At 41.3% G+C, this 57,671-nt stretch carries 46 protein-coding genes and 1 tRNA gene (1 of these 47 running past the window's edge); 29 read left to right on the plus strand and 18 right to left on the minus strand.

What is annotated here, in order from left to right; genetic code table 11:
• Nucleotides 1–347 precede the first annotated feature (347 nt).
• The gene (locus tag ACFSKL_RS00660; RefSeq protein WP_376882390.1) at nucleotides 348–1,031 is read right to left on the minus strand and encodes an arylesterase; all 684 of its coding nucleotides are present in this window, start codon (nucleotides 1,029–1,031) and stop codon (nucleotides 348–350) included.
• Nucleotides 1,032–1,216: 185 nt separating this feature from the next.
• On the opposite strand from ACFSKL_RS00660, the gene ACFSKL_RS00665 reads away from it, so the two are divergent.
• The 4 genes from ACFSKL_RS00665 to ACFSKL_RS00680 all read left to right on the plus strand — a co-directional run bounded on the left by ACFSKL_RS00665 (nucleotide 1,217) and on the right by ACFSKL_RS00680 (nucleotide 6,287).
• The gene (locus ACFSKL_RS00665) at nucleotides 1,217–1,894 is read left to right on the plus strand and encodes an ABC transporter ATP-binding protein (protein ID WP_376882392.1); all 678 of its coding nucleotides are present in this window, start codon (nucleotides 1,217–1,219) and stop codon (nucleotides 1,892–1,894) included.
• Nucleotides 1,887–4,406 carry an ABC transporter permease gene (locus ACFSKL_RS00670; protein WP_376882395.1) on the plus strand — a complete coding sequence of 840 codons (2,520 nt, stop codon included), beginning with the start codon at nucleotides 1,887–1,889 and terminating at the stop codon, nucleotides 4,404–4,406. Before ACFSKL_RS00665 ends, ACFSKL_RS00670 begins: the two co-directional genes overlap by 8 nt.
• Before the next feature lie 559 nt (nucleotides 4,407–4,965).
• The gene (locus ACFSKL_RS00675) at nucleotides 4,966–5,418 is read left to right on the plus strand and encodes a hypothetical protein (protein WP_376882398.1); all 453 of its coding nucleotides are present in this window, start codon (nucleotides 4,966–4,968) and stop codon (nucleotides 5,416–5,418) included.
• A gap of 68 nt (nucleotides 5,419–5,486) precedes the next feature.
• Nucleotides 5,487–6,287, plus strand: coding sequence for an alpha/beta fold hydrolase (locus tag ACFSKL_RS00680; protein ID WP_376882400.1), 801 nt, complete (start codon nucleotides 5,487–5,489; stop codon nucleotides 6,285–6,287).
• Nucleotides 6,288–6,368: 81 nt separating this feature from the next.
• Here ACFSKL_RS00680 and ACFSKL_RS00685 read toward each other — a convergent pair whose 3' ends face one another.
• The 4 genes from ACFSKL_RS00685 to ACFSKL_RS00700 form a co-directional block, all read right to left on the minus strand.
• Nucleotides 6,369–7,556, minus strand: coding sequence for a hypothetical protein (locus tag ACFSKL_RS00685; protein ID WP_376882403.1), 1,188 nt, complete (start codon nucleotides 7,554–7,556; stop codon nucleotides 6,369–6,371).
• Between the two features lie 37 nt (nucleotides 7,557–7,593).
• On the minus strand, nucleotides 7,594–8,295 hold the full coding sequence (locus tag ACFSKL_RS00690) for a hypothetical protein (RefSeq protein WP_376882406.1): 702 nt from the start codon (nucleotides 8,293–8,295) through the stop codon (nucleotides 7,594–7,596).
• Between the two features lie 59 nt (nucleotides 8,296–8,354).
• On the minus strand, nucleotides 8,355–9,641 hold the full coding sequence (locus ACFSKL_RS00695) for an OmpA family protein (protein WP_376882408.1): 1,287 nt from the start codon (nucleotides 9,639–9,641) through the stop codon (nucleotides 8,355–8,357).
• A gap of 402 nt (nucleotides 9,642–10,043) precedes the next feature.
• Nucleotides 10,044–12,800 carry a hybrid sensor histidine kinase/response regulator transcription factor gene (locus tag ACFSKL_RS00700; protein WP_376882411.1) on the minus strand — a complete coding sequence of 919 codons (2,757 nt, stop codon included), beginning with the start codon at nucleotides 12,798–12,800 and terminating at the stop codon, nucleotides 10,044–10,046.
• 182 nt (nucleotides 12,801–12,982) lie between these two features.
• On the opposite strand from ACFSKL_RS00700, the gene ACFSKL_RS00705 reads away from it, so the two are divergent.
• The 5 genes from ACFSKL_RS00705 (at nucleotide 12,983) to ACFSKL_RS00725 (ending at nucleotide 16,639) form a co-directional block, all read left to right on the plus strand.
• Nucleotides 12,983–13,432 carry a MarR family winged helix-turn-helix transcriptional regulator gene (locus ACFSKL_RS00705; protein WP_376882414.1) on the plus strand — a complete coding sequence of 150 codons (450 nt, stop codon included), beginning with the start codon at nucleotides 12,983–12,985 and terminating at the stop codon, nucleotides 13,430–13,432.
• An 83-nt stretch (nucleotides 13,433–13,515) separates the two neighbouring features.
• Nucleotides 13,516–14,034: a YceI family protein gene (locus tag ACFSKL_RS00710; protein WP_376882416.1), complete on the plus strand. Its 519-nt coding sequence runs from the start codon at nucleotides 13,516–13,518 to the stop codon at nucleotides 14,032–14,034.
• Between the two features lie 127 nt (nucleotides 14,035–14,161).
• Entirely contained in the window at nucleotides 14,162–15,112 is a 951-nt protein-coding gene (locus ACFSKL_RS00715; RefSeq protein ID WP_376882418.1) for a ring-cleaving dioxygenase, read from the plus strand.
• Nucleotides 15,105–15,722 (plus strand): alpha/beta hydrolase, encoded by a 618-nt coding sequence (locus ACFSKL_RS00720; RefSeq protein ID WP_376882421.1) that lies wholly within the window; start codon nucleotides 15,105–15,107, stop codon nucleotides 15,720–15,722. The genes ACFSKL_RS00715 and ACFSKL_RS00720 overlap by 8 nt, the downstream gene beginning before the upstream one ends.
• A gap of 419 nt (nucleotides 15,723–16,141) precedes the next feature.
• Entirely contained in the window at nucleotides 16,142–16,639 is a 498-nt protein-coding gene (locus ACFSKL_RS00725; RefSeq protein WP_376882423.1) for a VOC family protein, read from the plus strand.
• Nucleotides 16,640–17,139: 500 nt separating this feature from the next.
• Here the strand turns inward: ACFSKL_RS00725 and araA are convergent, their stop codons facing one another.
• The 3 genes from araA to ACFSKL_RS00740 all read right to left on the minus strand — a co-directional run bounded on the left by araA (nucleotide 17,140) and on the right by ACFSKL_RS00740 (nucleotide 21,373).
• Nucleotides 17,140–18,639, minus strand: a complete 1,500-nt coding sequence (gene araA, locus ACFSKL_RS00730; protein ID WP_376882426.1) for an L-arabinose isomerase — start codon at nucleotides 18,637–18,639, stop codon at nucleotides 17,140–17,142.
• Between the two features lie 30 nt (nucleotides 18,640–18,669).
• Nucleotides 18,670–20,544 carry a sodium/sugar symporter gene (locus tag ACFSKL_RS00735; RefSeq protein WP_376882429.1) on the minus strand — a complete coding sequence of 625 codons (1,875 nt, stop codon included), beginning with the start codon at nucleotides 20,542–20,544 and terminating at the stop codon, nucleotides 18,670–18,672.
• Nucleotides 20,545–20,662: 118 nt separating this feature from the next.
• Nucleotides 20,663–21,373, minus strand: a complete 711-nt coding sequence (locus ACFSKL_RS00740; RefSeq protein ID WP_376882432.1) for an NUDIX hydrolase — start codon at nucleotides 21,371–21,373, stop codon at nucleotides 20,663–20,665.
• A 522-nt stretch (nucleotides 21,374–21,895) separates the two neighbouring features.
• On the opposite strand from ACFSKL_RS00740, the gene ACFSKL_RS00745 reads away from it, so the two are divergent.
• From ACFSKL_RS00745 to ACFSKL_RS00800, 12 genes are all read left to right on the plus strand, one after another.
• Complete coding sequence (locus ACFSKL_RS00745; protein WP_376882434.1) at nucleotides 21,896–25,000, plus strand: SusC/RagA family TonB-linked outer membrane protein; 3,105 nt, start codon at nucleotides 21,896–21,898, stop codon at nucleotides 24,998–25,000.
• Nucleotides 25,001–25,025: 25 nt separating this feature from the next.
• Entirely contained in the window at nucleotides 25,026–26,588 is a 1,563-nt protein-coding gene (locus tag ACFSKL_RS00750; protein WP_376882437.1) for a RagB/SusD family nutrient uptake outer membrane protein, read from the plus strand.
• 99 nt (nucleotides 26,589–26,687) lie between these two features.
• Nucleotides 26,688–27,683: an arabinan endo-1,5-alpha-L-arabinosidase gene (locus tag ACFSKL_RS00755; protein ID WP_376882439.1), complete on the plus strand. Its 996-nt coding sequence runs from the start codon at nucleotides 26,688–26,690 to the stop codon at nucleotides 27,681–27,683.
• Between the two features lie 30 nt (nucleotides 27,684–27,713).
• Entirely contained in the window at nucleotides 27,714–29,306 is a 1,593-nt protein-coding gene (locus tag ACFSKL_RS00760) for an alpha-N-arabinofuranosidase (protein ID WP_376882442.1), read from the plus strand.
• A gap of 15 nt (nucleotides 29,307–29,321) precedes the next feature.
• Nucleotides 29,322–30,830: an arabinan endo-1,5-alpha-L-arabinosidase gene (locus tag ACFSKL_RS00765; RefSeq protein ID WP_376882445.1), complete on the plus strand. Its 1,509-nt coding sequence runs from the start codon at nucleotides 29,322–29,324 to the stop codon at nucleotides 30,828–30,830.
• 7 nt (nucleotides 30,831–30,837) lie between these two features.
• Nucleotides 30,838–33,189: a beta-L-arabinofuranosidase domain-containing protein gene (locus ACFSKL_RS00770; protein ID WP_376882447.1), complete on the plus strand. Its 2,352-nt coding sequence runs from the start codon at nucleotides 30,838–30,840 to the stop codon at nucleotides 33,187–33,189.
• Between the two features lie 43 nt (nucleotides 33,190–33,232).
• Nucleotides 33,233–34,780 carry an alpha-N-arabinofuranosidase gene (locus tag ACFSKL_RS00775; protein WP_376882450.1) on the plus strand — a complete coding sequence of 516 codons (1,548 nt, stop codon included), beginning with the start codon at nucleotides 33,233–33,235 and terminating at the stop codon, nucleotides 34,778–34,780.
• Between the two features lie 25 nt (nucleotides 34,781–34,805).
• Nucleotides 34,806–36,770: a glycoside hydrolase family 97 protein gene (locus tag ACFSKL_RS00780; RefSeq protein WP_376882452.1), complete on the plus strand. Its 1,965-nt coding sequence runs from the start codon at nucleotides 34,806–34,808 to the stop codon at nucleotides 36,768–36,770.
• 19 nt (nucleotides 36,771–36,789) lie between these two features.
• Nucleotides 36,790–38,454, plus strand: a complete 1,665-nt coding sequence (locus ACFSKL_RS00785) for a ribulokinase (protein ID WP_376882455.1) — start codon at nucleotides 36,790–36,792, stop codon at nucleotides 38,452–38,454.
• A 93-nt stretch (nucleotides 38,455–38,547) separates the two neighbouring features.
• Nucleotides 38,548–38,925 carry a four helix bundle protein gene (locus tag ACFSKL_RS00790; RefSeq protein WP_376882457.1) on the plus strand — a complete coding sequence of 126 codons (378 nt, stop codon included), beginning with the start codon at nucleotides 38,548–38,550 and terminating at the stop codon, nucleotides 38,923–38,925.
• Between the two features lie 78 nt (nucleotides 38,926–39,003).
• Nucleotides 39,004–39,702 carry an L-ribulose-5-phosphate 4-epimerase gene (locus ACFSKL_RS00795; RefSeq protein ID WP_376882458.1) on the plus strand — a complete coding sequence of 233 codons (699 nt, stop codon included), beginning with the start codon at nucleotides 39,004–39,006 and terminating at the stop codon, nucleotides 39,700–39,702.
• 12 nt (nucleotides 39,703–39,714) lie between these two features.
• Nucleotides 39,715–40,863 carry an aldose epimerase family protein gene (locus ACFSKL_RS00800; protein WP_376882460.1) on the plus strand — a complete coding sequence of 383 codons (1,149 nt, stop codon included), beginning with the start codon at nucleotides 39,715–39,717 and terminating at the stop codon, nucleotides 40,861–40,863.
• Between the two features lie 670 nt (nucleotides 40,864–41,533).
• On the opposite strand, the gene ACFSKL_RS00805 is transcribed toward ACFSKL_RS00800, so the two are convergent.
• The 3 genes from ACFSKL_RS00805 to ACFSKL_RS00815 form a co-directional block, all read right to left on the minus strand.
• Nucleotides 41,534–42,502 carry a glycoside hydrolase family 43 protein gene (locus ACFSKL_RS00805; protein WP_376882462.1) on the minus strand — a complete coding sequence of 323 codons (969 nt, stop codon included), beginning with the start codon at nucleotides 42,500–42,502 and terminating at the stop codon, nucleotides 41,534–41,536.
• Nucleotides 42,503–42,512: 10 nt separating this feature from the next.
• Entirely contained in the window at nucleotides 42,513–42,752 is a 240-nt protein-coding gene (locus tag ACFSKL_RS00810) for a hypothetical protein (protein ID WP_376882465.1), read from the minus strand.
• A 161-nt stretch (nucleotides 42,753–42,913) separates the two neighbouring features.
• Nucleotides 42,914–43,909 carry a glycoside hydrolase family 43 protein gene (locus ACFSKL_RS00815; RefSeq protein WP_376882468.1) on the minus strand — a complete coding sequence of 332 codons (996 nt, stop codon included), beginning with the start codon at nucleotides 43,907–43,909 and terminating at the stop codon, nucleotides 42,914–42,916.
• A gap of 286 nt (nucleotides 43,910–44,195) precedes the next feature.
• Between ACFSKL_RS00815 and ACFSKL_RS00820 the strand changes: the two genes are divergently transcribed.
• Nucleotides 44,196–45,392, plus strand: a complete 1,197-nt coding sequence (locus ACFSKL_RS00820; protein ID WP_376882697.1) for an ATP-binding protein — start codon at nucleotides 44,196–44,198, stop codon at nucleotides 45,390–45,392.
• 361 nt (nucleotides 45,393–45,753) lie between these two features.
• On the opposite strand, the gene ACFSKL_RS00825 is transcribed toward ACFSKL_RS00820, so the two are convergent.
• Both ACFSKL_RS00825 and ACFSKL_RS00830 read right to left on the minus strand, forming a co-directional pair.
• A complete protein-coding gene (locus tag ACFSKL_RS00825) occupies nucleotides 45,754–48,786 on the minus strand; it encodes an SbcC/MukB-like Walker B domain-containing protein (protein WP_376882470.1) in 3,033 nt (1,010 codons plus the stop codon).
• Nucleotides 48,783–50,012, minus strand: a complete 1,230-nt coding sequence (locus tag ACFSKL_RS00830; protein ID WP_376882472.1) for a metallophosphoesterase family protein — start codon at nucleotides 50,010–50,012, stop codon at nucleotides 48,783–48,785. The genes ACFSKL_RS00825 and ACFSKL_RS00830 overlap by 4 nt, the downstream gene beginning before the upstream one ends.
• Before the next feature lie 158 nt (nucleotides 50,013–50,170).
• On the opposite strand from ACFSKL_RS00830, the gene ACFSKL_RS00835 reads away from it, so the two are divergent.
• Both ACFSKL_RS00835 and ACFSKL_RS00840 read left to right on the plus strand, forming a co-directional pair.
• Complete coding sequence (locus tag ACFSKL_RS00835; RefSeq protein ID WP_376882475.1) at nucleotides 50,171–50,737, plus strand: septal ring lytic transglycosylase RlpA family protein; 567 nt, start codon at nucleotides 50,171–50,173, stop codon at nucleotides 50,735–50,737.
• 261 nt (nucleotides 50,738–50,998) lie between these two features.
• Nucleotides 50,999–51,175: a hypothetical protein gene (locus ACFSKL_RS00840; RefSeq protein WP_376882478.1), complete on the plus strand. Its 177-nt coding sequence runs from the start codon at nucleotides 50,999–51,001 to the stop codon at nucleotides 51,173–51,175.
• A 77-nt stretch (nucleotides 51,176–51,252) separates the two neighbouring features.
• On the opposite strand, the gene ACFSKL_RS00845 is transcribed toward ACFSKL_RS00840, so the two are convergent.
• The 5 genes from ACFSKL_RS00845 to ACFSKL_RS00865 form a co-directional block, all read right to left on the minus strand.
• Nucleotides 51,253–51,651 carry a type II toxin-antitoxin system HicB family antitoxin gene (locus tag ACFSKL_RS00845; protein WP_376882481.1) on the minus strand — a complete coding sequence of 133 codons (399 nt, stop codon included), beginning with the start codon at nucleotides 51,649–51,651 and terminating at the stop codon, nucleotides 51,253–51,255.
• Nucleotides 51,652–51,701: 50 nt separating this feature from the next.
• Nucleotides 51,702–51,899 carry a type II toxin-antitoxin system HicA family toxin gene (locus tag ACFSKL_RS00850; RefSeq protein WP_376882483.1) on the minus strand — a complete coding sequence of 66 codons (198 nt, stop codon included), beginning with the start codon at nucleotides 51,897–51,899 and terminating at the stop codon, nucleotides 51,702–51,704.
• A gap of 255 nt (nucleotides 51,900–52,154) precedes the next feature.
• Nucleotides 52,155–52,236 (minus strand) — tRNA-Leu (locus tag ACFSKL_RS00855).
• A 70-nt stretch (nucleotides 52,237–52,306) separates the two neighbouring features.
• Entirely contained in the window at nucleotides 52,307–52,603 is a 297-nt protein-coding gene (locus tag ACFSKL_RS00860; protein WP_376882485.1) for a putative quinol monooxygenase, read from the minus strand.
• A gap of 1 nt (nucleotide 52,604) precedes the next feature.
• Nucleotides 52,605–53,381: an SAM hydrolase/SAM-dependent halogenase family protein gene (locus ACFSKL_RS00865; protein WP_376882488.1), complete on the minus strand. Its 777-nt coding sequence runs from the start codon at nucleotides 53,379–53,381 to the stop codon at nucleotides 52,605–52,607.
• A 102-nt stretch (nucleotides 53,382–53,483) separates the two neighbouring features.
• Here ACFSKL_RS00865 and ACFSKL_RS00870 point away from each other — a divergent pair, with 102 nt between their 5' ends.
• From ACFSKL_RS00870 to ACFSKL_RS00890, 5 genes are all read left to right on the plus strand, one after another.
• A complete protein-coding gene (locus tag ACFSKL_RS00870; protein WP_376882490.1) occupies nucleotides 53,484–54,485 on the plus strand; it encodes a PhoH family protein in 1,002 nt (333 codons plus the stop codon).
• Complete coding sequence (locus tag ACFSKL_RS00875) at nucleotides 54,442–54,879, plus strand: GNAT family N-acetyltransferase (protein ID WP_376882493.1); 438 nt, start codon at nucleotides 54,442–54,444, stop codon at nucleotides 54,877–54,879. Before ACFSKL_RS00870 ends, ACFSKL_RS00875 begins: the two co-directional genes overlap by 44 nt.
• A gap of 43 nt (nucleotides 54,880–54,922) precedes the next feature.
• Nucleotides 54,923–55,471 carry a DUF3575 domain-containing protein gene (locus ACFSKL_RS00880; protein WP_376882496.1) on the plus strand — a complete coding sequence of 183 codons (549 nt, stop codon included), beginning with the start codon at nucleotides 54,923–54,925 and terminating at the stop codon, nucleotides 55,469–55,471.
• A 91-nt stretch (nucleotides 55,472–55,562) separates the two neighbouring features.
• The gene (locus ACFSKL_RS00885; protein ID WP_376882498.1) at nucleotides 55,563–57,518 is read left to right on the plus strand and encodes a ComEC/Rec2 family competence protein; all 1,956 of its coding nucleotides are present in this window, start codon (nucleotides 55,563–55,565) and stop codon (nucleotides 57,516–57,518) included.
• Nucleotides 57,519–57,597: 79 nt separating this feature from the next.
• Nucleotides 57,598–57,671, plus strand: partial view of an enoyl-CoA hydratase/isomerase family protein gene (locus ACFSKL_RS00890; protein ID WP_376882501.1) — the 5' end (the start) only. 706 nt of this gene lie beyond the right edge of the window; only the first 74 of its 780 coding nucleotides appear in the window; its start codon is at nucleotides 57,598–57,600; its stop codon lies beyond the right edge, outside the window.

Raw genomic sequence — 57,671 nt, forward strand, 5'->3', positions numbered from 1 at the left:
GCAACGTTATAACCGCCTAATCCAACCAATCAACCAATCACCAATTCAACCAATCCCTAATAATGAGGCACAAGATTAGAGATTAGCCACCAACCTTCCAACCTTTCAACGTTATAACCACCTAACCCAACCAATCATCCAATCACCAATTCAACCAATCCCAAATAATGAGGCACAAGATCAGAGATTTGCCACCAACCTTCCAACATTTCAACCTTGCAACGTTATAACCACCTAACCCAACCAATCATCCAATCACCAAATTCAACCAATCCCTAATAATGAAGCACAAGATCAGAGATATGCCAACAACCTTCCAACATTTCAACCTTCCAACCTTCCAACCTTTAACCCCCTAACCCAATTACTCCTTCAATATAAGGCCAAACAGTCTCAAAAACAATTAGATGTCCCGCTTCGGTTGGGTGGATGCCATCTGGGAGGTTGAGTTCAGGATCGCCAGCTACTCCTTCCAAAAGGAATGGGATTAATTTTACGGCCTCTTCCTTCGCCACTTGGGGATAGATTTCCTGGAATTCCTTGGTGTATGCCTGTCCCATATTGGGAGGGATTTGCATACCGGATAATAGGATACTTGCATCTGGATATTTTTCCCGAACCAATTGGATGATTGATTTGAGGTTCTTTTTTGTTTCCTTCAAATCTATCCCCCTCAATCCGTCATTTCCTCCCAATTCCAGTACAAATACTGCAGGTTCCTCTTCCAAAAACCAATCTAGACGGCTCAGCCCACTTGCTGTAGTCTCTCCACTCAAACCGCCATTGATCACTCGATAATCAAGTCCAAGACTGTCGATCCTGGCAGCCACCAAGCCTGGGAAAGCATCTTCTGCTTCGATGCCATATCCAGCAGTTAGGCTGTTTCCGAAAAATAGGATCAGTTTTTTGTTTTCCGCTTCTTTAGAGACTTCCTCACTTTTTGAAATCTCCGATTTTTCTTCTTTTGGGGAAGCGCATGAAATGATCAAAAGTCCCAAAATGAGATAGATGCTTTTTATTAGGTGTTTCATAATGTCTGTTGGTGTTCATCAGAGATATGGGACGCAAAACACACCTAATGTGCTGAATCCACCGAAGATGAAAATCGTATGTTTATTAATTGTTTGCCTAATTTACCCATAAATTTTATTCTCCCGTAAGTAAACCATTAGTATCTCACAAATTGTTAACTTCCCGAATTCAAAAATCCATATCCATGAGTATTTTAAGTGTAAAAGATGTTTCCAAGACTTATCAGAGTGGAAACAGGAAATTGACTGTCCTCGACCAGGTCAATTTCGAGATCATTGAAGGTGAAAGTATTGCAATCGTAGGGCCATCCGGGTCAGGGAAGACCACTTTGCTCGGACTCTGTGCAGGATTGGATTCCTCTACCACTGGCTCTGTAGTACTCAATGGGAATGCTTTTGAAAAGCTGACTGAAGATCAGCGGGCAGCTGCGAGAAGTCGGGATGTAGGTTTTATATTCCAAAATTTCCAACTCTTGCCAACCCTCACTGCTTTGGAGAATGTGATGGTGCCTCTGGAGCTCAAGAAGCGGAAAGATGCCAAAGAAAAAGCTTTGGAGCTTTTGGAAAAGGTGGGATTGAAGGATAGGGTGACACACTACCCAACCCAACTGTCGGGAGGAGAACAGCAACGTGTATCGATCGCTAGGGCATTTGCCAACGAGCCAAAAATACTTTTTGCAGATGAACCCACAGGGAACTTGGATACCGAAACTGGGGAGATGATTGAGGACTTGATCTTTGATTTGAACAAAGAAAAAGGCACTACACTGATCTTGGTAACCCATGATCCCGAATTGGCAAAACGGACTGACAGGATTATCAATATCAAAGGTGGGAAGATTCAGGAGGGGATAAATGGGTAATTTAGCTTGGATTTTGAAAATGGCCATACGGGATTTTCGGAAGAATTTTTCCCGTCTGTTGCTTTTTGTTTCCTCGATGGTCATTGGGATAGCGGCATTGGTGGGTATCAGCTCTTTTGGGGACAATCTCAAAAATGATATAGAAAACCAATCCAAAGAATTGGTAGGTGCAGATTTGGTTTTGGAAAACAGCAAACCTCTGGGAGTTCAGCCTACAGATTCCATCGCAATAGCACAGGCGGATGAAATCAATTTTGCAAGTATGGTTGCATTTCCAGCCTCCAGTGAAAGCAGATTGACACAAGTGAGGACATTGGAAGGTAATTTCCCTTTTTATGGCAAACTTGAAACTGTTCCTGTGGAGGCTGAGGAGACATTTAGGGCAGGAGGGAGAAAAGCGCTTGTAGAGAAGATCCTAATGGCCCAATTCAATGCCGTAGTTGGGGATAGCATCAAAGTAGGTGAGGTTACATTTGTCATAGAGGGAGAGCTGCAAAAAGTGCCCGGTCAGACGGGAATCACAGCTACTGTAGCGCCAGCAGTATATATCCCGATGGAATATGCCGAAGAAACTGGATTGATCCAATTTGGCAGCCGCCTGAAATACATCCGATATTATCAGTTGGCAGATGATGTCAATCCAGACGAATTGGTTGGACTATATGAAGAGCAATGGCAGGAGGGTAGGGTCGATGCAGATACTGTAGAAGATCGAAGAAGGCAAACTGGGCGTTCTTTCGAAAACCTTACGAATTTCCTGAGCCTGGTTGCTTTTATAGCACTTTTGCTTGGCTGCGTAGGTGTGGCAAGTGCTGTCAATGTCTTTGTAAAGGAAAAATTGGCTTCTGTGGCGGTCCTTAGATGTCTTGGGGTTTCTGCTTGGGATGCCATGAAGATTTATCTGTTCCAGATATTGCTGATGGGACTGGTCGGTTCTGTATTAGGGGCGATTTTAGGAACTGTTTTGCAGTTTGCGCTGCCGACGGTTTTCAGGGATTTTCTTCCTGTGGAGGTAAGCATGGCGATTTCTTGGACAAGTGTAGGTTTCGGGATATTGACGGGGCTGATAGTGGCTTTTCTGTTTGCGCTCTTGCCATTGTTGAAAATGAGAAAAGTATCCCCAATGGCGACATTAAGACCCGAAGCTGGAGAAACTACCCTGAAGAAGGATCCTTTACGATGGGCTGTGATAGCCGGGATTTTACTGTTTATTTTTGGGTTTAGTTTTATCCTTTTGGATGGTTGGAAAGCAGCTTTAGGCTTTACGGGATTTGTGGTTTTTGCATTTTTGGCCCTGTGGGCTGTAGCCTTGGGGATCATGTGGTCAATCAAAAGGTTCCTGCCTATTAGCCTGGCATACCCTGTGAGGCAATCACTGTCCAATCTGTACAGGCCAAACAATCAAACCATCTCTCTGATCGCAACAATTGGCTTAGGTACAGCCATGATCAGCACTTTGTTTTTCATTCAGGGGCAGTTGTTGGATGAGGCAAGGTTTGCGGATAAGGAAGATCAGCCAAATATGTTGCTCTTTGATATTCAGGACTATCAGGTAGAAGAGGTGGCATTGAATGTGGAATCAAAAGATTTGCCGGTTTTACAACAAGTTCCGATAGTCACAATGTCACTGGAATCCATCAATGGCCTTACCAAAAAGAATAATGACACTTTGCCCGAAGACGAAAAGAGGTCTAGGGGATTGTACAACAGGGAATTTAGGGTGACATACAGAGATACATTGATTTCTTCGGAAAGGTTGCTGAAAGGACAGTTGAAAAAAGTGGAGAACCCGGGAGATTCAATATTTGTGTCTTTTGACCAAGGATATGCTTTGCGGACAGGCTTGAAAATGGGGGATGAAATTATCTTCAATGTGCAAGGTCGTCCTATCAAGACGTATATCGGTAGTTTTAGGGATGTGAAATTCAATCAGGTTTCGACGAATTTTCTGGTTTTGTTCCCGGAAGGAGTACTCAACAATGCCCCAAAATTCCATGTGATCGTCACCAAAACCAAAAATGACAGGCAATCGGCAGACTTGCAGGCAGAAATAGTGCGGAAGTTCCCCAATATATCCGTCATCAATCTCGGGGCAATCGTCGAGACACTTGAGGAAATACTTGGTAAAATCAGCTTTGTGATTCAATTTATGGCATTCTTTAGTATTGCTACAGGCATACTTGTTTTGATCAGTTCCTTGGTGATCAGCAAGTACCAAAGGATGCGAGAAAGTATCCTGTTGCGGACTTTAGGGGCAGACAGTGGGGTAGTTGGTAAAATAAACACACTGGAATATTTCTTCTTGGGATCATTGGCATCCTTGAGTGGGATCGTATTGTCATTTTTGGCAACCTATCTACTGAGTAGATTTGTTTTCCAATTGCCGTTTAGGGGAGCGTATTTTGAGGCATTTATCGTTTATGCAAGCATCACCTTCCTGACGATCCTCCTTGGATGGCTCAATGGCAGAAAGATAATCAATAAAGCACCGATGGAGATATTGAGGGGCTGAGGGGAGTTTTGAAGCGAGAAGCAAGAAGCGAGAGACAAGAGGCGAGAGACAAGAGGCGAGAAGCGAGATGCAAGATGCAAGTGTCATTCAAGACAAAGTGTGCTTTCTGCGGTTACGTCACCTCGATCCCGAAAGCATCGGGAGAGAGGTCTCGTCCCGTCTATAGACAAGTAAGTGAAACATGAAAAGGATGTCTTGATTTCAGTTCGAGATTTCTCTCTACGTTCGAAATGACCATCAGGTGACCTCGTGGGAGGAGAGTCCACTTTACTTGGACTAACAGGCTTTTAAGAGGCTTGAAAACAAAAGAAAAACAATAAAAAAAGTGTCATCTATTTTCAGGACGTGACAGTGTGTCTGTGGCGTAGACGACGGTCAACAGTCAACTGCAGCTACAAATAAACTGAGAACATTATTTTTAAGTGTATAATGGTGTGAAAGCGGATATACATATAGTATTGTTACTTCTTGATATAATTCATAGTGAAGAATTAATACGTTTTTTATTGATGCCTAAAAGATGAATTGCTATCTTTCTGGAAATAAAACGGTTTTAGTTATGTACAGGAATGTCTTTTTTATCAGTTTGGTTTTACTTGCAGGTGTATCAATCAAAGCCAATTCACAAAGTGTGTTCAGAGAAGCTTTTGCAGGGGTGTATCATAGTGGGATTGTAAGTCAGGTGGGTATAGGGACAGATTTCGACAGGAAGTACTATGGCGAAATCAGGTTTTCCGCAGCAGATGTATTGGATCAACAATTTGGGATAGAGGGACAATTCAGCAGGAACTGGGTGAGAGATGACTGGTTTAATTTTCATACAGGTCTGATGCTGGGCTATTATTTTCATGAGTATGTGAGGGTAGGTGTCCCATTGGGATTTACGATCAAGCCAATTGAGAACCACAGAAATTTCGCCATATTGATGGAAGCAACTCCAAATATTTTTGTAGAAGAAGGATACGCCAACCTAAGGGCGAATATTGGAGTTCGGTACTCATTCGGAAAGTAAATACAACTTAATAGTCCCTTTCTTCTTATATTTCGTATACTATTGTCTGAACCCTTAATTTTTGGATTATGCCAAAGTTACAATTGGAAGATGTCAAACTTCATTATATAAAAGAAGGTGCCGGAGGGGAAACCATAGTTTTTTCCCATGGATTGCTATGGAGTCATAAGATGTTTCTGGATCAGATTGGTTTTTTGAAAAAATCACACACCGTCATTGCCTATGATCACCGGGGGCAGGGACAATCGGAAGTAAGTGCGGGTTCATATGACATGGATATGCTTACTGAGGATGCACTAGGGTTGATCAAGCAGCTTGCGGGAAAACCAGTTCACTTTGTTGGTTTATCCATGGGTGGGTTTGTTGGTATGAGACTGGCAGCCAGATATCCAGAAATGGTCAAATCACTGATTTTGATAGAAACTTCAGCCAATGCCGAACCTGTAGAGAATCTACCCAAATACAAAATGCTCAATGGATTGGTACGCTGGTTTGGAATAATACCCGCAGTAGCCAAGTCAGTGATGAAAATCATGTTTGCCCAGAGCTGGATAGAAAACCCGAAAAATGAAGCTCTTTACAAAAAATGGCTCAGTGAATTGAAATCAAACAAAAAATCGATCACCAAATCTGTAGATGCCGTAATATACAGAAAGGGGATAGAGGAAGAGATTAGGACTATCAAATGTCCAACCATGATCGTAGTAGGGGACGAAGACGTAGCCACCAAGCCCGAAAAGGCAAAATTTATCCAAATGTCCATACCAAATGCAAGACTTCATATTGTCCAAGGTGCCGGACATAGCAGTACGGTAGAAAAGCCCCAGCAAATCAATTCTCTGATTATTGACTGGTTGAAAGGTTTTTAAGGGAATTGATGAGACGTTTTATATCGCAATGATTTCATGACAATAAAGGGTAAAATGGGGATGTTTGTATCAATCCCCATTTTACTTTGCTCCTGGCATATGTTTTTGTGCTAATTCAAAAGCTCTAGACTCCACCTCTTTTTCGATTGCTTTGATTTTTTTGTCTATCAAAGTCCTACACACAGTACCTTCCTGATGTGGGGGACATTTGCTTCTTTCCATTTGCAGTATCCTGATCTCTTCCTGTTTTTCCATCAGCCATTGGGTGATTTCCAAAGCTATCTCTTGGCCAGGTAGGGTAGGGAAGACAAAATCAATCAGCCTATAATCAGCCGTATTTTTGCTAAAAGTACTGATTCTTTGGAGTTCCAATAACTCAAACCAAGCACCATCTGTATGGGTCAAGGCAAGGAGCTTTTGACGCTTTTCCAAAAAATCCTTGAAAATCCCAACTCCGATGCCCATCAGCGGGACTGAAGTCAAGGCTTGGGCTTCTTCTTTGTGAAACCACATATCCAAGCTTGTCTTGTGCCCATTTCTCTGGGTGAATTCTCCCTGAAAAGGTTCTAATGGAAAGTCTTCGTCAAGTTCCAATGCGATATGGTCGAAATTTTTAACACTTTGTAGAAATTCAATCTGTGGAATATAATCATTGACAATCAGTTGGTTGAAGTTTTTGTCCGTTGGGAAATAAACACAGATTTTACCTTCTTTTGGATGTTGGGCAAATAACATCAACTCCCTGTTTTTATTTAGGATGGCAAAGTGTAAGTCGTAATCTTGGGCTTTTGGGATTTGGGTTAGTGGTTTGAAAAGGTTTGAGCTCAGGATGCTTTCTTTTGGGAAGTACATAGAATTGTCAGCGCTGTTTACCTTGTATCTGATGATGCCATCCTGGTTGGATAATTTGATTTTTTGCTTGATTTCATAATCAAAACGAAAAGTGTTTCCATTTTTCTCCGGATTTTCTTCCAATTGGGAAGGTGTCTCGAAGTATTTGAAATCATCTGGAATATTCCCCTGTTCCAAGATTGGGAGAATCTCCTGTTCTTTTCCTTTCCAGTGCCATTTGATCTGAAACCTATCAGTCCCATGTCTAAGAGATGCTATATGTTCATCTTCAAATGGGTTTGGAATGGCTTCCTGAAATCCTTCTGGAGGAACGACAGGAATGGGTGGGCCAAAGGGATTGGGGATGATCCCCATGGCCATCATTATCCCAGTTCCGGCCATGAAGATTCCAATTCCCCAAAAATATCTTTTACGCATAATGAATTCTGTTTTCGATTGTAATACAGATAAAGTCTTACCTGATTTCTGCCAATTCTGAAAGTTTGTAGGCAAGTACTGTGTATGTATCAGGCTTGAATGGATCTCCCTGCAAATAGGCAGGACCTATATGAAGCACATTTTGCCCGGCGAAGGCGGAAGTGAAGTCTATATGGTACTCTTTTTGTCCATTTACCCATGCAATAGAGACCGTTTTTGTCCCCAGCCCTACGATGAAATTAGTTGCATTAGGGAAGTATTTCGGATCTACCACAATTGTCAATCGATAATCCCTGTCCTTGACCAAGTTCGAGACCAAAATCGAATTTGACTGATAGTAGATAGTTTGGTTTTTGCTGGTGCGTTCGCCGGTTGGCCTAGGGGTCATTTTGAATCCTTCTTTTGTATATGTCCCGCCATGGATGATTTCAAAATGCCCATCATTAGGCTTTCGGATGTTTACCTCCCAGGTTTTGGTCCTGTTTCTCTCCAGTTCTTCTGGGCTTAATGTTATTATCGGCAAAGTTTTCAAGTCAACCGTTGACTTTAGGTTTTGGGCATTGTCAACACTGATTCGGTTGTCCAATACAACAGCAGGCTTTTTGATCTGTGGTACATTTTTGATGTTGGTGTTTTTCAGCTGGTTGTTTGGTTTGATTGTCGTAAACTGCGCATTTGCTTCCCAAGAACAGAAAATTATAGCTGGGATTAGTAAAAGGTATTTGATGTTGCGTTTCATGGTTTTGTTATTTAGATGGAAATTCATGTTTATGGTTTAGGAAATAAATTAGGATTGGATCAAAGCTTTTTGAATTCAACCCTTCGATTTGCAGCTTTTTCTGAAGCATTTGAATTGTTGTTCAGTGGTTCTGATTCTCCTTTTCCGCTTGGGATGAGCCTTGAATCCTCAAGTCCAAATTTTGTTGTGATGTAATTTTTGACTGCAAGAGCTCTTCTTTCTGATAATGTCTGGTTTGCTTTGGCATCACCATCGCTGTCTGTATGTCCTATGATTTGTAGTGAGATATTTTCATCATCGGTCAGGACTGTACCCAATTGGTTCAGGAATTCGAAGGAAGATGGTTTGATATTGTCTGATCCAGAGTCGAATAGAATGGCGGTGGTGCTGAATCCCTCAGCTTTTAGGAGCTTGGATCTAAGATCTTCCCCTTCTTCTTTGATGGATAAATTGGCGATGGCCACTACGAGGTTTTTTTGGAGGTCTACATTTCTGACATGAAACTGGATGTATTTGCCTATGTCATCAGAAGCGAGCGAAGGGATGTCCACGACTTTGTCCGAATCCATGTATACCCTGACTCTTTTGCCGTTTTTCACGATCGTGAAATGGATCATCCCATTTATTTTATCGGTAAAATTGTAGTCAATCTTATTGTTGATCCTGTTTGATGTCCCCCAGTTTTCGACAAGCAAATACCTGGTGGCACCATTATACCAAAGGGGAACTTCGATTTTTGCACCTGACTTCGTTTTTTTTGTCCCTGAAGCATCTGTGAAATTGATGGAAAATCTCGTTGGCGTAGAGTTTTTATAATCTAGGTTATGTGTGAAAAAATCAAATTCCACGGCGTAGTTTTCAGGAAGTGGGTGGGGAATCATGGGGACATAATACCCTGTTCCGGCTGTCCTCAATGCTTTGAAGTCATCGATCGTGATGACCTCACCACCGGTATTCGTTTCCCATTTGGAGGGAAAATCCCCGATGGCATCGGAACTGAAATTGTCTGCGTGGCTTATTTCTCCATTTGGGATGAATTGGTCGGCTATACTAATATTTGGTCCGGAGGATTCACCACGATTTTGTCCCATACCCTGATTTGGGTCGGTTGTATCTTTGTTTCCTGAGATTTTGATGTTTCCAGGGGCATCAAACACCCCATCGACAACCTTTTCCGTAGTTTCCTCTGTTTTTTGTTCGACTTTTCTTTCGACAGTTCTTTTCGCAGATTCTTCAGCTTTCTTTTTTAGGCTTTTGATAAATTGAGCCTCTGCATTCCAGGAGATCAAGATTGCGCCTGAAAATAGTACAAGCCATTTTCTGTTTATCCAATTGAAAGTTTCCATAGTCTCGACATTTATGTTTTTTTGAATTTTATTTTTTTGATAGGTTGGCTGTTATGAATGATTACTATCTCATAAGTTCCTTTTGCCAAATGATTGACTTGGAGATAAATGGTCTTATGGGGTAAAGCCTCAATCTCAGCCTGATATTTTTGACTTTTTTTTGACATATAATTTGAGCGTACCCAAAAGTAAAAAGTACCATATTAACAGGCTGTTACAGGTGTAACATCTTCTGGTATGTGTGTAACAATAGCGTGGATTGCGTGTTTGAGGAATGAAAAATCCTGTTTTTATCGCTGGTTTTCCTCAATACATGCGGTATTGAAATAAATAATATCTGTGGTTTTGATAATTAATTCACAGTGAACAGATCCATATAAAGAAATCCTAGTCCTATGCCCATCATAAAGCCTTGTTGAATTCTGTTGGAGTCATTCCATACAGTGCTTTGAAGCTTTTGGAAAAATGTGAAAGATCAATGTAGCCAACAGTATAAGCGACTTCCGAAATATTGGTTTTGCCCTTTTTTAACAATTCCGCAGCAGCTTTTAACCTTTGGTTTCTGATGAATTCCAATGCGGAAAGTCCTGTCAGGTGTTTGAGTTTGCGGTGAAGTTGCATCCTGCTTAGGTTCATTTCTTCAGCGAATTTTTCTGCAGTAAACTCGGTGTTGTCCAGGTTTTCTGTGATGACAACCTCCATTTTTTCTAAAAATTGCTCTTCAAGATTGTTGATGGCAATGTCGATGGGCTTTAGGATAAGTTCTCTGCTGTACCTGTCTTTCAGCATCCTTCTTTCCTGAAGTAGTTGGAGTACTGTTGAGTAAAGGATTTTGTTGTTGAAAGGTTTTCTGATGTAAGCATCTGCCTGGTTTTCCAATCCTAAAAGTTGGCTTTCTTCGGATGCTTGTGCTGTCAGTAATATTACAGGAATGTGGCAAGTGATTTCTTCGGATTTGATCTTTTTGCACAGGGAGATTCCGTCCAAACGCTCCATCGTGATATCGGAAATAATCAAATCGGGTATCTCTTCTATTGCAGCTTCCAATGCTGCTTGTCCATCGGCATGCAGGCTTACTTGGAATTCTTCCATAAACAGTTCTTCGAGCAAGAATCGAAGATCAGAATTGTCATCCACGATCATAATCCTGGGTTTTTCATCCAAGTTACTGGTAGGGGAAATCATTTCTTCAGGCCTGACCGAATCTGATTCCAAAATGATGGCATGGCTTGGTACAGTGTCTATGGAAACAGGGATGCTTAAATTCATGGTAAGCATCCCATTGGTCCATTTGGGAATGATCCTGCCTCCATATAGTCCGATGAGTTCCTTCACCATGGCAAGCCCAATTCCTGTGCCTCCAACTGTCCCCTTATGGTAAAATCTATCGAAGAGCTTTGTCAGTTCATGCTGGGGGATCTCATCACAGCTATTGGATATGGTTAATTGCATATAGCCATCCTTGGTATGGAAATCAACCAGGATTTCACCATTTTGGGTTGAGTATTTCAGGGCATTTGACAATAGGTTCCCCAATATTTTTTTGAGGACTTCTGGATCCACCAGCTGTTTTTTTTCACTTTCCTCAATATTCATCTGAAAGGTCAAGCCGCTTTCCTGTGCCTGGTGGACGTAGTTTTCTGAATAGGCTTTGATCAGTACAGCTAAATTGGCTTCTTTAAGGAGTAAACTTAATTTTCCTTCTTCCATTTTGGAAAGTTCCAACAATTGATCTACCAATTCCAAGAGCCTTCCGCTCTGCTGAGAAATTCTAGAAAGGTCTTTTTGGAAGTGCTTGGACTCAGAGTCTTTTTCCTTCAAAAGCTGGGCGCTGCTGCTGATCAATGTGAGAGGAGTTCTGAATTCATGGGAAATATTCGAGAAAAAACGGGATTTCATTTCATCAAGCTCCCGGATTCTCTCTGCCAATATGATCTTTTGTTTGTTTTTGGTATAAAGAAAATAATAGATCAAGACAGCCAAAAGTATAATGGCAATAATCAGGATCAATTGTACTCTTTGTTTTTGGACGGACAATTCATTTTCTGTTTTCAACAAGGTGATTTCCTGCTCTTTTTTCTCGGACTGGTACTTTGATTCCAATTCTTTGGCAAGATTTTCATTTTTGCCTTGTTGGATTGCATCATTTTTTACCCATGCATTCCACAGAAACTCATATGCTTTTTGTGGGTTATTCGATTCTTTATACAGTTCCGAAAGCTTGAACAGTGCCGATAAATGTGGTCCTGGATCTTCGGTTTCACCTTTTTCAAATATTTCCAATGCTGCTTCCATATGAAAGATCGCTTTGGAAGTCTGATCGTTTCGGGCATAAAAATGTCCCAAAACCCAATTCCCCCTGGCAACGCCATTGGGATGATTGATCGATTCCAGAACCAAAAGATACTCTTTGAGGGTGTTTTCCGCTTCTTTTATTTTGCCCATATTTTCCAAAGTGCCTGCTAGTCCCCACAGGGTGTTTTTCAACTCTGTGTTGTTTCCCGACTTGTGGAAATGGGAAATACATTCTTGGTAGAGTTTGACTGATTCAGGATAGTTGCCTTCCATATTCAGGATGGAAGCAATGTAAACTTTGGATACAAATATTTCTTCGGTGATCCCTGATTTTACTGCTGCATCAGCAGCTTTGTATAGGTACTGTTTTGATTTATCTAGGTAGTTTTCTTCACTTCCATAAGCATCCATCAACAATACACCCAAATTCTGTAAAGCTTTTATGTAAACTTCTCCTTTTAGGTTTTCCCTCTCGGCAATCGAATCGATTTTTTGGTAATAAGTGATGGCATCAGCATCCTCAAGCCTTGAATAATGAATGTTTCCAAGAACCAAGTAGGCTTCCATTTCTTCTGTTTTGAATCCTTTTTCCTTTGAAATTTCCAACGATAGGTTCGCTAAAGTAGAGGCATTTTCAAAAGATTTCTTTTTCAGGGCAACTTTGGCGGAGTACAATTGGAAAAGTGTTTTGGAATAATCATCCGTCTTCTTCGATAGGGAGTTGTCAAGGATACTCTGTACACTGTCGTATGCTTCACTGTCCAAAAGTTTGTTGAGCTTGTATTGCAAACTGTCTGTTTGGGAAAAAACAGCTGTGCCCTGACTTATCAAGAAGAAAATAAAGAGAAATCTTAAAATTCTCATATGATTTAAATAGAGGTGGTGCATCTAAATTAGTGATATCCAGTCTATTTGAGAAACAAGTAGCTGGAATTATCTTTAAAGATGAATGGATCCCCAATTATTTTGACAAATATTATAGCAAATCTGAAACTTTTGCCTACATTTGCATGTATATACATTTAATACAAAAGCAATATATACAGATGAGGATAGAAGATGCAATCAAACAGAAGGAATTCAAAGATCCTTACAACAAGACGGTTGTCAACCTTCTATATACCAACAGTTATATAGTTTCCAACCAAAGCTCTTTGTTCAAGCCCTTGGGATTGTCTCCTGAGCAGTACAATGTATTGAGGATCTTGAGAGGGCAAAATGGAAAGCCGATTACTGTTTCTTCCATTCAGGAGAGAATGTTGAATAAAATGTCCAATGCTTCCCGACTTGTCGAGAAGTTGAAGCAAAAGAATTTGGTTGTTCGTGAAGAGTGTCCTTCTGATAGGAGACAGGTAGATATCATGATTACGGAAAAAGGACTCGAAATCCTTAATGGACTGGAATCTGCTGTTTATGGATTCAACAGAGAGCTTGTTAATCTTACGGAAGAAGAAACCATTCAGCTCAATGCTTTGTTGGATAAGCTGAGAGGGTAAATTTTTTTACCCCTATTTATGTATATACATTAATTGTAAAAAAAAGTAATAATTATTCTTAACTAAACTAAATCAAAAAAATCATGAGTACCACAGCAACAAAATGGGCAATTGACCCAACGCATTCAGAAGTATCTTTTAAAGTAAAACACTTGGTAATCTCTACTGTGACAGGTTATTTTAGAAAATTTGAGGGTTCGGCAGAATCAACTTCAGATGATTTCAACGGAGCGAAAGTGTCGTTCACAGCAGATGTTGACAGCATTGATACCAACCAAGCTGACAGAGACGGGCATTTGAAGTCAGATGACTTTTTCAATGCAGCCGAATATCCAAAGCTTTCATTCTCGGGAGTAGTAGAAGGGGATAAGTTGAAAGGAGATTTGACTATCAGGGAAGTTACCAAAGCAGTAGAGCTTGATGTTGACTTCGGTGGTGTTGCGGGGGATCCTTACGGAAATACCAAGGCAGGATTTGAGATCGAAGGCAAAATCAGCAGAAAAGACTTCAACTTGAAGTGGAATGCGGTAACAGAAGCAGGTTCTGTAGTCGTATCTGATGCAGTTAGAATCATCTTGAGTGTACAATTGGTAAAACAATAGTCTCTACCAACTGACAATCGTTGATTGTGTCATCAAAGCACAAGTGACAAAACATACAAATGTAGAAAGAGGCTGAAAGTTTGATTGCCTTCAGCTTCTTTTTTTCAAAAAAAAACCAATTATCATCATGGCAGCACTTATCACAGGTATCCATCATATCACGGCCATCGCCGGAAATCCTCAAAAAAATGTAGATTTCTATACAGGAATCCTAGGTTTGAGGCTTGTCAAAAAAACAATCAACTTCGATGCACCAGATGTCTACCACTTTTATTTTGGAGATGAGCATGGTACACCTGGAACAGTTTTTACAACTTTTCCATTTGAGGGAGCCAGAAAAGGGACTAAGGGGACTGGAGAGATGACCTATACGGCATTTTCTGTTTCAATTGACTCTTTGGCTTACTGGAAAGAAAGGTTGGCAAAATACAATGTTCCAACATCAGATGTTTTGGCCCGGTTTGGGGATAAGCTGATCCGGTTCGAAGACCATGATGGCATGGGGCTAGAGTTGGTAGCCAATGATAAAGATGTCAGAAAAGGTTGGACTAATGGATTTATCCCATCTGAACATGTGATCAAAGGATTTTACGGAGCGACCCTCAATCTCAAGGCAAAAGAACTTACAGAAAAGTTGCTCACCCAATTTATGGATTATAGATTCATAGCCGAGGAAGAGGGTCGCTACCGTTATGGTACTGCAGGATTGCCAGGTGATATAGTGGATATTGTGTTGGATCAAAATGGACGACAAGGAGTGCAAAGTGCGGGGACTATCCATCATATCGCATTCAGGACTGCGAATACCGATACGCAATTGGAAATTCAGAAAATACTGATGCAAAATGGCTATCAGGTGACGGAGGTGAAAGATAGGAACTATTTCAAATCCGTCTACTTTAGAGAGCCTGGTGGGGTATTGTTTGAGATAGCGACTGATGAACCTGGCTTTGCCATAGATGAGGACGAAGCACACTTGGGTGAATTGCTCAAACTGCCAGATTGGGCGGAGAGCCACAGGGATAAAATCGAACCGAAATTGGCCAAAGTACAACTTAATGCCGAAAAATATGTCTGATATCAAAAGTACAGGAAAGCCACTTGGCGAAGCCAAGAAAGTAGCAATCATGATCCATGGTAGAGGTGCATCTGCAGATAGTATCATTGGGTTGGTGAAATACCTCAATATGGATGATTTTGCCGTTCTTGCGCCACAGGCCCCAGGAAATACTTGGTATCCATACAGTTTTATGGCACCCGACCAAAGCAACGAACCTTCACTCAGCCAAGCAATCCAAATCATTGATGGTCTTGTAAGTGAAGTTTTGGAAAAAGGCTTTTCGCCTGAACAAATCTATTTCATTGGATTTTCCCAGGGGGCATGCCTTTCTTTGGAATATGCAGCGAGAAATGCCAAAAAGTATGGAGGCATTATTGCATTTACTGGAGGTTTGATAGGTGAAAATATCAATACTTCAAAATACATTGGGGTGTTCTCGGGAACTCCGATTTTCGTAGGGTCTAGCCACAAAGACATGCATGTTCCATTGTCAAGGATAGAAGAATCGGCCGTAGTGTTGGAAAAGATGGGGGCTGCCGCCAAGACATTGATCTTTCAAGACACCAACCATACCATCCGTCAGGAGGAGATTGATTGGGTGAATGCCAACATTCTATCTAAGAATTAATATTTGTTTCTTATAATTATGAAAAACAGCTGGTGGATCACCGGCTTTTTTTGTGCCCCAAGATCTGTGGGGACACAGACCTTTTGCTTTTCCATAGTCTGTGTCTGTTCCGCTCCATGTTCTGTGTCCTCACAGAACATTCGTGTAATCGGACAGACCGGATTTTCCCTTTGCGGACCAAAACGAACTATTCGTTTACCCTCTTGTCAAAATCATCTTGAGAGTGGATTGGATTTGTTTTTGAATCATCCCGATGATCCTGATTCAAAGGAGGATGAAATCAATATAGAAGTGTTTGATTTTTCAGGTTTGAAACGATGAGGTTTTTGAAAAGAATCTTGTAAATTACTTTGGAAAAAGCTCCGCTAATCTTAGCCTCATGAGTTTTCAAGATATTTTCCTTTTAAATCATCATTCCTATGAAGAAGTATTTGTTATTAATATTAGGCCTAGCGGTAGCTTTTGCGCTTGGATATATTTCCAATTATTTCGTATTTGAAGAAAATAAACCAAGAATAGCAGAAATTAATCCTAACCCAGAAAAAATGAAATTAGGTGCTTTTTCCGTCAGTTTGAGCGTGAAAGACCTCAAGACATCCAAAGAGTTCTATGAGACGCTAGGCTTTACTGTATTTGCAGGAGAGTTTGACAAAAATTATTTGATCATGAAAAACGAAAATTCCCTGATCGGCCTGTTTCAGGGAATGTTTGAAGATAATATTTTGACATTCAATCCAGGATGGGATGAAAATGCTCAAGAAATCAATCAATTTGATGATGTAAGACAAATACAAAACCACTTAAAGAAGCATAATATTCCATTGTCAGCTGAGGTGGATCAAAATACCAAAGGGCCCGGAAGCATCATGTTGACGGATCCTGATGGTAATGTGATTCTAATTGATCAACATAGATAAATTTGCCATTTCAAGATCAATTATCCAAATCCAAGGTCAGTGTAATCTCCCAAGGTCTGTGTCCTCACAGACCTTTCTCCCGAGGTTTGTTTAGTATCCCAAGGTTTGTGTCCTCACAGACCTTTCAACAGTAAAATCAGGATGATGTTATATAGTTAAAATTATGGTTTGTGAGGACACATGCCATGGTGACCGAAAATCAAGTCTTGCGGGGACGCAAGCCATGGTTGGACACATGACATTGGGACGACAAGAAGGCTTTCAATAAAAAATAAAAAAAGGAGCCCTGCAAAACAGAACTCCTTTTACAATAATTAAGGCAAATCAATTTAACCCGGACTATGCATTGGTTTTCGTTATGAGAGTTCAAAACACAAAATAATCAAGTATTTAGCGAATGAAGCATAGTTGCCTCTATGGTGAGTGAGCTAAATGCAGCGAAGCGTTTGATTATGAAGTGTGTTGAGCTCGTAATAGAAAATCTAATGCATATTTTGGGTTTATAATCCAAAACGATAGAACGCATCACTCCATTTTACTTCATTTTGGAGCTGTCTAAGGTTTGTGTCTTTGTCGATGATGATGTTTTCCAGTCCGGCGATTTTCGCAAAGTCAGTCAAGTGTTCTGTTGTCAAGCTTTGGCTAAAGCAAGTATGGTGTGCGCCACCGGCATAAATCCAGCCGGCACATCCTGTATTCATATCCGGAAGTGGTTTCCACATAACCCTTGCTACAGGAAGTTTTGGGAGCGCTTGTGGTACATCTACAGCCTCTACTTCATTGACTACCAATCTGAATCTATTGCCCATATCTACCAATGAAGCATTTAGTGATGCACCAGCCTTGCCGTTGAATACCAATCGTACAGGGTCTTCTTTGCCACCTATACCAAGAGGATGGACTTCACAGGTAGGCTTTCCATTTGCCAAAACAGGGTCTACTTCGAGCATATGTGCTCCCAGTACCATGCTGTTGCTTGGGTCAAAATGGTAGGTATAATCTTCCATAAAAGCATTTCCTCCTTCCAATCCAGTTCCCATTACTTTCATGGCTCTTACCAAAGCTGCAGTTTTCCAATCTCCTTCACCTGCATAACCGAATCCATCTGCCATTAATCTTTGCGTGGCTATTCCTGGCAATTGTTTCATTCCATGAAGGTCTTCAAATGTATTTGTGAAACCTTTGAACCCTCCTTCTGTTAAGAATTTACGCATGCCGATTTCTATCTGTGCAGCGTCGATAAGGGAAGCTCTTTTTGCACCATTTGCCTTTAGATTGTCTGCAATGGTATAAGTAGCTTCATATTCTTCCACAAGTGCTTTGACCTCAGATTCTGTGGCAGCATTGATCAATTGTACCAAATCACCTACGGCGAAAGTGTTTACGGCGAAACCAAATTTCAATTCGGCCTCTACTTTGTCACCCTCCGTAACGGCTACATTTCGCATGTTGTCGCCAAATCTCGCAAATTTAGCTCCTTGCCAGTCATGCCAGCCTGAAGCAGCCCTAGCCCAAGTATCGATTTGTGATTTTACGCTTGGGTCCTGCCAGTGGCCAACCACAACCTTGCGTTCGATTTTCATCCTGGAAACGATAAACCCAAACTCCCTGTCCCCATGGGCACTTTGGTTGAGGTTCATGAAATCCATGTCAATCGTCTCCCAAGGGATATCCCTGTTGAATTGGGTGTGGAGGTGAAGCATAGGTTTTTGGAGGATTTTCAATCCACCAATCCACATTTTGGCAGGGGAGAAAGTATGCATCCAGGCGATTACACCAATACAATTTGTGTTTTGGTTTGCTTCCTGGCAGACTGCATAGATCTCTTCAGACGTTTTTACAGTTGGTTTGAAAACTACACTGACACTTATATTTTCGGAATCATTGAGTTCTTTTGCGATAATTTGAGAATGCTCCGCCACTTGGCGAAGAGTCTCTTCTCCATATAAGTGTTGGCTTCCTGTAAGAAACCAAACTTCGTTTTGTTTGAGATTACTCATGAGTTTGTATGATTTAAGGTTTGATTAATATTACATCCAGAAGAAATAGTAAAGCAGGACAACGATCAATACAATGCCTGCTGCACCTAGGTTGAAAGGAGTAGCGGTATTGAACAGAACAGGGTCTACAGTCAATGATTTCGGGTCTGCTGTTTTCATCTTGACATTGGTGTATAAGATTACTCCCAACATGACAAACAGGGAGGCCATCATAAATATGGATTCAAATCCAATGTGTTCGAAATCATTGAAAAAGACTATGCCCAAAATGGCAAATACTACTCCCAAAACAAGGAAGAAATAAGATGCTTTCAATGATTTGATTCCAGCACCGTTTTCTTTGTATGCAGGATTTTGGTGTGTTTTCTTTTCGGCAAAACTGATTATCGATGCGATTGCCAAAAGGATGATAAACACATATCCCATTCTTAGCAAGAAAGGCATGTCAGGGTATAATACCTTGAAAGCAATCCCTGCCGGAATAGTAGCTATTGCCGTCCAAAGTGCTGCATTTCCTGTGATTTGTCTCCAGAATAATCCCATGCAGAATACCGCTACCACACCCGGATAGATATAGCCCGTATATTCTTGGATATACTGGAATACCTGATCCAATGAAGCCAATTGTGGCGCAACCAACATTGCTATCAGAAGTGCAATAATTGCTACAAGCCTTCCAGATCTTACCAATTGGTTGTTGTTGGCTTCTGGTTTGAAATAGACTTTATAAATGTCCATGGTGAAAATCGTCGAGGTACTGTTGATCATCGACGCAAGGGATGAGACAATTGCTGCCGCCAATGCTGCAAAAGCAAGGCCTCTGATACCGGCAGGAACAAAGTTTTTCAAAAGCCATGGGTAAGCTTCGTCTGACTTATCGATTGTACCGATTTGCTCGATTGGTACATTCAACATAATCGACAATTCTTCCGGGGTAGATTTGTTGATCAATACCCAAGCTGCAATACCGGGGATGACAACCAACAGGGGGATAAGGATTTTTAAATATCCTGCAAAAATAAGCCCTCTTTTGGCATCTTCAATACTTTTAGCGGCAAGGCCTTTTTGGATGATGTACTGGTTGAAGCCCCAATAGCCAATATTGGTCAGCCACATTCCTCCAAGGACTACAGCTACTCCCGGCAAATCCTGAAAGGCATCTTTCAATCCTCCAACACCATCAGGGATCAAGATTTCTCCTTTAGGTACGACCATCACAAAATGTTCTCTTGCACCTTCATAAAGATTGGCCATCCCGGCAAATATGCCAGCACCATCACCTACTGCATCAAGGGCAAGGAAGGTAGTCACTAATCCGCCTGCAATCAGTACGATTACCTGTACCACATCCGTCCATGCTACCGCTTCAAGTCCACCGTAGATGGAGTAGATTCCCGAAAATATCAACAGTCCTATAATGCCATACTGCAATGGGACCCCCATGATTTTCTCCAATGCCAAAGCCCCCAGGTAACTGACAGAGGTCAAGTTGACAAAGACATATACCAAAAGCCAAAAAACTGCAAATGCAGTACTGACACGCTTATCAAATCGTGACTGAAGGAACTGTGGCATGGTATAAATGCCATTCTTCAGGAATACTGGCAAGAAATACTTGGCCACAATGATCAATGTGATCGCTGCGATCCACTCATAGGCGGCAATCCCAAGGCCAATGGCAAAGCCGGATCCGGAGGTGCCGATGAAGTGTTCAGCAGAAATGTTTGCAGCTATCAACGATGCGCCTACTGCCCACCAAGTCAATGATTTATCTGCAAGGAAATACTCCTGGGCAGTTTTTTGGACTCCAGTTTTGGATCTTGAGACCCATAGTCCTACGGCAACAATGACGACCGCATAAACTGAAAAAACAATGTAATCTAAAGTAGAGAATCCAGCTTCCATATAGAGTCTGTGTTTAGAGGGTTTAAATGTTAACTTTACACCTGAAATTGCCCCTTTGAGCAATTAAGTGTCATATTTACACCTAAAATTTGGATAAAAAAAATATGGAGTGAAAAAATTATTCCACTCCGGCAGGTATTTCATTTCTAGGGATGAAGTTATGGATGTTGGTGAAGTTTTCCTTATAGTGGTCTTCGTCTAGTGAATAGTAGAACGCTCCCTTTTTGGAACTTGATTTATCCTTTTCATTTTCTTTCTTCAAAAGTTTTGTGGAAAGGACCTTACGGGTAAAGTTCCGTTTGTCGATTTTGGTGTCATATAAGCCCTCGTACATCGCTTGAAGCTGGGGCAGGGTGAATTTCTCAGGAAGTAACTCAAATAATATTGGGTGAAACGCAGCTTTGTACCTGAGTTTGGTGAGGGCAATCTCCACCATTTTTTTGTGGTCAAAAATAAGGTTTGGCAATTCCTTGATGGAATACCACCTTGCGTGGAAATCATCATTGATTTGGGTTTGATATTTCTCTATATCGATCAAAGCTACGTAGGCCACAGCAATGACCCTCTCGATTGGGTCTCTGTCTGGTTGGCTAAAAGCCTGCATTTCTTCCATGTAGACTTCATGTAGTCCTGTCAGCTGTTTCAATATTCTTTCTGCGGCCTCATCCAGGGATTCTTCAGGCTGTACAAACCCACCCATTAAGCTCCATTTTTCACGCTCGGGGGCAAAGCCCCTCTGGATTAGCAAGAGCTTGTAATCGGTCCCATCAAAACCAAATATGATACAATCTACAGCTACAAGTAATCTGGTTTGGTTTGAATATTTCATGCTAAAAATATTTTTCTGTGGTTTAATGTTTAGAATTACCTTGAAATTTACTCATATTTTCTATAAATCCAAGTTCGACACTTAATGATCCTGTATTTATACTTCGAATTCGATAGATTTTGACTATCAAATTATTCATTAAATCTCGATTTGATTTCTGAAATTAACAGTTTTTTTGTGAAACACATTAACTGATCAATTATCTGTTGATTGTTGCGTAGTTTTTTACTGTACAAAAGTTTGTTCTGGTATAGCTAAAATACAGATTCAGTTTTATTTGGTCACTCATGGGGGTGATGTGTTTGTCTAAAATGCGCTTTTGATTTTAATAGTGTAAAAAAGACAATTAATATTTGGGACTTTAAAATTAATTCTCTAATATTCGTTCGCAAATGGAAATGTTGACCGCCGGCATTTCTCCCCAAGTATCAAAAGTTCAGTTTAATAGCTTAATTTTTTGATCAATGTTGCCCGATTGAGACCGAATTAAAATTAATTGATATATAATAAACCCTAAATTTTATGAACCTAAAGCGGTTACTAAGTAAGATAGCTTTGTTGTTTTTATTAGGTGTAAATTTTACATTTAATAACAGTTTAGCAAATGCTACAGAAAGAATCAATTCAAAATCTGAATTGAATGCAGAAGACATCACAGTAAGGGGTGTCGTCGTCTCAGGGACTGACCAGCAGCCGATTCCAGGCGTGTCAGTATTGGTCAAAGGAACATCAAATGGCGTTGCCACAGACTTGGATGGTTCCTTCACTATTAATGTAGCTGATGAAAATGCCGTATTGGTGTTTTCTTTTGTGGGATTTATCAGCCAAGAAGTTGTGGTTGGCAACAAATCACTGGTCAATATCACCTTAGTTGAAGATCTCAGCGACCTTGATGAAGTCATCGTGGTAGGTTATGGTACCCAAAAGAAAGCTGATATTACTGGCTCAGTGGCAGTGGTTGATTCTGATGAATTGAAGAAATTTGCCACAAGTGATGTCACGCAGATGCTTCAGGGCAGGGTTTCAGGTGTTCAAGTGACCGCCGATGGCCAGCCAGGCGCTACGCCCAATGTACGGATTCGTGGTGTAGGGACTTTTGGAAATAGCCAACCTTTGTATGTGGTAGATGGTGTGCCTGTAGGTACATCTGTAAGGGATTTTAATCCTAATGACATTGAGTCCATGCAGGTGCTGAAGGATGCTTCTGCAACCGCGATTTATGGTTCTAGGGCAGCCAATGGGGTGGTCATCATCACTACCAAGCAAGGCAAGAAAAACTCAGAACTAAAGGTTGAATATAATGGCTACTATGGAATAGACCAAGTTTGGCAGAGTATGCCTGTCTTGGGCAGGGAGAACTATCAGATGATGGCCAACGAGGTTCGATTGAATGCAGGGCGTCCATTGATACCTGGCAATGATCCAAATTCAGCGGTTTTTATAGGTGATGTCGATAATGATTGGCAGAATATAGGCCTAAAAAGAGGTATGCGCCAAAACCATAACCTAGGATTTTCCGGTGGTGGTGAACACACTACTTATAACCTGTCACTTGATTTCTTTGGAAATGATGGGATATTGGTAGGGAATGGACCTTCTTATGACAGGTATTCTGCAAGATTGAATACCACAGCCGAGAAAGGCATCTTCAAAATGGGTTCGTCTATTTATTATGCGCATTCAAGGGAGAATACCTTGACTTTTAATGACCAAGTGCTCACAGGTGGTAGGCCTCCTTTGATGAATGATCTTCTGATGACTCCTCCCACCATGAATTTGTATGATCCGAACAATGTAGGGGGGTATGCTGGGACGAATGCAGACATCCACAGTGTAATCGCACTCAATGTACCCGGCATCAACAGCATGTTTGAAAACTGGGTTGATGTTGACCGTATTTTTGCCAATATTTTTGGAGAACTGAAGCTACTCGATAAGGATGGCCATACATTGAAATATAAAATCAATTTGGGTTGGGATAAAACTATGACAAGGGATTTTTCCTTGGTTCCTGAATTCAATATGGGTTATTTCTTCAACAATGCCATTGCCAGATTAAATGACGGATCCAGGATATTTACGGTAGGATTGGTTGAAAATACCTTGAATTACAACAAGTCTTTCGGTAAGCACAATCTGGATGTATTGGTTGGGCATACATTTCAATCCAATAGTGTTATCAATAGAAACGGGTATACAGAAGGTTTGCCAAGACCATATTACCCAGTCCTATCCAATGGAACCAACCAAACAGCAAGTGGATCAGAATTCCACAGTGCACTGGACTCTTACTTGGGTAGAATCAATTACAACTATGATGGCAAATATTTGATGACTGCCACAATTAGACGTGATGGGTCTTCCCGTTTTGCCCCAGCTTCCCGTTATGGGGTTTTCCCATCGCTTGCTTTGGGCTGGAGGATTTCTCAAGAAGAATTCTTCAAAGTGTCACAAGATGCCGTTTCTGATCTTAAAATCCGTGGTAGTTATGGGCAATTGGGTAATCAGGAAATCGGGGATTATCTGTACCAGAATTATGTAAACAGAAATATACCTTATCATTTTGGAGGAAATGATGTTGTGATCGGTGGTATTCAGACAGCATTGGTTGATCCGGATATTCAGTGGGAAACTGCCTCGTCTGCAAATATAGGTTTGGATGGAACATTCCTGAAAGGCAAGATAAGTTTTGCTGCAGATTATTACACCAAGACTACAACGGACTTGTTGGTGGGTGTGCCCATCCCTGCTTCCACGGGGTCTATCAATACAGCGCCTGTGGTCAATGCAGGTTCCTTGCGAAACAAGGGCTTTGACTTTGAATTGGGATACCACAAATATGATGGAGATTTTACTTTCGACATCAATGCCAATTTAGGAACGCTTTCCAATGAAGTGTTGGCTTTGGGAGGTTCGGACGAACCTATTTATGGTGTGGGTACCATCACCAGAATCGGAGGCGAAGTTGGTGAGCATTTTGGTTGGATTTACGATGGTATTTTCCAGTCTGATGAAGAAATCCAAAACCATGCTTTCCAAAATGCAAGTACTTCCCCAGGTGATGTAAGGTTCAGGGATGTGAATGGCGATGGTGTGATCAATGACGCTGATAGGGTTACTTTGGGAAGTTCTATTCCTTCTTTGACTTATGGTATCAATTTCACTGCTCGTTACAAGCGTTTTGACTTCACGACATTTGCTTCCGGATCAAGTGGTTATATGATCAATAGCCGACTATACAGGACTTTGATGCATACTTCAGATTTTATCAACTGGCATGAGGATATATTGGATCGTTGGACTCCGGAAAACACGAATACTGATATCCCAAGAGTTGTGGAGTTTGATCCAAACAACAATGGTAGGGATTCAAACAGGCCAGGATGGTTACAAACTGGTAGACACTTGCGTTTGAATACGGTTTCTTTGGGATACACTATACCAGAGAATTCTATCAAGGGTGTTCAGACAGCCAGGGTTTATGTAACCTTGCAGAACCTTCACACTTTTCAGAATTACAAAGGATATAATCCTGATTTCACCTCTGGGGTTTTCAACCCAGGGTTCGACAACGGCTCTTATCCTTTGCCAAGAACCTATATGATGGGAGTTCAACTTTCTTTCTGATAGTCCATACTTAGATACAATCAAAATGAAAAAGATACATATAATATTCATAAATTTAATCTTCATGCTGGCTGCTGTCAGCTGTGTAGATCAATTGGAGTTGACAAATCCAAATAACCAGGTACCTGGGGATTTTTGGCAAACAGAAAGCCATGCGCTTGAGGGAATCAATGCCGTCTATACGGGACTGATAATCGATGGTACGTATATGAGGATGATCCCTGCATTGACAGATGGCAGGGGAGATGATTTCCACCAAGACACACCTTGGTTGGATTTGGCGCAAGTTGCCAATTTCACGGCATTGCCATCTACTGGGCCAGTTCAGTGGGTATGGCATGCGCATTACCAAATTGTCTTTAGGGCAAACCAGGTAATCGAGAATGTCCCACAGATTGAGATGGATGAAGCATTGAGGAGCAGAATTTTGGGACAAGCATATTTTCTAAGAGGCTTGGCATACTTTAACCTTGCGACAAATTTTCAACGTGTACCTCTGATTCTTACTGTGCCGGTAGAAAGTGAAGAGTTTTATCCCGCAACTGCATCGGAGGAAGATCTTTGGGCTTCGATTATCTCGGATTTCCAAACAGCAAAGGAGAATCTTCCAGTTTCTTACAATACTGTAAGCGGCCCTGATGCCGGTCAGTCTGGAAGGGCTACTATGGGCGCAGCTACTGGAATGAAAGGCAAAGCGCTACTTTACAGACAAAGATGGCAAGAAGCAGCAGCTGAGTTTGAGGAAGTAATTGGGTTGGGGATTTATGATCTGGTTCCAAACTTTAGGGATAACTTCAGTTTTGTAAACGAAAACAATGTAGAATCATTATTTGAAGTACAATTTGCCACCCCAGACCAAGTTGGAGGTAATACTTATAACTATGGAGGAGAGCCAAATGCAAACTGGATGCAGGTGTCTTCTGTAGGGCATACTTATGCCCAGCCTGGCTTTGGGTACAATGACTTCGTACCGTCCAGGGCATTGTATGATGCATTCAATGAGGAAAGGACTGTGGATGGAAGAAAAGATCCAAGGCTTTTGTCAACCATTGCATCTTATGAGCCTGAGGAAAATTCTACCACTGTTTATAATGCTGTGCCTTGGCCACATGCACCCAATGCGATTTATCCTAGAAAATACACCCATGATGGACTGGGGGTTGCGACGGAAAGCCAAGGTGGTGTTGAGAGATCTGGGATCAATTACCGTGTGTTGAGATATGCAGATGTCCTGTTGATGTATGCAGAGGCATTGAACGAACTGGGAAGAACTGCTGATGCCTATCCAATCATTCAGATAGTAAGGGACAGGGCTAAATTGCCAGACCTCAATGATGTAAAGCCGGGCTTGTCCCAGGCAGCTATGAGAGATCAGATTGCTCATGAGAGATTCCTGGAATTGGCAATAGAAAGTATAAGGATCCATGATATTATCAGATGGGGTTGGTTGTACGACAGTGGGAAATTGGCACTTCTTAGATCCAATGATGTGGAGTTCACAAGGTGGTCACCGGGAAAGGAATACTTGCCTATACCACAGACGGAATTGGATGTGAATCCTAATCTTTCACCAAACGATGCCAACTAAGATTTTTGCGGGATTTGTTGCAAGGAGTTAGTTGTTGAATTATTCAAAAGGGGAAATGTCGGTTCTACGCTTTTCCCCTTTTACCTTAAATTTTGAGACATGAAAATTGCAAATATTATATTTTTGGTCATGATCTATGCCTCGGTAAGCTTCGCCCAGGATACCCGTAGATCAGATATTCCGGTGCATGATCCAGTCATGATCAAAGAGGGAGATACTTATTATCTTTTTTGTACTGGTCCGGGGATAGCGGTTTGGTCATCCCCCGACATGAAAGCTTGGAAAAGGGAGGCGGCAGTCTTTCCAGATCCACCAACTTGGGCTACATCGGTAGCCGCAGATTTCAGAAACCACATTTGGGCACCTGATATTACCTTGCACAATGGGGAGTACTATCTCTATTATTCTGTTTCTGCATTTGCGAAGAATACATCTGCCATTGGTTTGGCAAAAAACAAGACCTTGAACCCAGAGTCTCCAGATTACAACTGGGAAGATCAGGGGGTTGTAATCCAATCTGTTCCCGGTAGGGATCTATGGAATGCGATCGATCCCAACCTGGTGTTTGATGAAGAAGGGACACCTTGGTTGAACTATGGATCATTCTGGAATGGGATGAAATTGGTGAAGTTGGGCGATGACTTAAAGACTGTCCAGAACGGTCCGGATGATTGGCACACAATATCGAGAAGGGAAAGAAGCTTTGAATTGGATGACCGTAATCCAGGTGATGGTGCTGTTGAAGCTCCTTTTATCTTCAAGAAAGATGGCTATTACTATTTGTTTGTATCTTTTGACTATTGCTGTAGAGGAGTGAATAGTACATACAAAATGGTGGTTGGCAGATCAAAAGACGTGAAAGGGCCATACCTTGACCGTGACGGAAAAAGCATGTTTGAAGGAGGAGGTACTTTGGTGTTGGAAGGGAATGAAAATTGGCATGGGGTAGGACATAATTCGGCTTACACTTTTGATGGGACAGATTACCTGATTTTCCATGGCTATGATGCCAATGACAACGGAAGGTCTAAATTATTGATCAGAGAGATGGAGTGGGATAGCGAAGGTTGGCCAATCGTCAGCCTTGAGGAATAGACAACTTAAAAAATAATAAAACCCTAAATTATGCAAATTAAAAAGATAACCACGGCAATTGCCATCTGCGGGACACTCATCGGATTTTCTGGTGAAGTGTTTGCGCAAAATGCAAGAATCAAGATAGATTTGGATCGAAAGATCGGTGAAGTTGACAAAAAAATTTACGGAAACTTTGTAGAGCATCTCGGAAGATGTGTCTATGGGGGGATTTATGATCCGGGAAATCCTTTATCGGATGAAAATGGGTTCAGGTTGGATGTACTTGAGGCAGTTCAGGGGTTGAACGTCACTTTGACAAGATATCCAGGTGGGAATTTTGTCTCCAATTACAATTGGCTTGATGGTGTTGGACCTAAGGAAGGTAGGCCTACCAGACTGGAGTTGGCGTGGAATAGATTGGAATCCAACCAGTTTGGTACCAATGAATTTATGGATTATGCAAAATTGATGGATACCGAACCCTACTTTGCAGTTAACTTGGGCACAGGGACGATTCAGGAAGCCCAGCATTGGGTGGAATATACCAATGTGGAATCAGGGCCATACTATGCAGAATTGAGGAAAAAGCATGGATACGAAAAGCCCCATAAGATCACTTATTGGGGGTTGGGAAATGAAATGGATGGACCATGGCAAATGGGCCATTTGAATGCGGAAGATTATGCTAAAAAGGCAAGGGAAGCTGGGAAATTGATGAAATTGACTGATCCATCGATCAGGTTGGTTGCGGCTGGGTCTTCAAATTTCTATCCAGGTTCAAATCCAATGGCATGGAATAAAACAGTTATAGATGAATTGAAAGACGTGGTAGACTACTTGGCCCTTCACATGTATGTGGGCAACGTTGACGATAATTATTATGCGTTTGTAGCCTCGCCGTTGGTATTGGAAGAAAGAACCAAACTGGTATCTGGAATTATTGATGAAGCTATGTCTAGAGCTGACAGGGGTGAAAGGGATCCGATTTATATTGCTTGGGATGAGTACAATATTTGGTACAGATGGAGATCCAGTGAGACCATGTCTGGTGATATTGCCTTGGAAGAAAGGTATAACCTAGAAGATGCATTGGTGATTTCATCCTTCTTAAATGCTTTCATCAGAAATGCCGATGTGGTGAAAATCGCCAATATGGCCCAATTGGTCAATGTGATTGCCCCAATTTTCACAAATGAAGATGGACTGTTTTTACAGACGATCTATCATCCTTTGTCCCTCTTTGCAAAGCATGCACATGGGACTTCTTTGGATGTATTTGTGGATTCTGAAAAATACGATACAGGAAGTTTTGCACTCGGGCTTGGCGAACAAAAGGCAGATCTGAAAGATGTTCCTTATTTGGATGTCTCTGCGACTGTTCTTGGAGACGAGTTGATCATCAATGTGGTAAACAGGCATAAAGACAAAGCGATTACCACGGATATTTTGGCAATTGAAGGGGCGTTTACAGGTGATTTTGAAGTATTCGAAGTCAATGGGCCAGATATCAAAGCCATGAATGATTTTGGGGTAACCAATGTAGATACAAAAACGAAGTCTATAAAAGGTAAAGGGGAGAAAGTCACTTATGCTTTCCCGGCACATTCATTTACCATGATCAAAGCGAAGATTAAGCAATAACAAAAGATAAATTAGATGACTATGATATTCAAGTCCCGATTGACTTTTGTACTAGGCTTGTTTCTCCTCACTGGATTACTGTTCTCATGTGACGATAATCTTGAGGATGAACCTACAGACACAAACCCTCCCCCGACAAATGAAAATCTTGTTGTGGAGGGAATCCCTGTACCCTTATCTGAGATCCAGGATTCCTATGGGCACATTTCTTCGTTCCAGAACGTAAGCCAATGGGGACCTTACAATTCCCACGATCCGGCAGTAATCAAAGAAGGTGAATATTTTTATAGCTTCGGGACTGATGTTGCCTACGGGCAGGCACTTACCAGGGTCGGTATTCAAGTCAGAAGATCAAAAGATCTGGTAGCTTGGGAGTTTAGGGGCTGGGCAACCAATGGAAGGCCTCAACAAGGGGTGAACTATATCCGACAAAATGGAGGAGTGCCATTTGAGAATGTATGGGCTCCTTATATCATTAAGATTGGAGAGGAATTTAGATTGTATTATTCCCAAGCATCTCCTGTACTCAAATTGAGTGCGATTGGGCTTTTGACCTCAGACAATATCGAGGGACCATGGGAAGAGAAGGGGCTGGTGGTGACTTCCAATACCAATATCCCAATGACAAATGCCATTGATCCTGCTGTGGTAGTAGATAAAGATGGGAAGCATTGGATGTACTATGGTTCTGCCTTTGATGGATTGTATGTAATGGAACTGGATGCAGCAACGGGGCTCGCCAAAACCAACAATGACAAAGGGTTCAGGATTATCCAAAGGGGCTTTACGGGAAATAGTATCAATGGGAACATAGAAGCACCTGAGGTTATCTACAACGAAGCAACAGGGTTCTATTATATGTTCCTTTCATATGATTGGTTGGAATCCAAATACAATATCCGTGTAGGTAGGTCAACGAGTCCGACAGGGCCATTTTTGGATTTCAATGGGTTGGATATGAATGGAGAACAGGATAATGTCCCAATGATCGTAGCCCCTTACAAGTTTCAGGATCATGAGGGATGGCAAGGAGTGGCGCACAATGCTGTTTTCAGGGAAGGAGATCAGTTTTATATAGCACATCAAGGAAGACCGTCAGCAGATAGCCATTATATGATCAAGCATGTAAGAAAACTATACTGGACAGAAGATGGATGGCCGGTAGCATCTCCACAGCGTTTTGCAAACCTGCCAACAAAAGATATCCAAGAGGAGGATTTGGTCGGGACATGGGAACAGATAATCCTTGGATATAGGGTGGTTCCGGGTTATGCGGATGAGCAGTTTTTGCCAGACCTTCAGGTTTCGGCGGATTTGACATTAAACGCTGATGGGACCATTGGAAGTGAAGCTGGAAATGTTTGGACCTATGAAAAGCCATGGTTGACACTCAATTATGGCAATGGGACATTCATCGACAAAGTTTATGTTGACAATGAGTATGATTGGGAGAAAAGTAAAGAAACGATTATATATACAGGACTGAATAATGAAGGAACGGCCATTTGGGCCAAAAAGAAATGACCTCGCCATGAATAGAACTTTGAAATCCATCTGTGTGGTATTGATCTTTTGTATCAATACATTTTCCTACGCCCAATCCAGCCGGGTCCAATATTTTCCATTGGATCAGGTGAAATTGCTTGATAGCCCATTCAAACAAGCTCAGGAAGTTGACAAGAAGTATATTCTTGAGATGGATGTAGATAGGCTTTTGGCTCCATATATGAAGGATGCTGGTGTCGAATGGCATGCTGAGAATTATGGGAATTGGGAAAATACAGGGTTGGATGGACATATTGGAGGGCATTACCTATCTGCTCTTGCCATGATGTATGCTTCCACAGCAGACTCGGAGATCAAAAGCAGGTTGGATTACATGGTTGGACATCTGAAATTGGCCCAGGATAAAAATGGGAATGGATATCTTGGCGGTGTTCCAAACGGGCAGAAAATTTGGGAAGAAATAAGGGAAGGGAAAATCAAGGCAGGAGGGTTTTCACTGAATGACAGATGGGTACCGCTATACAATATCCATAAAATCTATGCCGGGTTGAGAGATGCGTATTTGATAGCAGGAAATGAGGATGCAAAAGCGATGCTGGTCGAATTGTCGGATTGGTTTGATGATTTGACCAAGGAGCTTACTGATGAACAATTCCAGGAAATGCTGATCAGTGAGCATGGGGGGATGAATGAGGTTTTTGCAGATTTGGCAGAGATCACTGGAGACCAGAAGTATTTGGTATTGGCAAAAAAAATGTCCCATAACCAGATATTGGATCCCTTGGCTAATCAACAGGATCGATTGACGGGAATGCATGCCAATACCCAAATCCCCAAAGTGATAGGCTTCCAAAGGATAGCACAACTTACGGATGAAAATAAGTGGAACAATTCTGCTGAGTACTTTTGGGAAAATGTCATCAACCAAAGATCTGTGTCCATTGGGGGAAACAGCGTTAGGGAGCATTTTCATTCCACGGATGATTTTTCCTCTATGCTTTCTTCAGACCAAGGCCCTGAGACCTGCAATACCTACAACATGATGCGGCTTTCCGAAAAGCTTTTTGAAAGCAGTCCGGACAGGAAATACATCGATTACTACGAAAGGGCATTGTTCAACCATATCCTTTCTTCCCAACATCCAGAGAAAGGTGGCTTTGTGTATTTCACACCCATGCGTCCACAGCATTACAGGGTGTATTCACAGCCACATGAGAATTTTTGGTGCTGTGTGGGATCTGGTTTGGAAAACCACGCCAAATATGGACAAGTCATCTATGCCCAGCAAGGTGACGACCTATATGTGAATTTGTTTATCGCATCGGAACTGACCTGGAAGGAAAAAGGTGTGAAATTGAGGCAAGAGACGAGTTTTCCTTATTCTGAAACGACAACACTTAGGTTTAACCACAAGGGGCAGAAGAAATTCAACCTGAAAATCAGGTATCCAGACTGGGTCAAAGGTGGTACTATGAAGGTAGAAGTGAACGGGAAAGAAATCCCCGTCATCCTTTCAAAAGATGGATATGTGCTCATCAATAGAAAGTGGAAGTCAAAAGACCGAGTGCGTGTCACATTGCCAATGTCCACCAAAGTTGAGTACCTCGCAGATGGCTCTCCTTGGGCCTCATTTGTCCATGGGCCGATAGTCTTGGCAGCTGAATCCGGAAAAGAAGACCTGAAAGGATTGTTTGCCGATGATAGCAGGATGGGGCATGTTGCTACGGGAAAGATGTATCCTATATTCCAGACTGCAGTTTTGAAAAAAACAGGAGATCAAGTTTTGCCAGCGAAGCAAAGTGATGACTTTAAGTTCTATCTGGCTGAAAATACTTTCCATAATGGAGAGTCGACAAGCCTGATCCCATTCTATAAAATCCATGATAGTAGATATCAAGTTTACTGGCCAATCTTGGGTGAAGATGAAGTCGAAGGCTTCAAAAAAGAGCTTCAATCAAAGGATGAATTGATGTTGAAACTTGAATCCCTGACTATAGATAAGGTAGCTCCAGGTGAGCAGCAGCCGGAATCTGAACATAATTTCAAAGCAATCAGTAGCCTAACAGGGCAAGAAAATGGGCTTTTCTGGAGAAGTACTGTTACTGCGTTTCAATATGATTTGAAAAATCCCAAATCAGAAGGCAAGACTTTAAGGATTTCCTATTTGCCCAACAAAAACAGAAACCCATTCAATATTTTGATCAATGGGGAATTATTGGTCAAAGAGCACTTTGGGTCTGAGGAATCCATGAAGATAGTGGATCGTGACTATGATATATCGGCTTTCAATACTGGTGAGATAGAAGTGAAATTCGAAAGTATAGAAGGATTGGAGACAGAAAGGATCCACTATGTCCGCTTGCTCAAGAATAACTGATAAAATCAAATTAAATCTATAATAAACCTTTAATTAAAATTAAATGAAGACAAAAAGCTTAAAAGGAATGATGCTACTGGCAGGGATGCTGGTTTCTTTCTTTTCCCTTGCCCAGAATCGCCTAATCGTGAATACAGATCAGGGAGATGTCAAAATCAATAAACATATATACGGACACTTTGCAGAGCATTTGGGCAGAAGTATTTATGGGGGGATTTGGGTAGGTCCAGACTCCGATATTCCCAATGAAGATGGCTACAGAAAAGATGTAATGCAGGCTTTGATCAATTTGGAAATCCCCAACTTGAGATGGCCTGGGGGATGTTTTGCAGACGAATACCACTGGACTGATGGTATTGGTGATCCTGCCGAAAGACCTAAAATGGTCAATACCCATTGGGGTGGTGTGACAGAGGACAACTCGTTTGGGACACATGAGTTTATGAACTTTGCCAAGAAGATCGGCACAGAGCCTTATATCACGGGAAATGTAGGTAGCGGATCTGTAGAGGAAATGTCCAAGTGGATCGAATACATCAATTTTGACGGAGTGAGTCCAATGGCTGACCTTAGAAAAAGAAATGGACAAGATGAGCCTTGGGGAATCAAATACTGGGGAGTTGGAAATGAGAGTTGGGGTTGTGGAGGTAATATGACTCCAGAGTACTATGCCAATGAATACAGAAGGTATGCTACTTATGCGAGAAACTATGGTGGAAATAGGCTTTACAAAATTGCTGGTGGTGCCAACAACTGGGATTACAATTGGACAGAAGTGTTGATGAAAAATATCCCGTTGAATATGATGGATGGCTTGTCACTGCACTACTATACCATTGCTGGATCTTGGGAAAACAAAGGGAAAGCAACAGAGTTCAGCAAAGAAGAGTACTTGGAAACACTTCGCAAAGCTGAATTTATAGATGAATTGATCAAACGTCATGGTACCATCATGGACAAATATGATCCGAACAAAAGAATCGGTATGATCATAGACGAATGGGGTACATGGTTTCAAGTAGAGCCGGGTACAAACCCAGGATTCCTTTATCAGCAAAACACCATGCGTGACGCACATGTTGCAGCGATTTCCTTGAATGTATTCAACAAAAATGCTGACCGTGTCCATATGGCAAATCTTGCACAAACGGTGAATGTATTGCAGGCAGTGATTTTGACAAATGAAACGGACATGATTTTGACACCAACTTATCATGTTTTTGACCTTTATAAGCCTCATAAGGATGCGACTTTGCTATCTCATGATCTGAAGTCGGAGGAAGTAAGCTTTGGCAAAGAAAAAATGAAATCTTTAAATGTATCGACTTCAAGGTCTGAAGATGGAACAGTCAATATCAGTATTGCCAATATCAATCCAGACAAAAAAATCGACTTGGATGTAGTCCTTAGAGGGATAGATGCAAAGACGGTCAATGCCGAGTATATCACTGCCCCAGCCATCAACTCACACAATACCTTCGAAAATAAGGAAGTGATCAAGAAAGCTGATTTCAAAGATTTTAAATTGAATAAAGATAATTTGAAAATTTCTGTACCAGCAAATTCAGTTTTGATGGTAAGGGTAAAATAATCATTTAAACAAAAAGAAAGTGCACATGAAAAATACATATTTGAAATTCGATCGTATGCTGAAAACGCTTATTTTGACAGTACTGGTCATGTGCACTTTTTCATGCACGCATTCCCATGAACATATCTTTTTTCTAAGTCCCGATGGTGATACCAAAGTTGAGATTAGCCTTGAAGAAGGAGTGTTGTATTATGGATTGTATTTTGAAGAAAAGAATATCCTAGAGCCATCCCAATTGGGGATGGTTTGGGAAGGTTTGGATTTTTCCCAGGGCTTGGAGTTGGTTTCTGTATCAGAAGCTACGGGTATTGAGGATAAGTATGAATTGGTTCATGGAAAACAAAAATCCCATGAATACAATGCTAATGAAAGCACCGTGGTCTTAAAAAATACGGAAGGCGTAGAGTTTCATGTTGTATTTAGGGTGTCGGATAATGGCCTCGCTTTCAGATATGTGTTCCCAAGTTTGGGAGAGAAACAAGTAGCGCTTTTGGAAGAGAAGACTACTTTTAATTTCAAAGAATCTGCAAAAACATGGATCCAGCCAATGGCTGATCCCAAGACTGGCTGGGAAAAGACCAACCCTTCTTATGAGGAATCCTACCAAAAAGGTGTGGCTGTAGGAACTCCTTCACCGATTGAGTCGGGATGGATCTACCCGGCGTTGTTCCAGTCTGAAGATACTTGGGTCTTGGTTTCTGAGACGGGTATACAAGCAAATCATGCAGCTAGTAGGTTGGCAGCAGCGTCTCCAAACGGGGAATACCGAATCACCTATCCATCTGACCAAGAGAAGATTTTTGATGGAAGCGTCCTTCCTACTGCAAAAGGTGGGTGGGAGAGCCCTTGGAGGATATTAGCTGTTGGTAGCCTCAAAGATGTAGTGGAATCCACACTGGGGACTGATTTGGCAATATCTCAAAGAAGTGATTTGGATTTTGGTTTCGTTGTACCCGGTGCAGCTTCATGGAGTTGGGCTTTGGGAAAAGATGAATCCATTTATTATGATATCCAGGAAAAGCACATTGATTATGCTTCTGATATGAATTGGGAGTATTGTTTGGTTGATGTCAATTGGGATAGAAATATTGGATACGAAAAGATAGGAGAGTTGGCAACATATGCAGCCACTAAAGGAGTTGGGTTGGTATTGTGGTACAACTCGGCAGGTGATTGGAATTCCACTCCGTATACGCCAAAACACCAATTGCTCACAAGGGAAATGAGGCTGGCTGAATTTCAGAAAATCAGGGATTTGGGTGTTAAGGGAGTGAAGATCGATTTTTTTGGTGGTGATGGGCAAAGTGTCATGCAGTATTACCACGATATTTTGGAAGATGCTGCGAAGGTTGGGTTGATCGTGAATTTTCATGGCGCAACACTCCCTCGGGGCTGGCATAGAACGTACCCCAATTTGGTGACTGTCGAAGCGGTCAAAGGTTTTGAAATGATCACCTTTGAGCAAGAGTTTGCCAACGAAGCCCCACAACATATGGCTATTTTGCCATTTACAAGAAATGTTTATGATCCAATGGACTTTACCCCAATGTCTTTGCACGAGATACCGGGGATTGAAAGAAGAACTTCCAAAGGCTTTGAGTTGGCTCTGTCTGTTTTGTATTATTCTGGAGTACAACATTATGCCGAGTCTCCTTCCGGAATGGCTTTGCAAGAGCCAGAGGTGATCGAATTCCTTCGATCCTTGCCATCCACTTGGGATGAAGTGAAATATATAGATGGATTCCCGGGGGAATTTGTGATCATGGCAAGAAGGAGTGGTGACTCTTGGTATGTGGCAGGCATCAATGCACAGGATGCGACAAAAAAAGTTACCCTTAACTTGCAGGAATTAGGTATTTCATCCAAAAATGCCACAAAAATATCTGACTCTGTAGATGAATCTTGGCAAGTAGATAATCTTTCAGGAGACAATGATATTGAATTTGAAATAAAAGCAAATGGGGGCTTTGTACTCTATCTTAATGAATAGATTAAATTAAATATTTGATATGAATGATAATTATGTAATTGGTCTTGATTACGGCTCTGATTCTGTCAGGGCTGTATTGGTTAATACGGCAGATGGAAACTGCCTATCAAGCCATGTGTATTGGTACCCAAGGTGGAAAGCCGGAAAGTATTGTGACCCTGTTTCCAACAGATTCAGGCAGCATCCTTTGGATCATCTTGAAGGATTGGAGCAGACTATTAAGGGAGTATTGTCAAAATCTGGGATTGGGAAAGACCAAGTGAAGGCAATTTGTGTTGATACCACTGGATCTTCACCAATGCCTGTGGATGAAAAAGGTCAGTCTTTGGCTTTGAAACCGGGATTTGCAGAAAATCCAAACGCCATGATGGTGATTTGGAAAGACCATACCTCTATCAAAGAAGCAGATGAAATCAATGAAGTGGCTAGGACATGGGGCGGAGAGGATTTTACCAAATACGAAGGTGGGATCTATTCATCGGAATGGTTTTGGTCAAAGATCCTTCATGTGGTCAGGGAAGATGAAGCTGTGAAAAATGCAGCGTTCTCTTGGATGGAGCATTGTGATTTTATCACCGCACAGTTGGTGGGGAGTACAGATCCTTTGGCTTTCAAGAGAAGCAGGTGTGCAGCCGGACACAAAGCACTTTGGCATGAGTCATGGGGTGGCTTGCCACCAAAGGAATTCTTGGGTAAATTCCATCCATACTTGGCGGAATTGAGAGATAGACTTTATACCGAAACATATACTTCGGATGAAGTCGCTGGTAATCTAAGTAAAGAATGGGCAGAGAAGCTTGGCCTGTCAGAAGATACAATAATTGCTGTTGGGACTTTTGATGCACATGCAGGAGCCGTAGGTGGAGAGATCACCGAGAATACCTTGATCAAAGTGATGGGGACTTCTACCTGTGATGTGATGGTAGCTTCCAAAGAGACCATCGGAGACAAGTTGATCAGTGGGATTTGTGGGCAAGTGGACGGTTCTGTGATCCCTGGGACTATTGGCTTGGAAGCAGGGCAGTCAGGTTTTGGAGATGTATTGGCCTGGTTCAAAAACTTGGTCGTGAAGCCTTCGGTAGCCCTTATCCAAAATAGTACATTGCTCAATCAAGAACAAAAGGATCAATTGATTGCTGAAATTGAAGAGCAAATTATCATCAAGCTTTCGGAAGACGCTTTGCAGATTCCGGTTGCCGAGTCCACAATCGTCTCTTTGGACTGGATCAATGGCCGTCGGACCCCAGATGCCAACCAATCTTTGAAAGGTGCGATCAGAAACCTAAATATGGGTTCAGATGCGGCTAGGGTATTCAAGTCTCTGGTAGAAGCTATCAGTTTTGGGTCAAAAAGCATTGTCGAAAGATTCCGTCAGGAAGGGGTTCAGATTGATGCCGTTATAGGTCTTGGTGGAGTTGCCAAAAAGTCAATTTTGGTGATGCAGACCTTGGCAGATGTGTTGAATATGCCAATCAAAGTGGCAACCTCCGATCAAGCACCTGCTTTGGGGGCTGCGATGTATGCGGCTGTCGCTGCAGGCATCCATCCCAACACCGAAGCAGCCATCAAGGCAATGAGCAATGGCTTTGACAAAGTATACGAACCCATCCCAGCAAATGTACCTGTGTACGAGAAATTGTATGCTGAGTATGTGGAGTTTGGAAAACTAATTGAAGGGAAATAAATTTAGATTTTAGAGGGTAGATTTTAGATTGGGAAATGTAGATTGTGTAATTTTACTATAGTTTCTACATTTTTCATTTCTAATTTTTACAATATGCAAAATCTAATTAAACAAAGAACGAAGAGATTTGCTCTTGACGTAATTGAGATTATTGAATCTCTTCCAAATTCAGCATCAGCAAGGATCATTTCTTATCAGCTTGCTAAATCATCCACTTCGGTTGGGGCTAATTACAGAGCAGTTTGTAGAGCAAGAAGTGACAAAGAGTTTATTTCAAAGCTACAAATCGTACTGGAGGAAGCGGATGAAAGTGGTTATTGGTTAGAATTGATTCAAGCTAAAGGTTGGGTCGATGTTTCTAAACAACTTCAAGAAGCAAATGAACTAACAGCGATCTTTGTTACTAGCCTAAAAACTATCAAAAACAGATCGAATTCAAATAACGAAAAAGACAACAATCCTTCTAAATAATTTTAGATTGTAGATTTAAGAATTTAGATTTTTAAATCTACAATCTACAATCTACAATCTAAGATCTAAAATCAAATCATGTACAAAAAACTAAAACAAGCCTGTTATGAGGCGAATATGCAACTGCCGAAATTGGATTTGGTGGTATACACCTTTGGGAATGTGAGTGCGGTTGATAGGGAAAAAGGCGTTTTTGCAATCAAACCAAGTGGTGTGCCTTATGAAGAGTTGAAAGTTGATGATATTGTAATTGTTGACTTTGACAACAATATCATTGAAGGGGATATGCGGCCATCTTCGGATACCAAAACCCATGCTTTTCTCTACAAACATTGGGAACATATTGGAGGGATTTGCCATACGCATTCCACTTATGCGGTTTCTTGGGCGCAGGCAATCATGGATGTGCCGAATTTTGGGACAACACATGCGGACCATTTGACAGCGGATATTCCCTGTGCAGCTCCCATGTCTGATGCGTTGATCGAAGGGGATTATGAACACAATACCGGACAACAGATTTTGGACTGTTTTGCAGAGAAAAAATTGGATCCCTCAGAAGTCGAAATGATCCTGGTCGGTAGCCATGGTCCATTTGCTTGGGGAAAAGATGCTGCAAAAGCTGTTTACAACAGCAAAGTCCTTGAAGAGGTAGCAAAAATGGCTTACCTTACGCTACAAATCAATCCTAATGCAGCAAGACTGAAAGATGCGTTAATCAAAAAACACTACGAGCGTAAGCACGGAAAAGACGCATACTACGGTCAAGGCTGCTAAAAACCCAAGCATATGAAAAAAATGAATTTCAAAGCGATTGCATTATTGTTTTCAGCATTCCTGATTGGAATGTCGAGCTGTTCCTCCCCCAAATCTGAGGAAAATGAAGAAGTAAAGGAAGAGATCAGTTTTAAAGTCAATGTCCAACAAGTTGCCGTCGGTGATCAGACCGCAAAAGTTTTCCACTTGGAAAATGGGAATGGTATGGAGGTTGAAATCTCAAGTTTTGGGGCTGTTGTATCCAAATTAATAGTACCTGACAAAGATGGGAATCTTGAAAATATCGTTCTTGGATATGAATCAATCGATGGTTACGATACGAATGATTATTATCTCGGAGCCACTGCGGGTAGGTATGCAAACAGAATTGCAAAAGGGAAATTCGAAATTGACGGTACAAGCTATCAATTGACTACCAATGATGGAAACAACCATCTCCATGGAGGTGATTTGGGTTTCAACAGGAAAAATTGGGATGCAGAATCCATTAAAGGAGAGAAATCCATTAAAGTCAAGTTGACTTACACCAGTCCAGATGGAGAGGAAGGTTATCCAGGTGAGCTGGTGTCTACTGTTGTTTATGAATTGACAGAGGACAATAAGCTCTTGATCAGCTTTGAAGCAGAGACAGATAAGCCAACGATTGTGAACCTAACACACCATGGATACTTCAACCTAAGTGCGATGAAAGAAGATATCTTGGGGCATGAGTTGAAAATCAATGCTGCGAAATATACCCCTGTTGACGATGAATTGATCCCAACCGGTGAATTGAAAGAGGTTTCGGGTACTCCATTTGACTTCAATACTTCAACTGCTATAGGTGCTAGGATTTCAGAAATAAAAGGTGGATATGACCACAACTATGTAGTCAAAGAACAGCATGATGGGCAGATGGCAAAGATGGCAGAGCTTTATCATGCAGGTTCAGGAAGAGTGATGGAACTTTATGCAGATTCACCAGCAGTTCAATTTTATTCAGGAAATTTCCTTGATGGTAAATTGACGACCAATGGTGTGACATATTCCCAATACATGGGACTTTGCTTAGAGCCACAGACTTTTCCCAATGCTCCAAACGAAGCGTCTTTTCCTTCGGCAAGACTAAATCCAGGAGAGAAATATAGCCATAAGATAGAGCTGCACTTCTCTGTAAAATAATTTAAGATTTTAAAAGGTAGATTTTAGATTGAGTTATTCGCCAATCAAAAATCTACCTTCCTTTTTTTAAATCGGGTCAAGACCCAGTGATTAGATTAAATGGCTGTCCAGAATGTTAATTCGCATCTTTGTCACGTCCTGAAAATAGTTGACATTTTTTTCTACTGATTTCCCTAAGTTTCCGATATCTATTCAATTGCCCTTTCAGGGCAGAAATGAACATATCTTTTTATCCAAGCATAGGGTTACAACCCTATGCTAATGTCAAAAGCCCTTTCAGGGCTCTGCTTCTTTGTCACGTCCTGAAAATAGATGACATTTTTTAAATTATGTATATCCGCTTTCTTACCAGTAGCCAATTATATTGTTTACAGGACAAGTTGACAGTCAACCTTCGACACTCGTGCGTCGTGGCGTAGTTGACAATTATCCGCATGATTACATATGCATAATTTAACTACTGGTGCCATTGCGGATAATCATATTATGAATTTTGAACTCCGAATAATGAATCAAGAATCGCTAGGTACTTGATTGTAATCCAGTATCTACTACCCTCAGCTCATCTCTGCAACTTTGCGCTCTCTGCGAGACCTTTGCATCTTGGCTCTTACGTCTTGTCTCTCGCTTCTCTTTTCTTGCTTCTAAATCTAAGATCTCTACGCTACAATCACAAAGCAGGATCCACTCCTTCAGTTGTCATCACGATTCTTTTCAAAGTTCCGTCAGAATTATAGTAGAGCTTGTCGATACATACAGACCGGCTGTAACTTCCCCCGTCGGTGTTGATGCCACCATTATGGTAGATAAAATACCATTGGTCTTTGAATTCGACTACTGCTTGATGGTTTGTATTGCTATTGCCTGCGATTTCATTCAAAATCCCTTTGTATTCATAGGGCCCTTCGATATTGTCAGCCATGGCATATGCGATTTTTTCAGGGAATTCAGTAGCATAGGTCAAGTAGTATTTCCCATCTTTTTTGTGTATCCACGGGGCTTCGGTAAATTCAAATCCATCAAATTCAATTTGCTTAATTTCCCCGTCTATTTCTATCATATTGTCTTTTAACTTAGCGTAATAGCATTCCCTATTTCCCCAAAAAATCCAAGCTTGCCCATCATCGTCAATAAAAGTAGCGGGATCAATGCATGCCCATGAATGCGTGGAAGCAAAACAGTCCTTGTTGGTCAACAATGGTTTGCCTAATGCATCTTTGAATGGTCCGGCAGGGTTGTCAGCCACAGCTACACCGATTCCTGACCAGTTGGTACTGATGTACCAATAGTATTTTCCATTTTTCTCCTGGACATGTCCTGCGTAGGCATCACCACTTTTTGCCCAAGCGAAATCTGTGATTTTCAAAGGGATGGGGTGTTCTGTCCAATTTATCATGTCAGAGGTGGAGAAAACCAACCAATCCTTCATTTTATAACTTTTTTGCCCACCTTCAAAATCGTGTCCTGTGTAAAGCCACAATGTGTCGTTTTTTACAAGTGCAGCTGGATCAGCTGTATATGCGTGGGTGAAGATAGGGTTTCCCTTTGATTGGAATTGTTGGGGCTTTTCTTGGGCAAAGACGGAGGCAGATATTGCGATCGTGATGCATACAAGGATTGTTGTTTTGAAATAAGACATGGTTATTTGGTTATAAATGATCGGAATAGTTATGGTTGGGGAGTTTCTGTAATCCCTCCCCATTTTTCAAAGAGGGGTTCTTTTGCACAGCACCTTCACTGATAGCAAATCGAAGTTGCTCTTGCTCACCAGGAGCTCCCTGACCTTCAAAATACGCAAACAAATATCCTTCATAATTTGGGACAGGTTTGCATGCTGAAATAAGAGAAAAAGCAAACAAGGCAAGCAGAAGGATATTGAATCTTTTCATTTGTGTTTTAGGCGATTTCAATAATCTAATGAATGAATAAGGTAGATAGATTCAAATTGAACCGAGAGTTCTCTCTGATACCTGCATTTATTGTTTTTCTTATAAGCAAAAGACTCAAAGTCAGGTTTTAAATTCTAAGATCTAAAATCTCAACTCTACAATCACAAAGCAGGTTCAACTCCCTCAGTAGTCATCACCACTCTTTTTAGAGTACCGTCTGGATTGTAGTATAGATAGTCTATGCAAACAGATCTTCTGAAGCTTCCTCCATCTGTAGGGATGCTTCCATTGTGGTAGATAAAGTAGTCTTTTCCTTTGAATTCAATGATTGCTTGATGGTTTGTGTTGGAGTTGCCAGCCACTTCGTTCAATATACCTTTGTATTCCCAAGGGCCAGTGATGCTCTTGCTCATGGCGTAGGCTGTCTTTTCCGGAAATTGATAGGCATAAGATAGGTAGTACCAGTCTCCTTTTTTGTGTACCCAAGGGGCTTCAGTAAAGTTGGGAAGTGGGATCTGGTTGATAGGTCCATCCAGTTCTGTCATATTGGGTTTCAATTTAGCCCAATAAGCAATCGTATTTCCCCAGAAAACATAAGCTTCTCCGTCATCATCAATAAATACAGCAGGATCAATATCATCCCAGCTGATTTCTGTATCAGTAGTCATATCATTGGTGATCAAGGCTGATCCACGGGCATCTTTCCATGGGCCAATTGGAGTATCCGACACTGCTATCCCAATAGCTTTGCCGTGGATTTCTTTGTGTGTGACAGTCACAAACCAGTAGAATTTTCCGTCCTTTTCGATCGTGTGGGCTGCCCATGCATCACCTTCCGCCCATTCAAATGTTTCTACTACATTCAAAGCAGCCCTCTCCTCCCAATTGACCATATCGGCTGAGGAAAAGATCAACCATTCGTGCATTTCATAGAATTCCTTGCGTGGAGGTGCTTCATCATGGCCCACATATAGATAGACGGTGTCATTGTGGACAAGGGCAGCAGGATCTGCGGTGTATTTGTGTGTGATGACAGGGTTTCCTACTCTATCGGTTGCTTTGTTTTCTATAGATTGGGATTCTTTTTCTACGGACGGGCCTGAGCAGGCAGCTGCTGCTATTAGCAATCCCGATAAGGCTATTTTGATTTTTTTCATAGTCTCAATAAGTATGGTAATGTTTAAGGTTTATTTATTTTGAAGCAATATAAAGAAATAAGTGTATAAAATACAATTATAAATATCGGGAATTATTGAGTCTCCCATAATTGAAACACCCATAAATTTCCAATGATGAAGAGGAAAGTAAAAACAGTCTGTATATCGCCTTTTCTTTGCTAAAAATATTTTTGTAACTAGCTGTAAATAAATAAAATGAGATGTATTATTTGAATTTGCTCAATAGATTGAGTAAATTTACTCAATGAATAAAGTAAAATCAATGATGGGATATCAGAGACCGGAAACATCTTCCCTTTTGAAGCGACTGAAGGATGAGCCCAGAAGGTTTATTCAAGTGATCTATGGACCGAGGCAAGTCGGGAAGACAACTATGATTAGGCAGATTGCCTCAGAACTAACATATGCACATTTGTTGGTGGCTGCCGATGCTGTGCCTGCAGGAGACGGGATTTGGATAGCCCAGCAGTGGGAGCAGGCTAGGATTCACCAGGCAAAGATGCCAGACAAACCTTTCTTACTTGTAATAGATGAGGTGCAGAAGATTGACAATTGGAGTGAGCAAGTGAAGTCCGAGTGGGACAGGGATACTGCTGCCGGAATAGATATTCGACTTGTACTTCTGGGCTCTTCAAGGCTGATGTTACAGCAAGGTTTGACAGAGTCCCTGGCAGGTAGGTTTGAGGCCACTTATCTAGGCCATTGGTCCTATGGGGAAATGAAAGCAGCTTTTGGCTTGACTCCAGAGGAATTCGTTTGGTTCGGAGGCTATCCTGGGGCGATTGCCCTGAAAGGCGATGAAGATAGATGGAAAGGGTATGTCCGAGACTCCCTTCTGGAAACAAGTATTTCCAAGGATATCCTGATGCTGACCAGGGTAGATAAGCCTGCTTTGATGAAACGCCTATTTGAGTTGGGGTCGGTGTATTCTGGGCAAGTACTGAGTTTTACCAAAATCATGGGTCAGCTCAGTGATGCAGGGAACACGACCACCTTGGCAAATTATGTGGAATTGCTCAATGAAGCTGGGCTGTTGGGAGGTTTGGAGAAATTCAGCCCCAATATAGTAAGGAAACGATCTTCCAGCCCAAAATTCATTGTCCACAATACAGCGATCATGTCTGGCATCTCGAACGAGAGCTTCGATACTTTGCTGGAAAATCCAAAAACATGGGGTAGGTGGGTAGAGTCTGCTGTTGGAGCCCATCTAGTCAATCAATCTTTCAAAGATAAATACCTGACCATACATTATTGGAGGGAGGGGAATGATGAAGTGGATTATGTGGTGGAATATAAGAAAAAGGTGATTGCGCTAGAGGTAAAATCTGCCAAAACAGGTAAGCTTACAGGGCTCAATGCCTTCGATAAAAAATTCAAACCCCAAAAATCCTTGCTGATTGGAGCTGGGGGGATTCCTTGGCAAGAGTTTTTGGAGATGGATATGATTTCCTTATTTAAATAAAAGGACAGTCAAAATGGCTGTCCTTTTTCCTTAAAAAAATGTTTTTGTAATTATCTAAATTTCAATTAATTAAGTACGTTTTTTTGATTTTACTCAATGTATTGAGTAAAATTGCTCAATAGAGTGTGTGTTTTGATTTTCTTTGTTAGTTCAACCCTGTCTGCAACAGGGAGGCCCTTTCGGAGTTGTTGCTTCAATTGCCTATTTTGTGTCTTGGATTAAGCCGAGGCGGGTGCCATTGCAAATCTTGATTTTATTATTCTCTTAATTCGTTTTTTGCACTTCACAAAATAAACTTAGCGTATCTTTGCTCCTTTAAAATCTTTGCGTGAGGTCCCTCTTGTGTCTTGTGTCTAATGTTTCAAAAAGAATACCTCACCTGACTGCCTTTCTCCTGATCCAACTCGATTTTTGCATAGACTTCGATTTCTTGTTGCAATTCCTCGACGTGGGAGATGATGCCGACGATCCTGTTTTCGTGCCGAAGGGCTTTGAGGGTTTCGAAGACTACCCGGAGTGAATTTCTATCCAAAGCACCAAAACCTTCATCCAAGAAGAAGAAACTCTGATCGGCTTGGTTGAGGGATTTGACTTTCTCTGCCAAAGCCAAGGCCAGGCATAGCGATGCTTGGAAAGTCTGGCCACCTGAGAGGGTTTTTAGCAGTCGTTTTTTTCCACCGTTTAAATAGTCTACTACCCAGAAAGTATTGTTGTCATCGATCTCCAGACTCAGGCTGTTTTTGGTGAGTTTGTTGAACCTGATATTCGCTGTGTTGCAGAGTTCTTTGAGGTATATCGAACTCACATATTTTACAAAACCACTGCCTTTGAACAGTTTTTCCAGTTCTCTCAAGTTGCTTTCGCGATTCTCCAGCTTCCCATATGTTTCCTGGATCCTCTTTTTGTCCCTTAGCTTTTCTTTGCTTTCCCTGATCTCCCTGTCCAAGAGGGTGAACTCCTTTTTGATGGTATCCACAGCTTTAGCTTTTGCTTCCAAGCCGGTTTTCAGTTCTTCAAAAGATTCCTGATTAAAGCTGTTGATGCCTTCAGTTTTTTGGATCTCCTCTATCCGTGATTGTACCAAGTGAACCCTTTGTTCGAAATTCCGGATCTCAATTTCAACTTTGTCTGCATCCAATCTGTGGTGGAAAAGCTCAAATAATTTTTCCTCGTCTTCAAATCCATGTTCTGCTTTGAGTTGTGTGAATAGCTCCCGGAGTTCCCGGTTTTTTCTCTCAGCGTCATCCAGTGCTTTTTTGGAATTTTCCAGATTGGCCAAGTTTGTGGCTTGCTTGGCTCTGATTTCGACCAATACTTTTTGGATTCCATTGAGGAGATCAGCTGTTTTGTCAATGTCCATTTGGACTTTTTGGATAGTAAGGAGGATGCTTGCTGCGTCTTTTTCAAAAAACGGATGGCAGAAGCCCATGTCTTTGATGTCGTTTCTTTTGGAATTTTGTAGGGTGTGGAGTGTCAGTAAGCCTTGCTCTAGGCCCCGGAGTTTTTGTTCCTCTGCTTCCAATCCTGCTTTTTCATCTTGCCAATTTTTTTTCCAAGTTTTCAGTTCTTTGCCTTGGACCTCCCTTTTTTGGATGGCTGTTTCTGTGTCTTGGAGAAAGCGGTGCACTGCATGCATATCTTCGAATTTTTGCTGCTTGAGCTTTTCTTCCAGTTTTTTGAATTCTATGTCCAACGACAGCACTTCAGAATTTTTGGATTCGAGTAGTTGGGAGATAGTCTCTTTTTTGAAGTTGAATTCGGCCAGTTTTTTTGAAAATTCAACAAGCTCCTCGATTGTGCTTCTACACTTTTCAATATCGCTTTCCAGGTCTTTTAAGAACGAATCCTGATTATCGATAAATAAAGGTTCTGGATGCTCTAGGGCGCCGCAAAGAGGGCATGGTTTTCCATCTTCCAATAAGTGGATGTGTGCGCTCAGTCCCCTTTTTTGGATCAGTTTGTCCCTTTTCGATTCCGATTCCCTAATCTGATTCTTTAATGTAGCCGTCCAGGATTCGAATGAGGTTTCATGGGCAGGGATTTCTTTTTGGAGCGAAGTGATTCCATCTTGAATCCCAATTATCGAACCCTCCAGACTCTTGATTTCTGAACCCAGGCTTTTTTTGGATTTTGTCCAAGTTTCCCAATCTTTTACGGCACTCTTAAGTTCAGCAAGTTGGTTGCTGTCTGGAATTGGATTGCCGTCCAGTTCTGCTTCCAGTGTATTGATTTTTGTTTCCAGCAATTGTTGGGCTGATTTTTTCGCTTCCAGATGAGGGCGGATTACGTCTATTTCATTTTCGGTGTCTTTGATTTTTTCTTGGATTTCTTGGATTTCTTTGACTTTTTCCAGATCCCTGATTTTTGATTCCCTTTCGGATTTTTTGTTGGCTTTCTCTTTGAGGTCGGCTTCCTCGGATTCTTTTTGTTCGGTTTCTTTGGTGTAATTTTCTTTGAACCGTTCACAGTCAATCAGGCTCACCCTGTGTTTTTCTATTTCTTTATTCTTCTCTTCTATCTGATCCCAAATAGGTTTGAGGTAGGTTTTTGCCTTTAGAAAATCCTTGTAGACTGCTTTTTTCTCTTCAATTGCCGCTTTTTTGGATTCCAGTTCAGCCCATTCTTTTTGGAAATTCTGGAGTGATAGGTATAATGCTTGGATTTGTTCCTGTTTTTTGAAGGAGCTGTCTGCTTTTTGAAATTCTTTTTCCAAAACACCTGCCTGCTCTGCAATGTGTTTTATTTCTTTCTCCTTTTCTTCAACAAGCTCATCGGTGTAGCCTTCCAAGATGTCCAGATGGGTTTTTTGGATTGTTTTTTCATGCAGGACATTTTTTAGGAGGCTTCCCGTTTTTTGGCTAAGATCAAATCTTTCCAGTCCAAACAATTCCTTCATCATCTCAGCTCTTGGTCCGGGCGTGAGGTCAATAAACTCCTTGAACTTTCCTTGCGGTATGATCACAGTCTGCTTGAAATGCTCCTTTTTCATCCCCAATATTTCCTCACCTCTTAGTGTCAATGGTTGAAGTTCTGTTGCTGTTTTGAGGTAAAAAGTATGTTCTGCAGCCTTGACGTCATCAAATTTTTTAGGGTTGCGTTTGGTACTGTATCTTGCGATGTAGGTGTTGCTGTTGTTTTTCCCAGCCTTAAATTCAAAATTGATCAATAAACTCTCGCTTTGGAGGTTGACCATGCTGGTTTTTTCTCCACGGTCAGAAAGCCGCTCGGTACTTCCATACAGGGCAAGCAGTATAGCTTCCAAAATGGATGATTTGCCACTTCCAACAGCGCCAAAAATCCCAAATAGCCCAGCGGCTGTCAGTTGGTCAAATTCTATGGTTTGCTTCTCTTTGTAGGAATAAAGCCCTTGTATTTCCAGTTTGATAGGGATCATAAATCTTCGTTTTGACTGATTACTTCCTTGAAAATATCTATCAATTCAGCATTTGGTTCTTGGCCTTTTTCACTTTTGTAATACATATTGAAAAGTGTCACCATGTCCTTGCCGAGGTCTTCGACTTTTAGGCTCAGGCTTTCCTGTCCTTTTGGGTTGAGGATTTCGGGGATAAGATTGACGATGCCGTCATGGGCTTTTATGATGGCTTTTCTTGTGTCTGCATCGATCGCATGCTCTGTGGCGAATGTGATCTCTACAAAACAGTAGGGGTTTTCTTCCAGCCATGCCAGTGTATCCTCAAGGTTTTCGAAGCGTTTTCTGAATAAAGGACGCCCTTTCTTGAGTGGAATTGCTTCATAAGTGATGTCTTTGTTGGGTTCTGCATGGATGATGACGACTCTTTTTTCCTGATCAGCTTCGCTAAATGAATAGGCAAGGGGAGAGCTTGAATATACTACTGGTACGGGGGATTTGCTGACCGCATGATATCTGTGCAAATGACCGAGTGCTGCATACTGTATTTCTGAAGGAATATTGGAAGTATAGAGCGCCTGTGCTCCCCCAACATGCAGGATTGGGCGCTCACTTTCTGGTTCCGCTTCGGGTTTCTCGCCTTCTTTGACAAAGAAAAAATGTCCGGTGAAAAGATTGATGCCATTTTGATCGCAGTATTTGTCGGCAATACTTCGCCATTTTTTGGCTAGGATATTTCTCATCTCGGCTTCTCTGTCTTCTTCTCCCAAATAGGTTTTGAGCAAGACCTCATTGGCATAAGGAGCTAAGATAATCCGGATGGGGTCATTGTGCTTTGGGAGTTTGAGTTCGAGAAATCCCGATTCAGAATTGAGGACTTCAATTCCATTGTCCAACTTGCCAACAGGGATGATGGAATCATATCTGCTATAGAAAAAGATGCCCATCTCCCTTGCCAAAGGGTCTGGTGCTTCGACGAATTGTGTGCTGTCATGATTGCCTGAGATGGCGATGATCGGTCTTTCCCCATTTTTGGATAATCTTCTCAGGGTTTTGTATAGCAGCTCGACTGCTTCATGGCTGGGATTGAAGCTGTCAAAAATATCTCCCGCAAGCAATACCAAGTCAATTGATTGATCATCTGCAACTTGGATGATTTCTTCCAGAACCAGTTTTTGTTCTTCCATTCTCGGAAAATCCTGTAATCTTTTGCCCAGATGCCAATCTGCTGTGTGTAGGATTTTGATCATAATTTAAAAGTCAATAGTGGTTTTTTCGATAAAATATTTTAAATTCGTCAGCTTTGAGATTTCAATGGGGATTTAAAGTTAGAGCCTTCTTGCTACCATTGCAAATGAGGTTCTGATAATTGACAGAAATTGGCACATAATTTGCCAAGCAAGCGCATATGAAAACAGTATTTATAACACTATTTTTTGTCTTGACAGGGATAATTTCCGCAGAAGCACAAGTGGAAGAATTGGAGATCGAGACGCCATTTTCACCAATCGATTCTACTTTTTTGATCCAAGAAGGGGTTGCAAGCTACTACGGTACTCGATTTCACTTGAGAAAGACAGCAAATGGTGAAGTCTACAACATGGAGGAGATGACCGCTGCGCACAAAAACCTTCCGTTTGGGACGATGCTTAGGGTTGTGAACCTGAAAAACAACAAAGAAGTATGGGTAAGGGTGAATGATAGGTTGCCTCCAAATTCCAAAAGAGTGGTTGATTTGTCAAAAGGAGCCGCAAGGGAGCTGGGGATGATCAGAGACGGTGTTGTCAGGGTTCGTTTGGAAGTTCCAGACCAAGAGACGATAGTGTCGTTGATGGAGTATTTTGAAGAAGGTAAGCCAGAAGATATCCGGTTGAGACTGTACCCGGTGCCGATAGAAGTTTCCCGACCAGCTATTGAACTGTTGGAATTGATGATGGACTTGCCAAGCGAGTTGGTTTTGTCACGTGGAAGGTAGGTTTGTTGCTTTTCTTGAATTCGTTTTTCAGAAATCTTAATTCTTTATAGCGTACAGCCTTCTTTTTGATTTTAGGAGTTTATGCCGTAACCCCAAAAATTTTCCTGAGCTGTATCGTGTTTATATGACTGTCATTTCAATCTTGGCAAGAAACATGCTTTCCTTCTGTCAATAGTCAAATTCCAAACGGTTTTTTGTACCAAGCGAATTTTCAAATAAAGAAGACCTTTACGGATTCGTAAAGGTCTTCTTTATTCATTGGTGTACCCAGGTACAAAGAGAGGATTGGATGGTCTTCAGAAGGATAAGAGAAGTGAGGAAGAGAAGAGCATCAAGGCTGTAGAGACAACCAAGTCATCAGAGGCTTTGGATCAATTGCTATATGGCAAGCATTTCAAGAAGCTGTATTCTGACTCAGCATTTGTAGAGACATTCTGATTAATTACATTAGAAACTAACAAAAAAAACATCTGAGTATCAGCCCAGATGTTTTTCATATATGATTGATTTTTATTTTAAACTACACTCAAGAGTTCTTCTCCTAACTTGTGTACTCCTTCCAATACTTTTTCTCTATTGCTAGGTCTTGGTGTTACTCTTCCGGTGATGTAGTGTCCCAATTGTCTTTCGTTGATTCCTGTTACTCTCGCCAAAGCTGCACGGGTCACTTTCCCATCAAGTAGTTTTAGTAACGCCTGTGTATTTGCTTCAAACTCCAACTCGTATTCTCCTTTAAGTAATTCAGGGATTTCGTCACCATCTTCTTTCATTCCCTCCAAGTGGAATTCCAATGCCTCACGATAGCTTTCTTTTACTCCTTCAAATGTATCATTGGTAGCAACGCAGCCGGGTACTACTTCGCTGTAAGCTCCATAGTTGTCCAACCAGGTGATTTGTACTTTGATCTTTTCCATGATTTTTTCCGATTTACTTATCTACGATTTATTTTTGAAAGGAAGTTAGCTTATCGCCATCCTGCTTGTTTCCAAATACTGTTTAGAAGTTCCTGACTCAAAGTGTCGCTCTCCTTGCCGTTTACAGTTACTTTCCCTTTTTTGGTTGGGTGTTTGTACTGTCGGTGGCTGGTCCCTTTGTGCTTGCTTAAATACCACCCGTCTTTGATTGGCATTTTGAGAACTTCTTTTACTTTCAGTTTTCTCATCCTCTATCATTTAACCACCCTACAAATGTAGTGAAAATACTACATATTGAAAATTTTTAGGTAAAAATGTAGTGAAAATACTATGTTTCTATTCTTTAAGCTTTAAGGAAATATCCTGAAGTTAAAGAATAAAAATATTTCAAAAAGTTCGGTGGGAAAACGTAGAGGTGATGAATTCTTTCTTTTTTGTCTCAATCCAAAGAGGCCATAAAAAAAGCTCCATCTAATAAAAGAAGGAGCTTTTTTTGTTTTTTGTACCCAGGGCCGGAGTCGAACCGGCACGCCCGAAGGCATTGGTGTTTGAGACCAACGCGTCTACCAATTCCGCCACCTGGGCTTTTCAATTTCCCCGTTCCTTGCTGAACGGGATGCAAATATGATGACTATTTTTTTTCTGTGCAAGCCTCTCAGGGCAGTTCATCGATTTTTTTTGCACTAAATGCTACAGGTTTTTCTGAGAAAAGTGGCTTTGTTACACTCCAGACAGATTTAAATAGTTCAGAATCACGGTATTGATTCAGCGCTTTTTCGTCTTCCCAAAAGCTGTACGTCATGAAAATATTTTTAAAATTTTTATCCTGCCAAAGCTCCAAGTGATGACAACCGGGAGAATTTCTGATTTTTTCTTTATTCTGGTTGAAGTTTTCCAGGAATTCTTCCACTTTTTCTTTGTGAAAAGTCATTCTTACCACTCGCTTCAGCATCCTATTCGGTTGTTTCAAAGTTGATATAAATAGGACTGTCCAGCCTCAAACCCAATAAATCAGAACCATGCCCATGGTTGATGCCGATTTCCAACAAATCAAGGCTGTTGAAAAAAGCAAAGCAATCTCCAGGTTCCACATTGTCGTAGGATTTGTTGATTTTGGTCAACCCTTCCCTGCTAAATTCGATGACGAACTTCCCGGGATTCAGTTTTTCAAATGCATCTTTTCTGATGTTGGTGATCAGGTTGCCATAATTGTCTACCCTTACCACGTGCCCTACAATCTGCTTTCTGGTAGCTTTGAACTGTCTGGACATCATCTTTTTCATTTGCATCAGTGGCCCTCCAAAATCATGGATTGCTGCGCCTGAAGCAACCTTGGCTGCAATGGGTGCCAAGATGTCTTTCGCAGGAAATGTGCTGTCTTTGAGATGGATATCGGCAAATTGAACGATAATTCCGGGGTCGTAATCTGCCAAAAGGCTCAAAACACCATTGTTCGGGCCAATGAAAATATGTTCTTCCAATTTGATTCCTATGAATCCATCTGTCATGCTGCTCGTTCCATTCAGGGCAACCAGGTGTACCGTCCCTTTCGGGAAATCTTTGTACACAGCCCTCAGGATGAAAGCCGCATGGGCGATGTCGTAGGTGTCTATCTTATGGGAGATATCTATGATGTTCAGTTGGGGATTGATGGATAACATTTTCGCCTTTACTGCCGGAACATAATAGTCTCCGTCTCCAAAATCTGAAATGAATGTTACCAGTGCCATATAAGCAAGTCGATTAAAATTTATATTTTTGTAATAAGTATGAACAAAAGTAGGGATTTTATCCTTACACCATAAACAAACATCTAAATCAAATTCAATAGATTGGTAGAAAAAGTAATTACTTTAGAAAATATTTCGCTGCTGGACTTTTTGGGCTCAGAAAACGAGAATATCCGACAGATTGCTGCTGCTTTTCCACAAAGCAAGATTGTTTCCAGAGGCAATGAAATCAGGATTCAAGGTCGTGCGCCTGAGATCTTGAGAATCAATGATGTGATCAATATGTTGCTGCAGCATTTCAACCGATTCGGACATATTACACCTGACCATGTGAAAGAATATATCACCTTGGAAGGTGTTCCTTTTGAAGAAAACCAAAGGAATGACGTCATCGTGTATGGCAACAAGGGACTTGTGGTCAAGCCAAAGTCTGCCAATCAACGTAAGTTGGTTGAGGCAGCCTTCAAGAATGACTTGGTTTTTGCCCTTGGCCCCGCAGGGACTGGGAAGACCTATATAGCTGTAGCCTTGGCTGTCCGTGCATTGAAAAACAGGGAGGTGAAAAGAATCATCATTACAAGACCTGCTGTTGAAGCAGGGGAAAACCTTGGCTTCTTGCCGGGGGATCTCCAGGAAAAGTTGGATCCTTACCTCAGGCCTATTTATGATGCTTTGAGTGATATGGTTCCTTCTGAGAAATTGAAATTCTATCAGGAGACAAGGGTGATTGAGATTGCTCCCTTGGCGTACATGAGGGGGAGGACGCTACACGATGCCTTTGTTTTGCTGGATGAAGCGCAAAACACTACAAGTGAGCAGATCAAGATGTTTCTCACGCGAATGGGGCCAAACTCCAAGGTGATCATCACAGGTGACCAGACCCAAGTAGATCTTCCAAAGAGACAAAAATCAGGACTGAGTGAGTCACTCCATGTCCTCAAGGATGTCAAAGGTATAGGGGTGGTGAATTTGAGTGGCAAAGATGTAATTAGACATAAACTGGTCAAATCCATCATCGAAGCCTACGAAAAAGATGAAGCCTACAAAATGGAAAAGCGAGATGAATATAAAAGTAGAAAAAATAAAGACGAAGGAACAGCTTGATCTGATTTTCAAGATTCGTGAAGAGGTTTTTGTAGTAGAGCAACGTGTGGATCCAAAAGAGGAGTACGATGAATTCGAGGAAATATCTACGCACTTTTACGCATCTGTAGATGGCCAGGCAGCTGGGACTGCAAGGTGGAGATTTACCAATAATGGCATCAAATTAGAGCGTTTTGCTGTGTTGGAATCAATGAGGGGCAAGGGAGTGGGACAGGCTTTGGTAAAGGCGGTTGTCGATGATATTGCAGAAACAAAAGATGCCAAAGGGAAATTGCTGTACATGCATGCACAATTGACCGCAATTCCTCTTTATGCCAAATTTGGATTTGAAAAAGTTGGCGAGATGTTTGAAGAATGTAACATAATGCATTACCAAATGGAAAAGTATTTATAATTTTGCACAAGTTTTTATCTATTTAAACTAAATTTTAAAAGTCATGAACAAATTATTACTATCAGTATTCGCTTTTTTTCTGTTGACTGTAACAGTATCTGCACAGACTTCTATGGAAAAAGATCACAGCACAGGGGAAATCAAACTTAACTTTCTCAATACCATATTGCTAGGTTCGGTTGAGGTTGGTTACGAGCATTTTATCGAAGAAGACCAGTCAATTGGGGTAGAGATCCATTTTAATGATCGGTTTGCCTATGTCAATACAAATGACGACAAGAGCTTTAGCGCGACCTCATTGATGGCATCATACAATTTTTATTTTGTAGGTGATGAAAATGGGAAGTTATACCTTTCTCCATTTGCAAAGTACAGATTTGGGGAATTCACGGAAGTTGTAGATAACATCACCAACACAGTAGATATGAACAGTTTCCTCATCGGATTGGGAGGAGGATACAAGTGGGTTTTCAATGACAAATTTGCTTTTGGTCCATATGCATCTATCGCAAGGGGATTCAGCAAAGAAGTGAATGACAGGTTTGCAGCTGTAGAATTTAAGGCAGGATTCTCTGTAGGATACAGATTCTAAGAAGATAAACGTTTATCATATAGTTAAAGGAGCTAGAAATAGCTCCTTTTTTCATTTTTATTCATTAAATTGAATTAAACTTTTCGTGTTTATGAGATTTAGTGAGTTCCCTTTTTTAAGATACTCCTTCTTTTTTGTTTTGGGAGTATTGTTATACCCGGTTTTTGGGGAAGTGCCATTGATGTGGCTGGGACTTGCTTTGTCGGGAGTTTATTTGACCTACCTGGTATTGGTTCTGGTCAATAAGGCAAATAAGGTTTATTCTTTCGGCACTATGATTCCGGCTTTAGCTTATTTGCAGTTGATCCTTGCAGGGATTGTCTTGACCGCAACCAAAGATATTTGCAACCAAAAGGATCATTTGCTCAATTATGAAGGTAATGTGAATTCATATTTTGCAGTGGTATTGGCAAATGATGAGCCCAAACCCAATTCTATCGCAAATAGGGTAAAGGTATTGGCGGTGATGGATTCGGTTGGTGCAAAATTAGAAGTCAATGCAGAAGTGAAGGTGTATCACAAAGGTCTTGGAGGTATGGATCCAGGTGATTTGCTGATTGTTTCTGGTGCTCCCCAGCAAATCGATCCTCCCAAAAACCCCAATGAGTTTCATTACAAAGATTTTATGCTTAGGCAGCAAATTGGACATAGTCATTATATAGGTGACAACTTTTTGAAAGTAGGCAAACAAACTATTCAGCCGATTGAAGATTACTTCTTGGGGATCAGGTCTAGAATCATGCGGAATATGGATAGTTTGATCCTAGATAGCCATGCCAACCAAGTAGCAAAGGCATTGCTTCTGGGGCAGAAGAAAAATCTTGAAAAAGAAGTGAACGAAGCTTATGTCACGGCTGGAGCCATGCATGTATTGGCTGTGTCGGGATTGCATGTCGGGATTATTTATGGTTTCTTTTTCCTATTTATCAAACCTTATCGATTGAAGGTTTGGAGGAGGGTTGTTTATCTTTCTTTGATCATCCTTTTGATTTGGGCGTATGCGCTCTTGACGGGAATGTCCCCCTCAGTCATGCGGGCAGCGACCATGTTTTCCCTGATGGCCTTGGCCCAAATGAAATCCAGAAGTCCTTCGATTTTCAATGCCATTGCATTGTCAGCTTTGGTTTTGTTGGTCTTTGATCCATTTTTGGTTTATGCTGTTGGATTCCAACTTTCATATTTGGCGTTGACGGGGATTCTATTGATTCAGCCGGTTTTGGTGAAATTGTGGCTTCCAAAGTCAAGGATTTTGGAATATGTTTGGCAAATAAGCACGGTAGGAGTCGCTGCCCAGTTGATGACATTTCCGGTTTCAGCCCATTATTTTCATGTCTTTCCAACCTACTTCATCCTTTCCAACTTAGTGGCTATACCGGGGGCATTTTTGATTATGGCTTTTGGTGTGCCTTTTATGCTTCTTTCCGAAATATCATTTTTGGCAGTTCCTCTGGCATGGATTACCGAGAAATTAATAATATTGGTCAATTTGTTGATTTTTGGGATACAGGGTTTCCCTTTTGCGAAAATTGGAGACATTTTCCTGAAAACTGATTTTATGATCATGTATCTCACCGTGCTCTTTTTGTTTTTGTTGCTTTGCACCAAACCAAAAAAATGGCAGGTCTATGCATTGATGACCGTTTTTTTAACATATGGGGTTTTCCAGTTTTCTCAGATATTTCAAAAAGACAACAAAGATTTGGTTATCTACAGTGTAGCTGAGGGTTTGGCTTTGGATTATCGGGATAGATATTTCTTTGATGCTGGAATTAGGCAATCGGATTTGTCCTATAAGGTAATGCCAAATAGAATGGCCAGTCAAGTTTACAATAGCCTCCCGTTGAGTGCTTTTGGTTATGATGGGGGATTGTTGGTTTGCTTGCCTGGTCAGGAAGATGTAATGGAAATTTCTAGCTCAGGGTTAATCAAGACTGGAGGTGGGGTTTTGTCTTTTTTTCGGTATGAAGAAGGTATTTGGGTTGGGCTTTCTGAAAAGGATAGTTTGGAAATTGGGGATAGTGCCTATAAATTGATATTTCAGGAATAAGCTTTTGGAAGAGCGGATGTTCTCCTCTATCTTTCCGTAAGGATGAAAATCAATTAATCAAACGAAACCCAAATTAAGGATGATGAAGCAACCAATACACAGTTTTGTCCAAGAAAGGATAGGTTACTTGGTATTGAACCGACCTGAAAAAAG

The organism is Belliella marina, from assembly GCF_042682445.1.
In the GTDB taxonomy this organism is placed as follows: Bacteria; Bacteroidota; Bacteroidia; order Cytophagales; family Cyclobacteriaceae; genus Belliella; species Belliella marina.

What these genes read in the sequence shown, in the direction of transcription:
- ACFSKL_RS00660 (WP_376882390.1), bottom strand. Translation starts at nt 1,031, where the DNA reads ATGAAACACCTAATAAAAAGCATCTATCTCATTTTGGGACTTTTGATC.
- ACFSKL_RS00665 (WP_376882392.1), top strand. Translation starts at nt 1,217, where the DNA reads ATGAGTATTTTAAGTGTAAAAGATGTTTCCAAGACTTATCAGAGTGGA.
- ACFSKL_RS00670 (WP_376882395.1), top strand. Translation starts at nt 1,887, where the DNA reads ATGGGTAATTTAGCTTGGATTTTGAAAATGGCCATACGGGATTTTCGG.
- ACFSKL_RS00675 (WP_376882398.1), top strand. Translation starts at nt 4,966, where the DNA reads ATGTACAGGAATGTCTTTTTTATCAGTTTGGTTTTACTTGCAGGTGTA.
- ACFSKL_RS00680 (WP_376882400.1), top strand. Translation starts at nt 5,487, where the DNA reads ATGCCAAAGTTACAATTGGAAGATGTCAAACTTCATTATATAAAAGAA.
- ACFSKL_RS00685 (WP_376882403.1), bottom strand. Translation starts at nt 7,556, where the DNA reads ATGCGTAAAAGATATTTTTGGGGAATTGGAATCTTCATGGCCGGAACT.
- ACFSKL_RS00690 (WP_376882406.1), bottom strand. Translation starts at nt 8,295, where the DNA reads ATGAAACGCAACATCAAATACCTTTTACTAATCCCAGCTATAATTTTC.
- ACFSKL_RS00695 (WP_376882408.1), bottom strand. Translation starts at nt 9,641, where the DNA reads ATGGAAACTTTCAATTGGATAAACAGAAAATGGCTTGTACTATTTTCA.
- ACFSKL_RS00700 (WP_376882411.1), bottom strand. Translation starts at nt 12,800, where the DNA reads ATGAGAATTTTAAGATTTCTCTTTATTTTCTTCTTGATAAGTCAGGGC.
- ACFSKL_RS00705 (WP_376882414.1), top strand. Translation starts at nt 12,983, where the DNA reads ATGAGGATAGAAGATGCAATCAAACAGAAGGAATTCAAAGATCCTTAC.
- ACFSKL_RS00710 (WP_376882416.1), top strand. Translation starts at nt 13,516, where the DNA reads ATGAGTACCACAGCAACAAAATGGGCAATTGACCCAACGCATTCAGAA.
- ACFSKL_RS00715 (WP_376882418.1), top strand. Translation starts at nt 14,162, where the DNA reads ATGGCAGCACTTATCACAGGTATCCATCATATCACGGCCATCGCCGGA.
- ACFSKL_RS00720 (WP_376882421.1), top strand. Translation starts at nt 15,105, where the DNA reads ATGTCTGATATCAAAAGTACAGGAAAGCCACTTGGCGAAGCCAAGAAA.
- ACFSKL_RS00725 (WP_376882423.1), top strand. Translation starts at nt 16,142, where the DNA reads ATGAAGAAGTATTTGTTATTAATATTAGGCCTAGCGGTAGCTTTTGCG.
- araA (WP_376882426.1), bottom strand. Translation starts at nt 18,639, where the DNA reads ATGAGTAATCTCAAACAAAACGAAGTTTGGTTTCTTACAGGAAGCCAA.
- ACFSKL_RS00735 (WP_376882429.1), bottom strand. Translation starts at nt 20,544, where the DNA reads ATGGAAGCTGGATTCTCTACTTTAGATTACATTGTTTTTTCAGTTTAT.
- ACFSKL_RS00740 (WP_376882432.1), bottom strand. Translation starts at nt 21,373, where the DNA reads ATGAAATATTCAAACCAAACCAGATTACTTGTAGCTGTAGATTGTATC.
- ACFSKL_RS00745 (WP_376882434.1), top strand. Translation starts at nt 21,896, where the DNA reads ATGAACCTAAAGCGGTTACTAAGTAAGATAGCTTTGTTGTTTTTATTA.
- ACFSKL_RS00750 (WP_376882437.1), top strand. Translation starts at nt 25,026, where the DNA reads ATGAAAAAGATACATATAATATTCATAAATTTAATCTTCATGCTGGCT.
- ACFSKL_RS00755 (WP_376882439.1), top strand. Translation starts at nt 26,688, where the DNA reads ATGAAAATTGCAAATATTATATTTTTGGTCATGATCTATGCCTCGGTA.
- ACFSKL_RS00760 (WP_376882442.1), top strand. Translation starts at nt 27,714, where the DNA reads ATGCAAATTAAAAAGATAACCACGGCAATTGCCATCTGCGGGACACTC.
- ACFSKL_RS00765 (WP_376882445.1), top strand. Translation starts at nt 29,322, where the DNA reads ATGACTATGATATTCAAGTCCCGATTGACTTTTGTACTAGGCTTGTTT.
- ACFSKL_RS00770 (WP_376882447.1), top strand. Translation starts at nt 30,838, where the DNA reads ATGAATAGAACTTTGAAATCCATCTGTGTGGTATTGATCTTTTGTATC.
- ACFSKL_RS00775 (WP_376882450.1), top strand. Translation starts at nt 33,233, where the DNA reads ATGAAGACAAAAAGCTTAAAAGGAATGATGCTACTGGCAGGGATGCTG.
- ACFSKL_RS00780 (WP_376882452.1), top strand. Translation starts at nt 34,806, where the DNA reads ATGAAAAATACATATTTGAAATTCGATCGTATGCTGAAAACGCTTATT.
- ACFSKL_RS00785 (WP_376882455.1), top strand. Translation starts at nt 36,790, where the DNA reads ATGAATGATAATTATGTAATTGGTCTTGATTACGGCTCTGATTCTGTC.
- ACFSKL_RS00790 (WP_376882457.1), top strand. Translation starts at nt 38,548, where the DNA reads ATGCAAAATCTAATTAAACAAAGAACGAAGAGATTTGCTCTTGACGTA.
- ACFSKL_RS00795 (WP_376882458.1), top strand. Translation starts at nt 39,004, where the DNA reads ATGTACAAAAAACTAAAACAAGCCTGTTATGAGGCGAATATGCAACTG.
- ACFSKL_RS00800 (WP_376882460.1), top strand. Translation starts at nt 39,715, where the DNA reads ATGAAAAAAATGAATTTCAAAGCGATTGCATTATTGTTTTCAGCATTC.
- ACFSKL_RS00805 (WP_376882462.1), bottom strand. Translation starts at nt 42,502, where the DNA reads ATGTCTTATTTCAAAACAACAATCCTTGTATGCATCACGATCGCAATA.
- ACFSKL_RS00810 (WP_376882465.1), bottom strand. Translation starts at nt 42,752, where the DNA reads ATGAAAAGATTCAATATCCTTCTGCTTGCCTTGTTTGCTTTTTCTCTT.
- ACFSKL_RS00815 (WP_376882468.1), bottom strand. Translation starts at nt 43,909, where the DNA reads ATGAAAAAAATCAAAATAGCCTTATCGGGATTGCTAATAGCAGCAGCT.
- ACFSKL_RS00820 (WP_376882697.1), top strand. Translation starts at nt 44,196, where the DNA reads ATGGGATATCAGAGACCGGAAACATCTTCCCTTTTGAAGCGACTGAAG.
- ACFSKL_RS00825 (WP_376882470.1), bottom strand. Translation starts at nt 48,786, where the DNA reads ATGATCCCTATCAAACTGGAAATACAAGGGCTTTATTCCTACAAAGAG.
- ACFSKL_RS00830 (WP_376882472.1), bottom strand. Translation starts at nt 50,012, where the DNA reads ATGATCAAAATCCTACACACAGCAGATTGGCATCTGGGCAAAAGATTA.
- ACFSKL_RS00835 (WP_376882475.1), top strand. Translation starts at nt 50,171, where the DNA reads ATGAAAACAGTATTTATAACACTATTTTTTGTCTTGACAGGGATAATT.
- ACFSKL_RS00845 (WP_376882481.1), bottom strand. Translation starts at nt 51,651, where the DNA reads ATGGAAAAGATCAAAGTACAAATCACCTGGTTGGACAACTATGGAGCT.
- ACFSKL_RS00850 (WP_376882483.1), bottom strand. Translation starts at nt 51,899, where the DNA reads ATGAGAAAACTGAAAGTAAAAGAAGTTCTCAAAATGCCAATCAAAGAC.
- ACFSKL_RS00860 (WP_376882485.1), bottom strand. Translation starts at nt 52,603, where the DNA reads ATGCTGAAGCGAGTGGTAAGAATGACTTTTCACAAAGAAAAAGTGGAA.
- ACFSKL_RS00865 (WP_376882488.1), bottom strand. Translation starts at nt 53,381, where the DNA reads ATGGCACTGGTAACATTCATTTCAGATTTTGGAGACGGAGACTATTAT.
- ACFSKL_RS00875 (WP_376882493.1), top strand. Translation starts at nt 54,442, where the DNA reads ATGAATATAAAAGTAGAAAAAATAAAGACGAAGGAACAGCTTGATCTG.
- ACFSKL_RS00880 (WP_376882496.1), top strand. Translation starts at nt 54,923, where the DNA reads ATGAACAAATTATTACTATCAGTATTCGCTTTTTTTCTGTTGACTGTA.
- ACFSKL_RS00885 (WP_376882498.1), top strand. Translation starts at nt 55,563, where the DNA reads ATGAGATTTAGTGAGTTCCCTTTTTTAAGATACTCCTTCTTTTTTGTT.